At 69.2% G+C, this 55,548-nt stretch carries 55 protein-coding genes and 4 tRNA genes (1 of these 59 only partly in view); 19 read left to right on the top strand and 40 right to left on the bottom strand.

Annotated elements, in window-relative coordinates; genetic code table 11:
* The 6 genes from HF999_RS00295 to HF999_RS00270 all read right to left on the bottom strand — a co-directional run.
* On the bottom strand, positions 1–1,604 hold the 5' portion of the coding sequence (locus HF999_RS00295) for a RelA/SpoT family protein (protein ID WP_168543949.1). Its footprint begins 730 nt before the window's first position; the window shows 1,604 of its 2,334 coding nt (coding positions 1–1,604); it begins with the start codon at positions 1,602–1,604; the stop codon falls past the left edge of the window.
* Positions 1,605–1,644: 40 nt separating this feature from the next.
* Positions 1,645–2,220: an adenine phosphoribosyltransferase gene (locus tag HF999_RS00290; protein ID WP_168543948.1), complete on the bottom strand. Its 576-nt coding sequence runs from the start codon at positions 2,218–2,220 to the stop codon at positions 1,645–1,647.
* A complete protein-coding gene (secF, locus tag HF999_RS00285; RefSeq protein ID WP_168543947.1) occupies positions 2,213–3,340 on the bottom strand; it encodes a protein translocase subunit SecF in 1,128 nt (375 codons plus the stop codon). The genes HF999_RS00290 and secF overlap by 8 nt, the downstream gene beginning before the upstream one ends.
* Positions 3,341–3,342: 2 nt before the next feature.
* Positions 3,343–4,902, bottom strand: a complete 1,560-nt coding sequence (gene secD, locus HF999_RS00280; RefSeq protein ID WP_168543946.1) for a protein translocase subunit SecD — start codon at positions 4,900–4,902, stop codon at positions 3,343–3,345.
* Positions 4,903–4,982: 80 nt separating this feature from the next.
* Entirely contained in the window at positions 4,983–5,318 is a 336-nt protein-coding gene (gene yajC / locus HF999_RS00275; protein ID WP_168543945.1) for a preprotein translocase subunit YajC, read from the bottom strand.
* A gap of 102 nt (positions 5,319–5,420) precedes the next feature.
* Entirely contained in the window at positions 5,421–7,529 is a 2,109-nt protein-coding gene (locus tag HF999_RS00270; protein ID WP_168543944.1) for a RecQ family ATP-dependent DNA helicase, read from the bottom strand.
* 168 nt (positions 7,530–7,697) lie between these two features.
* Between HF999_RS00270 and HF999_RS00265 the strand changes: the two genes are divergently transcribed.
* Both HF999_RS00265 and HF999_RS00260 read left to right on the top strand, forming a co-directional pair.
* Complete coding sequence (locus HF999_RS00265; RefSeq protein ID WP_168543943.1) at positions 7,698–8,447, top strand: hypothetical protein; 750 nt, start codon at positions 7,698–7,700, stop codon at positions 8,445–8,447.
* 43 nt (positions 8,448–8,490) lie between these two features.
* Positions 8,491–8,871 (top strand): hypothetical protein, encoded by a 381-nt coding sequence (locus HF999_RS00260; protein ID WP_168544148.1) that lies wholly within the window; start codon positions 8,491–8,493, stop codon positions 8,869–8,871.
* 36 nt (positions 8,872–8,907) lie between these two features.
* Here HF999_RS00260 and HF999_RS00255 read toward each other — a convergent pair whose 3' ends face one another.
* Positions 8,908–9,486, bottom strand: coding sequence for a hypothetical protein (locus tag HF999_RS00255; RefSeq protein WP_168543942.1), 579 nt, complete (start codon positions 9,484–9,486; stop codon positions 8,908–8,910).
* Between the two features lie 138 nt (positions 9,487–9,624).
* On the opposite strand from HF999_RS00255, the gene HF999_RS00250 reads away from it, so the two are divergent.
* Positions 9,625–10,830: a bifunctional glycosyltransferase family 2/GtrA family protein gene (locus tag HF999_RS00250; protein WP_246207029.1), complete on the top strand. Its 1,206-nt coding sequence runs from the start codon at positions 9,625–9,627 to the stop codon at positions 10,828–10,830.
* A complete protein-coding gene (locus HF999_RS00245; RefSeq protein ID WP_168543940.1) occupies positions 10,827–12,788 on the top strand; it encodes a glycosyltransferase family 39 protein in 1,962 nt (653 codons plus the stop codon). The genes HF999_RS00250 and HF999_RS00245 overlap by 4 nt, the downstream gene beginning before the upstream one ends.
* Positions 12,789–12,808: 20 nt before the next feature.
* Here HF999_RS00245 and ruvB read toward each other — a convergent pair whose 3' ends face one another.
* The 11 genes from ruvB to pdxS form a co-directional block, all read right to left on the bottom strand.
* Positions 12,809–13,849, bottom strand: a complete 1,041-nt coding sequence (ruvB, locus tag HF999_RS00240; protein ID WP_210733323.1) for a Holliday junction branch migration DNA helicase RuvB — start codon at positions 13,847–13,849, stop codon at positions 12,809–12,811.
* A gap of 64 nt (positions 13,850–13,913) precedes the next feature.
* Positions 13,914–14,513, bottom strand: a complete 600-nt coding sequence (ruvA, locus tag HF999_RS00235) for a Holliday junction branch migration protein RuvA (RefSeq protein ID WP_168543939.1) — start codon at positions 14,511–14,513, stop codon at positions 13,914–13,916.
* Positions 14,510–15,097, bottom strand: a complete 588-nt coding sequence (ruvC, locus tag HF999_RS00230; RefSeq protein WP_168543938.1) for a crossover junction endodeoxyribonuclease RuvC — start codon at positions 15,095–15,097, stop codon at positions 14,510–14,512. The genes ruvA and ruvC overlap by 4 nt, the downstream gene beginning before the upstream one ends.
* Before the next feature lie 103 nt (positions 15,098–15,200).
* Positions 15,201–16,904 carry a VanW family protein gene (locus HF999_RS00225; RefSeq protein WP_168543937.1) on the bottom strand — a complete coding sequence of 568 codons (1,704 nt, stop codon included), beginning with the start codon at positions 16,902–16,904 and terminating at the stop codon, positions 15,201–15,203.
* Between the two features lie 81 nt (positions 16,905–16,985).
* Positions 16,986–17,741: a YebC/PmpR family DNA-binding transcriptional regulator gene (locus tag HF999_RS00220; RefSeq protein WP_168543936.1), complete on the bottom strand. Its 756-nt coding sequence runs from the start codon at positions 17,739–17,741 to the stop codon at positions 16,986–16,988.
* Positions 17,742–17,786: 45 nt separating this feature from the next.
* On the bottom strand, positions 17,787–19,175 hold the full coding sequence (locus tag HF999_RS00215; RefSeq protein ID WP_168544146.1) for a WS/DGAT/MGAT family O-acyltransferase: 1,389 nt from the start codon (positions 19,173–19,175) through the stop codon (positions 17,787–17,789).
* 42 nt (positions 19,176–19,217) lie between these two features.
* Positions 19,218–19,823, bottom strand: coding sequence for a pyridoxal 5'-phosphate synthase glutaminase subunit PdxT (pdxT, locus tag HF999_RS00210; RefSeq protein ID WP_168543935.1), 606 nt, complete (start codon positions 19,821–19,823; stop codon positions 19,218–19,220).
* A 19-nt stretch (positions 19,824–19,842) separates the two neighbouring features.
* The gene (locus tag HF999_RS00205; protein ID WP_168543934.1) at positions 19,843–20,667 is read right to left on the bottom strand and encodes an acyl-CoA thioesterase; all 825 of its coding nucleotides are present in this window, start codon (positions 20,665–20,667) and stop codon (positions 19,843–19,845) included.
* Positions 20,668–20,688: 21 nt separating this feature from the next.
* Positions 20,689–21,492, bottom strand: coding sequence for a PP2C family protein-serine/threonine phosphatase (locus tag HF999_RS00200; RefSeq protein ID WP_168543933.1), 804 nt, complete (start codon positions 21,490–21,492; stop codon positions 20,689–20,691).
* Entirely contained in the window at positions 21,489–22,844 is a 1,356-nt protein-coding gene (locus tag HF999_RS00195; RefSeq protein ID WP_168543932.1) for an RDD family protein, read from the bottom strand. Before HF999_RS00195 ends, HF999_RS00200 begins: the two co-directional genes overlap by 4 nt.
* A 97-nt stretch (positions 22,845–22,941) precedes the next feature.
* Positions 22,942–23,874 carry a pyridoxal 5'-phosphate synthase lyase subunit PdxS gene (gene pdxS / locus HF999_RS00190; RefSeq protein WP_168543931.1) on the bottom strand — a complete coding sequence of 311 codons (933 nt, stop codon included), beginning with the start codon at positions 23,872–23,874 and terminating at the stop codon, positions 22,942–22,944.
* A gap of 151 nt (positions 23,875–24,025) precedes the next feature.
* Between pdxS and HF999_RS00185 the strand changes: the two genes are divergently transcribed.
* Positions 24,026–24,745 carry a hypothetical protein gene (locus HF999_RS00185; protein ID WP_168543930.1) on the top strand — a complete coding sequence of 240 codons (720 nt, stop codon included), beginning with the start codon at positions 24,026–24,028 and terminating at the stop codon, positions 24,743–24,745.
* 114 nt (positions 24,746–24,859) lie between these two features.
* Here HF999_RS00185 and HF999_RS00180 read toward each other — a convergent pair whose 3' ends face one another.
* The 8 genes from HF999_RS00180 to HF999_RS00145 all read right to left on the bottom strand — a co-directional run bounded on the left by HF999_RS00180 (position 24,860) and on the right by HF999_RS00145 (position 33,481).
* The gene (locus HF999_RS00180; RefSeq protein ID WP_168543929.1) at positions 24,860–26,407 is read right to left on the bottom strand and encodes a serine/threonine-protein kinase; all 1,548 of its coding nucleotides are present in this window, start codon (positions 26,405–26,407) and stop codon (positions 24,860–24,862) included.
* Between the two features lie 8 nt (positions 26,408–26,415).
* Positions 26,416–27,444: an NUDIX hydrolase gene (locus tag HF999_RS00175; RefSeq protein WP_168544145.1), complete on the bottom strand. Its 1,029-nt coding sequence runs from the start codon at positions 27,442–27,444 to the stop codon at positions 26,416–26,418.
* A gap of 12 nt (positions 27,445–27,456) precedes the next feature.
* The gene (locus tag HF999_RS00170) at positions 27,457–28,581 is read right to left on the bottom strand and encodes a glycosyltransferase family 4 protein (protein WP_168543928.1); all 1,125 of its coding nucleotides are present in this window, start codon (positions 28,579–28,581) and stop codon (positions 27,457–27,459) included.
* Positions 28,581–29,558 carry a phosphatidylinositol mannoside acyltransferase gene (locus tag HF999_RS00165; protein WP_168544144.1) on the bottom strand — a complete coding sequence of 326 codons (978 nt, stop codon included), beginning with the start codon at positions 29,556–29,558 and terminating at the stop codon, positions 28,581–28,583. The genes HF999_RS00170 and HF999_RS00165 overlap by 1 nt, the downstream gene beginning before the upstream one ends.
* Positions 29,558–30,214, bottom strand: a complete 657-nt coding sequence (gene pgsA, locus HF999_RS00160; protein WP_168543927.1) for a phosphatidylinositol phosphate synthase — start codon at positions 30,212–30,214, stop codon at positions 29,558–29,560. Before pgsA ends, HF999_RS00165 begins: the two co-directional genes overlap by 1 nt.
* A gap of 2 nt (positions 30,215–30,216) precedes the next feature.
* Positions 30,217–30,771: an HIT family protein gene (locus HF999_RS00155; protein WP_168543926.1), complete on the bottom strand. Its 555-nt coding sequence runs from the start codon at positions 30,769–30,771 to the stop codon at positions 30,217–30,219.
* A 33-nt stretch (positions 30,772–30,804) separates the two neighbouring features.
* On the bottom strand, positions 30,805–32,802 hold the full coding sequence (gene thrS, locus HF999_RS00150; RefSeq protein ID WP_376766465.1) for a threonine--tRNA ligase: 1,998 nt from the start codon (positions 32,800–32,802) through the stop codon (positions 30,805–30,807).
* A gap of 151 nt (positions 32,803–32,953) precedes the next feature.
* Positions 32,954–33,481, bottom strand: coding sequence for a (2Fe-2S)-binding protein (locus HF999_RS00145; protein ID WP_168543924.1), 528 nt, complete (start codon positions 33,479–33,481; stop codon positions 32,954–32,956).
* 482 nt (positions 33,482–33,963) lie between these two features.
* Here HF999_RS00145 and HF999_RS00140 point away from each other — a divergent pair, with 482 nt between their 5' ends.
* Positions 33,964–34,305, top strand: a complete 342-nt coding sequence (locus HF999_RS00140; RefSeq protein ID WP_168543923.1) for a DUF1801 domain-containing protein — start codon at positions 33,964–33,966, stop codon at positions 34,303–34,305.
* A gap of 40 nt (positions 34,306–34,345) precedes the next feature.
* Here the strand turns inward: HF999_RS00140 and HF999_RS00135 are convergent, their stop codons facing one another.
* On the bottom strand, positions 34,346–34,783 hold the full coding sequence (locus HF999_RS00135) for a VOC family protein (protein WP_168543922.1): 438 nt from the start codon (positions 34,781–34,783) through the stop codon (positions 34,346–34,348).
* A 161-nt stretch (positions 34,784–34,944) separates the two neighbouring features.
* Here HF999_RS00135 and HF999_RS00130 point away from each other — a divergent pair, with 161 nt between their 5' ends.
* Both HF999_RS00130 and HF999_RS00125 read left to right on the top strand, forming a co-directional pair.
* A complete protein-coding gene (locus tag HF999_RS00130) occupies positions 34,945–35,814 on the top strand; it encodes a serine/threonine-protein kinase (RefSeq protein ID WP_168543921.1) in 870 nt (289 codons plus the stop codon).
* Between the two features lie 64 nt (positions 35,815–35,878).
* Complete coding sequence (locus HF999_RS00125; RefSeq protein WP_168543920.1) at positions 35,879–37,360, top strand: amino acid permease; 1,482 nt, start codon at positions 35,879–35,881, stop codon at positions 37,358–37,360.
* A gap of 20 nt (positions 37,361–37,380) precedes the next feature.
* Here HF999_RS00125 and HF999_RS00120 read toward each other — a convergent pair whose 3' ends face one another.
* Positions 37,381–38,277 carry an AraC family transcriptional regulator gene (locus tag HF999_RS00120; protein ID WP_168543919.1) on the bottom strand — a complete coding sequence of 299 codons (897 nt, stop codon included), beginning with the start codon at positions 38,275–38,277 and terminating at the stop codon, positions 37,381–37,383.
* A 115-nt stretch (positions 38,278–38,392) separates the two neighbouring features.
* Between HF999_RS00120 and HF999_RS00115 the strand changes: the two genes are divergently transcribed.
* Positions 38,393–39,130, top strand: a complete 738-nt coding sequence (locus tag HF999_RS00115) for an SDR family oxidoreductase (RefSeq protein WP_168543918.1) — start codon at positions 38,393–38,395, stop codon at positions 39,128–39,130.
* A 30-nt stretch (positions 39,131–39,160) separates the two neighbouring features.
* On the opposite strand, the gene HF999_RS00110 is transcribed toward HF999_RS00115, so the two are convergent.
* Positions 39,161–39,778: a mycothiol-dependent nitroreductase Rv2466c family protein gene (locus HF999_RS00110; protein ID WP_168543917.1), complete on the bottom strand. Its 618-nt coding sequence runs from the start codon at positions 39,776–39,778 to the stop codon at positions 39,161–39,163.
* A 338-nt stretch (positions 39,779–40,116) separates the two neighbouring features.
* On the opposite strand from HF999_RS00110, the gene HF999_RS00105 reads away from it, so the two are divergent.
* The gene (locus HF999_RS00105) at positions 40,117–41,406 is read left to right on the top strand and encodes a tyrosine-type recombinase/integrase (RefSeq protein WP_168543916.1); all 1,290 of its coding nucleotides are present in this window, start codon (positions 40,117–40,119) and stop codon (positions 41,404–41,406) included.
* A gap of 46 nt (positions 41,407–41,452) precedes the next feature.
* Here HF999_RS00105 and HF999_RS00100 read toward each other — a convergent pair whose 3' ends face one another.
* Genes HF999_RS00100 through HF999_RS00090 form a run of 3 tightly spaced genes read right to left on the bottom strand, consistent with a single transcriptional unit; the run spans position 41,453 to position 43,115 of the window.
* Positions 41,453–41,776 carry a hypothetical protein gene (locus tag HF999_RS00100; protein ID WP_168543915.1) on the bottom strand — a complete coding sequence of 108 codons (324 nt, stop codon included), beginning with the start codon at positions 41,774–41,776 and terminating at the stop codon, positions 41,453–41,455.
* Complete coding sequence (locus tag HF999_RS00095; protein ID WP_168543914.1) at positions 41,776–42,192, bottom strand: hypothetical protein; 417 nt, start codon at positions 42,190–42,192, stop codon at positions 41,776–41,778. Before HF999_RS00095 ends, HF999_RS00100 begins: the two co-directional genes overlap by 1 nt.
* A complete protein-coding gene (locus HF999_RS00090) occupies positions 42,189–43,115 on the bottom strand; it encodes a hypothetical protein (protein ID WP_168543913.1) in 927 nt (308 codons plus the stop codon). Before HF999_RS00090 ends, HF999_RS00095 begins: the two co-directional genes overlap by 4 nt.
* Before the next feature lie 65 nt (positions 43,116–43,180).
* On the opposite strand from HF999_RS00090, the gene HF999_RS00085 reads away from it, so the two are divergent.
* The 3 genes from HF999_RS00085 to HF999_RS00075 are packed head-to-tail and all read left to right on the top strand — an operon-like array spanning position 43,181 to position 44,824.
* On the top strand, positions 43,181–43,543 hold the full coding sequence (locus HF999_RS00085) for a hypothetical protein (RefSeq protein ID WP_168543912.1): 363 nt from the start codon (positions 43,181–43,183) through the stop codon (positions 43,541–43,543).
* Positions 43,536–44,030: a hypothetical protein gene (locus HF999_RS00080; RefSeq protein WP_168543911.1), complete on the top strand. Its 495-nt coding sequence runs from the start codon at positions 43,536–43,538 to the stop codon at positions 44,028–44,030. The genes HF999_RS00085 and HF999_RS00080 overlap by 8 nt, the downstream gene beginning before the upstream one ends.
* A complete protein-coding gene (locus tag HF999_RS00075; protein WP_168543910.1) occupies positions 44,027–44,824 on the top strand; it encodes a hypothetical protein in 798 nt (265 codons plus the stop codon). The genes HF999_RS00080 and HF999_RS00075 overlap by 4 nt, the downstream gene beginning before the upstream one ends.
* Before the next feature lie 211 nt (positions 44,825–45,035).
* On the opposite strand, the gene HF999_RS00070 is transcribed toward HF999_RS00075, so the two are convergent.
* Together HF999_RS00070 and HF999_RS00065 are read right to left on the bottom strand one after the other, a co-directional pair.
* On the bottom strand, positions 45,036–45,398 hold the full coding sequence (locus HF999_RS00070) for a hypothetical protein (RefSeq protein WP_168543909.1): 363 nt from the start codon (positions 45,396–45,398) through the stop codon (positions 45,036–45,038).
* A 147-nt stretch (positions 45,399–45,545) separates the two neighbouring features.
* On the bottom strand, positions 45,546–45,770 hold the full coding sequence (locus HF999_RS00065; protein WP_168543908.1) for a hypothetical protein: 225 nt from the start codon (positions 45,768–45,770) through the stop codon (positions 45,546–45,548).
* A 177-nt stretch (positions 45,771–45,947) separates the two neighbouring features.
* Here HF999_RS00065 and mihF point away from each other — a divergent pair, with 177 nt between their 5' ends.
* Positions 45,948–46,316 carry an integration host factor, actinobacterial type gene (gene mihF, locus HF999_RS00060; protein ID WP_168543907.1) on the top strand — a complete coding sequence of 123 codons (369 nt, stop codon included), beginning with the start codon at positions 45,948–45,950 and terminating at the stop codon, positions 46,314–46,316.
* 385 nt (positions 46,317–46,701) lie between these two features.
* Here mihF and HF999_RS00055 read toward each other — a convergent pair whose 3' ends face one another.
* From HF999_RS00055 to HF999_RS00045, 3 genes are all read right to left on the bottom strand, one after another.
* Positions 46,702–47,652 (bottom strand): MspA family porin, encoded by a 951-nt coding sequence (locus HF999_RS00055; RefSeq protein WP_168543906.1) that lies wholly within the window; start codon positions 47,650–47,652, stop codon positions 46,702–46,704.
* 656 nt (positions 47,653–48,308) lie between these two features.
* Entirely contained in the window at positions 48,309–49,196 is an 888-nt protein-coding gene (locus HF999_RS00050) for an IS3 family transposase (protein ID WP_168543905.1), read from the bottom strand.
* Entirely contained in the window at positions 49,193–49,480 is a 288-nt protein-coding gene (locus HF999_RS00045) for a transposase (RefSeq protein ID WP_168543904.1), read from the bottom strand. The genes HF999_RS00050 and HF999_RS00045 overlap by 4 nt, the downstream gene beginning before the upstream one ends.
* 551 nt (positions 49,481–50,031) lie before the next feature.
* Between HF999_RS00045 and HF999_RS00040 the strand changes: the two genes are divergently transcribed.
* Both HF999_RS00040 and HF999_RS00035 read left to right on the top strand, forming a co-directional pair.
* Complete coding sequence (locus tag HF999_RS00040; RefSeq protein ID WP_168543903.1) at positions 50,032–51,372, top strand: hypothetical protein; 1,341 nt, start codon at positions 50,032–50,034, stop codon at positions 51,370–51,372.
* 117 nt (positions 51,373–51,489) lie between these two features.
* Positions 51,490–52,269 (top strand): hypothetical protein, encoded by a 780-nt coding sequence (locus tag HF999_RS00035; RefSeq protein ID WP_168543902.1) that lies wholly within the window; start codon positions 51,490–51,492, stop codon positions 52,267–52,269.
* Positions 52,270–53,106: 837 nt separating this feature from the next.
* Here HF999_RS00035 and HF999_RS22255 read toward each other — a convergent pair.
* The 3 genes from HF999_RS22255 to HF999_RS00020 form a co-directional block, all read right to left on the bottom strand.
* Positions 53,107–54,195, bottom strand: coding sequence for a recombinase family protein (locus HF999_RS22255; protein ID WP_246206997.1), 1,089 nt, complete (start codon positions 54,193–54,195; stop codon positions 53,107–53,109).
* Positions 54,192–54,440: a helix-turn-helix domain-containing protein gene (locus HF999_RS00025; RefSeq protein ID WP_168543901.1), complete on the bottom strand. Its 249-nt coding sequence runs from the start codon at positions 54,438–54,440 to the stop codon at positions 54,192–54,194. Before HF999_RS00025 ends, HF999_RS22255 begins: the two co-directional genes overlap by 4 nt.
* Before the next feature lie 301 nt (positions 54,441–54,741).
* Positions 54,742–54,813, bottom strand: a tRNA-Val gene (locus tag HF999_RS00020).
* A 259-nt stretch (positions 54,814–55,072) separates the two neighbouring features.
* Here HF999_RS00020 and HF999_RS00015 point away from each other — a divergent pair.
* From HF999_RS00015 to HF999_RS00005, 3 genes are all read left to right on the top strand, one after another.
* A tRNA-Gly gene (locus tag HF999_RS00015) sits at positions 55,073–55,145 on the top strand.
* A 17-nt stretch (positions 55,146–55,162) separates the two neighbouring features.
* Positions 55,163–55,236: transfer RNA gene (locus HF999_RS00010), tRNA-Cys, on the top strand.
* A gap of 49 nt (positions 55,237–55,285) precedes the next feature.
* Positions 55,286–55,357, top strand: a tRNA-Val gene (locus HF999_RS00005).
* Positions 55,358–55,548: the final 191 nt, after the last annotated feature.

Here is a 55,548-nt window from a genome sequence, read left to right as displayed (position 1 = left end):
TCCTCGCGGCGCTCCTTGGCGAACCACTGCCGGATCTTGGCCTTCGCCCGCGGGGAGACCACGAAGGACTGCCAGTCGCGCGACGGCCCCGCGTTCTCGGCCTTGCTGGTGAACACCTCGACGACCTCGCCGTTCTCGAGCTTGCGCTCCAGCGCGACCAGCCGGCCGTTGACCCGGGCACCGATGCACCGGTGTCCCACCTCGGTGTGCACCGCGTAGGCGAAGTCGACCGGCGTCGACCCGGCCGGGAGGGTGACCACATCGCCCTTCGGGGTGAAGACGAAGATCTCCTTGACCGCCAGGTCGTAGCGCAGCGATTCCAGGAACTCCCCCGGGTCCGCCGCCTCCCGCTGCCAGTCGAGTAGCTGGCGCATCCAGGCCATGTCGTCGACCTCGGCCAGGTCCGAGCCCTTCGCACCGCCCCCGCTGCGTCCCTTGGTCTCCTTGTAACGCCAGTGCGCCGCGATGCCGAACTCGGCGGTCCGGTGCATCTCCCGGGTACGGATCTGCACCTCGAGGGGCTTGCCCTCGGGCCCGATCACCGTGGTGTGCAGCGACTGGTAGACCCCGTACCGCGGCTGCGCGATGTAGTCCTTGAACCGGCCCGCCATGGGCTGCCACAGCGAATGCACCACGCCCACTGCGGCGTAGCAGTCCCGCACCTCGTCGCACAGGATCCGCACGCCGACCAGATCGTGGATGTCGTCGAAGTCGCGGCCCTTGACGATCATCTTCTGATAGATCGACCAGTAGTGCTTGGGCCGGCCCTGCACATCGGCGACGATCCGCTGCGCGCTCAGGGCGCCGTTGATCTCCGCGCGCACGGCCGCGAGATACGTGTCCCTCGACGGTGCCCGGTCCGCGACGAGCCGCACGATCTCGTCGTACTTCTTGGGATGGAGGATGGCGAACGCGAGGTCCTCGAGCTCCCACTTGACCGTGGCCATGCCGAGGCGGTGCGCGAGCGGGGCGATCACCTCGAGGGTCTCGCGGGCCTTGCGGGCCTGCTTCTCCGGCGGGAGGAAGCGCATGGTGCGCATGTTGTGCAGGCGGTCCGCGACCTTGATCACCAGCACGCGGGGGTCGCGCGCCATGGCGATGATCATCTTGCGGATGGTCTCCGCCTCGGCGGCGTTACCGAGGGCCACCTTGTCGAGCTTGGTGACCCCGTCCACCAGGTGCGCGACCTCCGAACCGAAGTCCGCGGTGAGCTGTTCGAGGCTGTAGCCGGTGTCCTCGACCGTGTCGTGCAGCAGCGCGGCGACGATGGTCGTGGTGTCCATACCCAGTTCGGCGAGGATCGTCGCGACCGCCAGCGGGTGCGTGATGTACGGGTCGCCCGACTTGCGCATCTGGTCCGCGTGCCGCTGCTCCGCCACGTCGTAGGCGCGCTCGATGAGCGCGACGTCCGCCTTCGGGTACACCTCGCGGTGCAGCGCCACCAGCGGCTCGAGCACCGGCCGCACGTGGTTGCGGGTCCCCGTCATCCTGCGGGCCAGGCGGGCACGCACGCGACGCGTGGTGGACCCCGTCGTCTCCGCGCCGGACGGGCCGGCGGACCGCCCCGCCTCCGCGGCGTCGGGCCCCTGAGACTGCAGCGACATGGTGCCTCCCCGTCGACCTCGTCGTGAGTGGACTAGGGATTCAGCCTACCGAGATCGTCGAAACCGCGATGGGTCCGCCGGGCAATTGGCCCAGCCGCGCGCGTCCGCCGAGCGCCTCGAGCTCGAGGACGACGGATACGCGGTCGACGACCGCGCCCGCGCGACGCAACAGGGCGACCGCCGCGGACACGGTGCCGCCGGTGGCGAGCACGTCGTCGACGATCAGGATCCGCTTGCCCTGCAACGCGATCCCACCGGCGGGGATCTCCAGCGCGGCGGTGCCGTACTCGAGCTGGTACTCCTCGCGCAGCACGGGCGGCGGCAGCTTGCCCGCCTTGCGCACCGCGAGGGTGCCCACACCCAGCGCCAACGCGACACCCGATCCCAGGAGGAAGCCGCGCGCGTCGAGGCCCGCCACGAGGTCGACGGCAGCCGCGCCGTCCGGACCCCGGCCCGCCTCGGCCAGGCCGGCGATGACGGCGGCGAGGGCGGCACCGTCGGCGAACACGGGCGTGAGGTCGGCGAAGACGACCCCGGGCTCGGGGAAGTCCGCGACGTGGCGGGTGTGCTCGGCGACGGCGCGCGCCGCCTCGGTGCTGCCGGGTGTGTCAGTCACGACGCCGGGCCCGCTTGGTCTGCGGCCGCGCGGGCGCCCGGTCGAGCTGCACCGTCGCCGCAGCTTCGGCGGCGAGATCCTCGCCGGCGGCGATCTTCGCCCGCCGGGCCAGCACCTTGGCGGTGTGCGCCTTGTACTCGGGCCGGCGCTCCTTGAGCGAGACGAGGAGCGGGGCGGCGAAGAACACGGACGAGTACGCGCCGACCACGACGCCGACCAGCTGGATGAGGCCCAGGTCCATCAGCGTGCCGACGCCCAGCAGCCAGGCCGCGACCACCATCAGCGAGATGATCGGCAGGGCCGAGATCACGGTGGTGTTGATCGAGCGCATCAGGGTCTGGTTCACGGCGAGGTTCGCCTGTTCGCCGTAGGTACGCCGGTTGGTGTGCAGCACGCCGCGCACGTTCTCGTCGACCTTGTCGAACACGACCACCGTGTCGTACAGGGAGAAGCCGAGGATCGTGAGCAGGCCGATGACGGTGGCCGGGCTCACCTCGAAGCCGGACCAGGCGTAGAAGCCCGCGGTGACGATCACGTCGAAGAACAGCGAGGCGAGCGCGGCGAGCGCCATGTCCCACTCGCGGAATCGGACCGCGATGTAGATGGTCACGATCACCAGGAACACCACGAGAGCGAGCAGTCCGCGCTGGGTGATCTGGTCGCCCCAGGTGGAGCTGACGCCCGAGAAGCTGATGCTGTTCGGGGACGGCGAACCGTCGCGCCCCGGGGGACGGAAGGCCTCGAACAGCGCCTCGCGGGCCTTGGTGATCTGGTCGTTGTCCAGCTCGGACAGCGAGACCTGGTAGGTCGCGGCGGCTCCCGTGCCGGCGGTCTGCACGGCCGACGGCTCGACGCCCGTCGCGCTGCGGACCGTCTCGCGGACCTTGGCCGTGTCGACCTGCGCGTTGCCGACGGGGAACGACACCTGCGTGCCGCCCTCGAAGTCGATGCTGAACTTGAAGCCGGGGATCAGGATGCCCAGTATCGCGACGACGATGATCAGGCCGGTCACGAAGTAGTACTTGCGCCGGTGTCCCACGATGTCGAACGCACCCGTGCCGGTGTAGAGCTTGCTGAAGAAGGACGCCTTCTTCTCGTTCTCGGTGACGATGTCGGTCATGCTCACGCCTCCCCGGTGGTTGCGGCGGCGCGCTTGCGCTCACGGCCGATCGCGGCGACGGCACCGAGGCCGTTCATCGACGGCTTCGCGAAGAACTCCGTCTTCGACGCGAAGTGCACGAGCGGATGGGTCAACAGGAACACGATCACGATGTCGAGCGCGGTCGACAGGCCGAGGGTGAAGGCGAAGCCGCGCACGTCGCCGACGGCCAGCGCGTACAGGACGACGGCCGAGAGCAGCGAGACGGCGTTGCCGGTCCAGATCGTGCGCCGCGCACTGGCCCAGCCGCGCGGTACCGCGGACCGGAAACTTCGGCCCTCGCGGATCTCGTCCTTAATGCGTTCGAAGTAGACGACGAAGGAGTCCGCGGTCATGCCGATGCCGATGATGATGCCGGCGATACCCGCCAGGTCCAGCGAGTAGCCGATCCACCGGCCCAGCAGCACGAGGAGACCGTAGATCAGCGCGATGGACATGGCGAGCGAGAGCCCGACCAGGACGCCGAGGGCGCGGTAGTAGATCAGCGCGTACACCAGCACCAGGGCGAGGCCGATCAAGCCGGCGATCAGGCCGGCCCGCAGCGACTCGAAACCGAGGGTGGCGCTGACGGTCTGCGCGGTGCCCGCCTTGAAGGACAGCGGCAGCGAGCCGTACTTGAGCACGCCGGCGAGATCCGCGGCGCTCCGCTGCGTGAAGCTGCCGGTGATCTGGGTCTGTCCGCCCTGAATCGGGCCGTTGATGTTCGGCGCGGTGATCACCTGGGAGTCGAGCACGAACGCGGCCTGCTTGCCGACGTTCTTCGCGGTGAAGTCCGCCCAGACCTTGGACGCGTCCCCGGTGAACTCCAGAGTGACCACGTACTGCGCCTGGTTCTGCGGGATCCCGGAGGACGCGTTCTTGATCGACTGGCCGTCGATGATCGCGGGGCCGAGGGTGTACACCATGCGCGGCTTGGTCGGGTCCGCGGGATCCGGGCGATCGCAGGTGATCAGCGGCTTGGCCGGGTCGTCGTTGCCCGCGATCGGGTCCGACGGCCAGGCGCAGTTAAGCGCGGCGATGGCCTTCTTCTGCACCTCGGGGTCGGTCGACTGGCGCGTGGCCCGCGCCTCGTCGATCGCCTTCTTCGCGGCGGCGGGGTCCGCGAGATCCGGGAGCGGGGTGTTCACCGCGGCCGCGGGCTGCGGCGTGCCCAGCACCGGGCGCACCTTGAGCTGCGCGGTCTGCCCGAGGGTGCGGGCCTGGTCACCGTCGGTGCCGGGCACCGTGATGATCAGGTTGCTGCCGTTGATCTTGACCTCGGAACCGGAGACACCGAGCCCGTTGACGCGCTTGTTGAGAATGTCGCGCGCCTGCTCCATCTGATCGGACTTCGGCGGCTGCCCGTCCGGCGTCACGGCCTGCAGGGTGACGGTGGTGCCGCCCTGCAGATCGATGCCCAGCTTGGGCACGGGCTTGTGGTCACCGGTGAAGAACACCAGCCCGAAGACCACGAGCAAAATCACGCCGAAGGCGATGAGGAGCCGCGACTCGTTACTGTCGCTGCTCGATGTATTCCTGGCCACGGGCGGTTACGACTCCTCGGCGTGGTGAAAGCCTCCGGCGCTGCACGCCGGAGACCTTCGTCGGTGATGACGGATGCGGGTCAGCGGTCCTCGGAGCGCTTGTCGAGGTCGACCTCGGGCTCGTCGGTGATGGTCTCGATCGCCGGGGCGTCGAGCTCCTCGGGGGTCAGGACCTTGGCGATGGCGCGACGCACCCAGGTGGTGGTGACGCCGGGCGCGATCTCCAGGTCGATCGTGTCCTCACCGAGGCCGACGACGGTGCCGTACAGGCCGGTGCTGGTCATGACCTTGGTGCCGGTGGTGAGGCTCTCCTGCATCGCCGCGGTCTCGCTCATCTGCTTCTTCTGCTTGCGGAACTGGAAGAACATGAAGACGAGCATGAGGACTAGCAGGAGGGGCAGCAGCAGTTGGCCCATGATTGATCGATCCTTCGGGTCGGGTTCGCGGACGCTCCGCGGCGGCGGCCGCCCGGGTCGCGGACAGCACTCAGTGCTCCAGTGTTCCACATCTCGGCCCGGTCAGGCGGGACGGTGCACCACCAGCGGCAGCACGACGGCGGCGCCGGCCTCCCGCAACCGCGCGGCCGCGACGGTGACCGCCCAGCCCGTCCCCGACTCGTCGACCACGAGCAGCACCGACCTGCCGCGCACCGAATTCGCCGCGGCACCGACCGTGACGGCGTCGAGCCAGTGCGCGGCCTCCTGCGCGCCGGAGGCGTCCCGTCCGGGCGCCGGCCCGCGCGGGACCGGCAGCGTGACGCGGTCGAGCCGGCCCACCTCGGCGATCCGGTCGGCCACGGGCTCGACCGGCGCGGGGCGGTCGGTGAGCTGCAGCGAGGCCACGACCTCGGGCCGCGCGCGCCACTGGTCCCGCCACCGCGACAGCGCCGCGACGGCCGCACCCGCGAGGTCGTCGATCGCCTGCGCATCCCCCGACCGCGCCGCGCCGACGGTGCCCGTCCACTCCGGCGCGTCCGCGAACACCAGCACCCGACCGGGCTCCGCGGCGAGGTCGGGCTGGATGCGCCCCTTACGGCCGGACACCCCGCCCGGCCACATCTTCCGCGGCTCGAGCACCTGGCTCTGCGAGCGCAACGCGCCCGCGACCGACCGGGTGACATCGGCCGGGACCGGCTCCCCCAGGCCGTCGGGGACGTGCCCCAGACATACCGAGCAGCGACCGCACGGCGCCGCCTCGGGGTCGTCCAGGGACTCGGTGAGCAGCTGCATCAGGCACCGCTCGCCGCGCGTGTAGGCCCGCATGATGTCGGCCTCGCGGCGCCGGGTCGCGACGATCCCGTCGTAGTGGGCACCGTCGTAGTGCCAGGGCGCACCGGTCGCGCGGTAGCCGCCCTCCACCCGCTCCACCGCACCGTCGACCGCGAGCTGCTTGAGCATGAGATCGATGCGGGTGCGGCGGATGCCGGTGGCGGCCTCCAGGGCGATCGCCGACTGCCCCTCCCCCGTCTGTTCGTCGGCCAGCGCCCCGAGCACCCGATCCATCTGCTGCGGGTCCGGAATCGTCGCGGTGGCGAAGTAATCCCACACGCCCGCATCGGATTCCGACGGCAGCAGCGCGACGACGGCGTGGTCGATCGCGCGCCCGGCGCGGCCCACCTGCTGGTAGTACGAGACGGGGGACGGCGGCGAGCCCACGTGCACGACGAAGCCCAGGTCCGGCTTGTCGAAGCCCATGCCGAGCGCGGAGGTGGCGACGAGGGCCTTGATCTCGTTGGCGCGCAACGCGTCCTCGAGCCGCGCCCGGGTATCCGGGTCGAGCTTGCCGGTGTACGCGGCCACCGGGTACCCCGGGCCGTGCACCGCGCGGATGCCGTCCACCAGGCGCTCCGCGTCGGCCACCGTCAGCGCGTAGACGATGCCCGAGCCCGGCAGGTCCGGCAGATGCCGGGCCACCCAGGCGTACCGGGTGATCGGCGCGAGCGCCGGGAGAACGTTGAGCTGCAGCGATCGACGCGCCAGGGGGCCGCGCAGGACGAGCGTCGCGCTGCCGAGCTGCGCCGCCACGTCCGCGGTCACGCGGGCGTTCGCGGTGGCCGTGGTCGCGAGCACCGGGGTCTGCGGGTGGAGCCTGGTCAACACGTCGGAGACGCGGCGGTAGTCGGGCCGGAAGTCGTGGCCCCAGTCGGACACGGCATGCGCCTCGTCGATCACCAGCAGCCCGAGTGATCCCTCCAGCGCCGAGAGCACGCGCCGCCCGAAGGAGGGGTTCGCCAGCCGCTCCGGCGAGACCAGCAGCACGTCGATCTCCCCCGCGGCGAGCGCCGCCTCGATCGTGTTCCACTCCTCGAAGTTCGACGAGTTCAGCGTGGCGGCCCGCAGCCCCGCCCGCTCCGCCGCCGCCACCTGGTCGCGCATGAGCGAGAGCAGCGGCGAGACGATGAGCGCGGGCCCCGCGCCCTCCGCCCGGAGCAGCGCGGTGGCGACCCAGTACACCGCCGACTTGCCCCACCCCGTGGCCTGCACGACGAGGACCCGCGCCGCGGGTTCCAGCAGCGCAGCGACCGCCGTCTCCTGGTCGGCGCGCAGCGCCGCCCCGGGCCCGGCGAGGGCCTCGATCACCTGCCGCGCCCGATCCGCCCGCACGCCGGTGAGCCTGGTCTCCGTCATCGCATCCGCCCCCTGATCGCTCGTCCTCCCGAACCCTAGCGGGACCGACTGACAACAAGCGGCTGGCGAACCCGTCGCCGCAGGTCACCGTGATCGCGATCGCGGTCGAAACGCGGTCGCCACAGTGCGTTATCCTTCGCGGATCGAACAAGGGGAGGTCCGGGGAGAATGTTCAGGCTGTTGTTCCTCGTCGTACTCGGAGCGGGCGTGTTCTCGTTCCTCGCGTTTCAGAAGGGCGGCTACGTCCCCGGCGTGATCCTGGCGATCGTCGCCCTCGCGCCACTGGCGTGGCTCATCGTGTCCGGGCGCCGCCGGAAGGCGAACGGCGGCTCTCCGGCGCCGTACTCGCCCACCCAGAAGCGCGCACTGGTCGCGACGGCGCTGGTCCTGGCGCTCGGGGTCGCGTACTCGGCCTACTGGATGTTCTGGGTGCCGAAGGCCGCCACCAAGGAGCTGACCGCCACGTATCAGCTGCGCGACCTGTGCGATACGACGCCGACCTTCTACCGCGATGCCGCGCCTTTCGACGGTGCCGCCCCGCACCCGGTGGTGGTCTTCGCGAAGGCCGACGACGTGGGCCTCGACGAGGTGCGCGTCGACTACTCCGCGCCGGTCCAGTGGCAGCCGCGCGAGGCGAAGACGGTACAGCTCGTCGCCTGCCTCGACAAGGTCGAGTCCGGACCGAAGCTGACGGACTGCACGTTCAGCGACGGCTCGCTCCCGCTGTACCAGGGCCGGTTCACCGGCACCCTGTACGAGGCCGCCACCGGCAAGAAGGTCGCGTCGATCTCCGCGGACGGCACCAGCACCCCGAAGTGCCCCGGGGCGGCGCTCACCAAGAGCGAGCACCCGCGGCTGCACTCCGTGCCCGATCTCGCCGGGCTGCGCGCCTCGATCGGCGACCGGGTGGAGCGCTGACGTGAACGCCGTCGCCGCCGCACTGACCTTCGTCTGGCTCGGGATGATCCTCGCCATCTCGTTCCTCGAGGCCCCGATCAAGTTCCGCGCCCCCGGAATCACGGTCCCGCTCGGAGTGGGGATCGGCAGGCTGGTGTTCCGCGCCCTCAACGCGTGCGAGGCGGCGCTGGCACTCGGCATCGCGATCGCGCTCGCCACGGGACCGCATCGCGCCGTCACCGTCGTCCTGTTCGTGTCGGCGGCGCTCGCCCTCCTGGCCTGCGTGGTGCTGCGCCGCGTCATGGACCGCCGGGTGATCGGTGACGCCGCGACCCACGCGATCTCCGAGGAGATGCCCAAGCACAACCTGCACTTCGCCTACATCGGCGTCGAGCTGCTCAAGGTCGGCGTACTCATCGCCTTGGGCGTCACCGCCCTGTCCTGAGCCCCGCGCGCCGATCGGTGACCTCGCGGCGCCGCGCTACCGTTTGCGGATCTGCCCCCACCAGAACAGGAACAGGCCCCAGCCGAGCAGCACCACCGAGATCAGGCACACCCACCCGGGCGCGAGCGTCGAGCGGAGTCCGACGGCGAACGCGGCCGTGACCCCGACCCAGAGGGCGATCAACAGCACGACCGCACCCACCACCGCGGCCACCGTCAATCGGTTCGTCCGCGTCCACCGGCGCCGCCAACCGTGCGGTTCGAGGGCGCTTCGGACGAACTCGTCGATCCGGCCGGAGGGATCGGCGAGCCACTGCCGGGTCTTCGGGTCGTAGGCCAGGCTCACCCTGCCGGTCCACCGCTTCCCCGCGAATCCGCCGGCCTCGGCATGCGGGCCGGGGCCCACCTGCGACCAGCTCTCGTGCACCACGCCCGAGTCCGTCGTCATCGGCAGGGGCGCCTCGAGCCGGTAGGTCCGCCGCTCCCGGTCCGGTACGACCACGACGCCGGCATCGCCCGCGCCGCTCACGACACTGACGGTCCCGTCGCTGAGCTCGGTCACACCGACGCCGGCGCCGCGCGCGGCCTCCGACAGTCTCCCCACCACCTCGTCCATGCCCACGAATCTATCCCGCTCGCAGCGACCCCACAGACTCAGGACAGGATCACGGCAGCGCGGCACTCGACGATCGGTGCCATGACAACCGAGATCGCGTCGGGCCCGAGTGCCACGGACGACCCCGAGCGCGCCGACATGGTCGCCTCCTCCGCCTCGACGGGTACCGCGCCCGTCCTCGACATCGTGATCCCCGTGTACAACGAGGCCCACACCCTCGCGCACTGCGTGGAGACCCTCCACGCCTACCTCGATCGCTCGCTGGGCATCCCTGCGCGGATCACCATCGCGGACAACGCCAGCACCGACGACACCCTGTCCGTCGCCCGCGCTCTGGCCGGCGCGCTCGACGGCGTGCGCGTGGTGCACCTCGACGCCAAGGGGCGCGGCCGCGCGCTGCGCCGGGTCTGGGCCGAGTCCGATGCCCGCGTCCTGGTGTACATGGACGTCGACCTCTCGACCGACCTCAAGGCCCTGTACCCGTTGGTCGCGCCCCTCCTCTCCGGCCACAGCGACCTCGCGATCGGCACCCGCCTGGGACGCGGCGCGAAGGTGGTCCGCGGCCCCAAGCGCGAGTTCATCTCCCGCAGCTACAACCTGCTGTTGCACACCGCGCTGCGCGTGCGCTTCTCCGACGCCCAGTGCGGCTTCAAGGCGATCCGCACCGATGTCGCGCGGGAACTGCTGCCGCTCGTCGAGGACGGCGAGTGGTTCTTCGACACCGAACTCCTCGTGCTCGCCGAGCGCGCGGGCCTGCGCATCCACGAGGTCCCCGTCGATTGGACGGACGACCCCGACAGCCGGGTCGACATCGTCGACACCGTTCTCAAGGACCTCCGGGGTGTGATCCGCGTGGGGCGCGGCCTCGCCACCGGAAGCCTCCCCCTCGACGACGTCCGCCGCGCCCTCGGGCGGGAGGAACCGCAGGTCGACGGGGTGCCCCGCGGCATGGTGGGCCAGCTCGCGCGGTTCGCCGTGGTCGGCGTCGCGAGTACCGTCGCGTACGCGCTGCTGTATCTGCTGCTGCACCCCGTGATCGGGGCGCAGGCCGCGAACTTCACCGCGCTGCTCATCACCGCGGTCGGCAACATCGCCGCGAATCGCTCCTTCACGTTCGGCGTGACCGGTCGCGAGGGCGCCGCGCGGCACCACGCGCAGGGACTCGTCGTCTTCCTGGTCACCTGGGCGCTCACCGCGGGCAGTCTCGTCGCGCTCGCGCACGTCGCGCCCCACGCGAACCGAGAACTCCAGCTGGCGGTGCTCGTGGTCGCGAACCTCGTCGCGACGGTGACCCGGTTCCTGGGCATGCGCCTGATCTTCCGGACCTCGGGGGCCGCGTCGTGACCAGGCTCAAGGAGCGCTGCGTGCTGGCCGTCCTCCTCGTGGGGACGGCCGTCGCCTACATCTGGGGCCTCGGCCGGGCGGGCTGGGCGAACTCCTTCTACTCCGCGGCGGTGCAGGCCGGCACCGAGAGCTGGAAGGCGATGTTCTTCGGCAGCTCCGACGCCGCGAACTCGATCACCGTGGACAAGCCGCCCGCCTCGCTGTGGGTGATGGAGCTGTCCACCCGCGTCTTCGGCGTGAACCCGTGGGCGATGCTGATACCGCAGGCGCTCCTCGGCGTCGCGTCCGTCGCGCTGCTGTACGCGACGGTGCGCCGCCGGTTCGGGCCCGGTGCCGGACTCCTCGCGGGACTGCTGCTGGCGGTGACCCCCGTCGCGGCCCTGATGTTCCGGTTCAACAACCCCGACGCCCTGCTCGTGCTCCTGATGATCGCCGCGACCTGGGCGATGCTCCGCGCGGTCGAGGACGGCCGGTGGCGCTGGCTAATCGCCTGCGGCGCCTTCGTCGGATTCGGCTTCCTCACCAAGCAACTCGCGGTGATGCTGATCGTCCCCGGACTCGCGCTCACCTACCTCGTCGCCGGTCCGCCGCGGATCGCCGTGCGCATCGCGCAACTGTGCGCCGCGGGCGCCGCGATGGTCGTCGGTGCGGGCTGGTGGCTGCTGACCGTCGAGCTGTGGCCCGCCGCGTCGCGACCCTGGATCGGTGGCTCGCAACACAACTCGATCCTCGAACTGACGCTGGGCTACAACGGCCTCGGCCGCCTCAACGGCAACGAGAAGGGCAGCCTCGTGCCGGGCCGCGGCGGGGACGCATCGTCGTACCTGCCGGGCGGGATGGACCTGCCCTCCGGTTTCGAGTTCCCCGGCGGCAAGGGCGGCGGCATGTGGGGCGATCCCAGCATCCTGCGCATGTTCCAGCCCGAGCAGGCCGGGCAGATCGCCTGGCTGATCCCCGCGGCGCTCCTCGCGCTGCTGCTGGTCCTCGTGCTACGCGGCCGCGCGCCACGCACCGATGGCGATCGGGCCGCCGTGCTGGCCTGGGGATCCTGGCTCCTGGTCACGGGCCTCACCTTCAGCCTCATGGCGGGTATCTTCCACGCGTACTACACGGTCGCGCTGGCGCCCGCGATCGCCGCGCTGGTCGCGATCGGCGTCGCCGTGGGATGGCGCGAGCGCGCGCGGCCGTGGGTCCGGGTGGCCGGCGCCCTCGCCGTCACGGCGACCGGAGCGACCGGCTGGTACATCCTCGTGCAGACGCCGAACTGGAATCCGTGGCTGCGCTGGCTGATCGCGGCCGCCGCGGCGATCGGGACGGTCGCGCTGCTCGCCACACTCGTGCCCGCGGTCCGACAGGCACGGGGCCTGGTCGGCGTCATCACCCTCGCGGCCCTCGTCACCGGGATCGCCGGGCAGGTCGCCTTCGCCGCCGAGACGATCGCCACGCCCCGGCAGGGCGCGATCGTCTCCGCCGGACCGTCGAGCGGCCACGGCTTCGGCCCGGGACGAGGCGGGCAGGGCATGCCCGAGTTCGTGAAACGGTTCGCCGAGCAGTCCGGTCCGGGCGCCGACGGTGAGCGGGGGCGCGGCGGACCGTCGTTCCTCATGGGCAGCGAGCCGAGCGCGGCGCTGAAGTCCCTGCTCCTGCAGGACGCGGACCGCTACACCTGGATCGCGGCGACCGTCGGCGCGAACAGCGCGGCCGGCCCGCAGCTGGCGACCGGGAGGCCGGTCATGCCGATCGGCGGGTTCAACGGCACCGACCCGTCACCGACGCTCGCGCAGTTCCAGATGTCCGTGGCGGACGGGCAGATCCACTACTTCCTCGCGGAATCCGGAGGGTTCGGCTTCGGGCGCGGATCCGGTACGGCGGCGGAGATCACGGCGTGGGTGGAGAAGACCTTCACCGCGCGCACCGTCGACGGGACGACCGTCTACGACCTGACCGCACCGCGGTAGAACGGCGGCGCAGCGCCACCTCAGAAGAGGCGCTCGTCGCCGGCGTCGAAGTCCCCGCGCACCTCGATGCCGGAGGCGAGGGCCCCCGCGGGCGGGGTGAGGCCCAGGTGGTGCCAGGCGGCCATGGTCGCGACGCGGCCGCGCGGGGTGCGGGCGAGCATGCCGGCGCGCACGAGGAAGGGCTCGCACACCTCCTCGACGGTGCCCGGCTCCTCGCCGACCGCGACGGCGAGCGTGGACACGCCGACGGGGCCGCCGCCGAAACTGCGGATCAGCGCGCCGAGCACCGCGCGGTCGAGGCGGTCGAGGCCCAGCTCGTCGACGTCGTAGACCTTGAGCGCCCCGCGCGCCACCTCGACGGTGACGACACCGTCGGCGCGGACATCGGCGAAGTCGCGGACGCGGCGCAGGAGGCGGTTCGCGATGCGCGGTGTGCCGCGGCTGCGGCTGCCGATCTCCGCTGCGGCCTCCCGCTCGATCGCGATCCCGAGGATCTTCGCGCTCCGTTCGATGACCTGGACCAGGTCGGCGGTCTCGTAGAAATCCATGTGCGCGGTGAAGCCGAACCGGTCGCGCAGCGGGCCGGTGAGCGCGCCGGACCGGGTGGTGGCGCCGACCAGGGTGAACGGCGCGACGTCCAGCGGGATGGACGTGGCGCCCGGTCCCTTGCCGACCACGACGTCCACGCGGAAGTCCTCCATGGCGAGGTAGAGCATCTCCTCGGCGGGGCGTGCCATGCGATGGATCTCGTCGATGAACAGCACATCGCCCTCGACCAGGTTCGACAGCATCGCGGCCAGGTCGCCGGCGCGCTCGAGCGCCGGGCCCGAGGTCACCCGCAGCGCGGTGCCGAGCTCGGCGGCGATGATCATCGCGAGGCTGGTCTTGCCCAGGCCGGGCGGGCCGGAGAGCAGGATGTGATCGGGGGTGCCGCCGCGGAGTTTCGCGCCGTGCAGCACCAGCTGCAGCTGCTCCCGGACCTTCGGCTGGCCGATGAACTCGTCGAGGGACTTCGGCCGCAGCGACTCGGTGTCGTCACCGGCGAGGGCCGACGGGCCCATGACACCCTCGACCTCCTCGAACTCGCTGCCGAACTCGCCGTCGACGCCCTCGTCGTATTGCACCTCAGCCACGTCCCAGCGACTTCAGCGCGTCGCGCAGCAGTTCGGAGACCGACTTGCCCGCACCCGCCTCGACGACGGCGGCCACCGCCGGCTCGGCCTGCTTCGGCGTGAACCCCAGCCCCTCGAGCGCGTCGATCAGCTGCTGCGCGACGCCGCCGACCGGCACCGTCGACCCCGCCGTGCCGGAGCCGTCCGACGGTGCCGCGGACACCTTGTCCTTGAGCTCGATGTGGATCCGCTCGGCGACCCGCTTGCCGATGCCGGGGATCAGGCACAGGGTCTTGAGGTCGCCGGCGGCGATGGCCGTCTGCATCTGCGCCGGGTCCAGCACGGCGATCGCCGCCATGGCGAGCCGGGGGCCGACCCCCTGCACCGTCTGGAGCAGGTGGAACAGCTCCTGCTGCGGGCCGTCGGTGAAGCCGTACAGCGTCTGCGAGTCCTCCCGGACCACCATCGAGGTGAGCAGGAAGCCCTCACTCCCCCTGGTCAGCGCGCCGGCGGTGTTCGGGACGACGAGGACCTTGTAGCCCACGCCGCCGCACTCGATCACCACGTGGTCCAGACCGATGTGCCGTACCTCGCCGCGCAGCGACGCGATCATCGCACTCCCCCCGTCACCTTCTTGGCCTCGCGGCGCTGGGCCGCGAGTCGCTGCTGAAACACCTTCTTCTGCTCCGCCGCCGCGCGCTCGGCCTCCGCCATCCGCGCGATCATGGGCGCCCGCCAGCTGTGGCAGACCGCCAGCGCCAGCGCGTCGGCGGCGTCCGCGGGCTCCGGCGCCTTCTGCAGCCCCAGAATCCGGGTGATCATGGCCGTGACCTGGGCCTTGCCCGCGTTGCCGTTGCCCGTGACGGCCGCCTTGACCTCCGACGGGGTGTGGAAATGCACGTCGATCCCCCGGCGCGCGGCCGCCAGCGCGACGACGCCGCCGGCCTGCGCCGTTCCCATCGCCGTGGACACGTTGTGCTGCGCGAACACCCGCTCGACCGCGATCACGTCCGGCTGGTGGGTGTCCATCCAGAACTCCGCGGCGGTCCACACCGCGAGCAGGCGCTCCGGCAGCGGCATCGTGGCCGGCGTGCGGACCACGTCGACGTCGAGCGCGGTGACCTTGCGCCCCACACCCGTCTCGACCACCGACAGGCCGCAGCGCGTGAGCCCGGGGTCCACCCCCATCACCCGCATGACCGCACCTCCGAGCACCGTCGAACACTCAAACCTTTGTTCGAGAGCATACCGGAGCCCGGCACCGCCTCGTCGCACCAACACGCACCCGCGATGACGCGGGCTACTCGCAGATGACGGTCGGCACCGGGTCGTACTTGACGGTGCGGGTGTGCCGCGAGATCACGTTCCCGGACTTGAGGTCCGTGATGGTCCGGGTGTTGCTCGTGGTGAAGCCCGGCTGGCCGGTGCTCGCGACGCAGTGCGGCCCCTTCGGCAGCCGGATGGTGCGCGGCTCGGTCGGCAGGCTGCGCGCGCCCGTGCTCGACGACACCTCCCGGGTCTTGGTGCTCCACATCCGCACCGACACCGACGACGCGCCGCCACTCGCCTCGATGACGATGCCGTACGGCGTGTCGTTGCGGAACTGCAGGTCGATCGCGCCCTCGAAGACCGTGGCCTCCCGCGCCTCCGGGTAGCGCGAGATGTAGTAGCTGTGCTCGGTGTGGCCGACGTCCTCGAGCCCGGCGAAGTACGCGGCGTTGTAGAGCGTGGTCGCGAACTGCGAGATGCCGCCGCCCACGGCCTTGTCGGGGCGTCCGTTGTTGATGATCCCCGACTCGACGTACCCCTGCGCGGTGCCGCGAGGGCCGGTGTAGCCGTTGAGCGAGAAGGTCTCCCCGGGCAGGACCACCGCGCCGTTCACCTGCTGGGCGACGCGCCGGATGTTCACACCGGAGGCGTCGCTGAACCCGCCGGTGGAGAACTCGCTGACCACCTCCCGCACGCCGAGTTCCTTGGCCCGCGCGGTGGTGAGCTTGGGCTCGACAGTCTTGAACTGCGCGGTCGCCGTGCGGCCCTGCGCGGACTGCTCGACCACGGCCTTGGACACCGCGTCGATCGTGGGGTCCCACACCACCTCCCGGCCCGGGACCGAGTCGGTCACGGTCGGCGTGCCACCCGAGACGCTGAACCCGGCGTCCTTCGGCTTCGCGACCGCCGACTCCAGCCGCGTGCCGAGCAGCTTCTTCGCGGCCTCCCGGTCGACCTTCGGCGCGAGGTTGCCGGCACCGTCGGGCCGGAACGACAGGAACGTACCGATGTCGGCGGCGGACACGTGCCCGACGGTGCCCGCGGGTACCTGGCCCGCACCGTCCCGACGGAGCACGACCTCGGAGGCGACGGCCTGCGCCGCGGCGCCGGAGGCGACCTTGTGCACGGTGTCCGCGGACACCGTGGGGGTCATCTTCTCCGTGGGGAGCACGATGTCGGTGCTCTCCGGCCAGGCGGCGGCGACGGCCGCCGCGGCGTGCGCCGGATCGATCCGGTCGCCGGCCTTCGGCTCGACGGCCACGGGCCTACCGGACCGGTAGACGACGGCACCGTCGGCGGCCGCCTCGGTGAGCGGGCCGCCCACCTTGGCCAGCGCCGCGTCGAACACCGCGCGGTCGACCGTGGAAACCGGCTGCACATGCCGCGCGCTGACGAATCCCACCAGGTCGCGCAGCGGCGATCGCTGGTCGATCGCGCGCTGCACGGTGGCGGGGACGTCCATCCTGAGCCCGAGCTCCGCGGGCGTGAGCCGGACGGTGCCCTTGTCGGTGCGCAGCGTCACCGGCTCGGCATCCGCGCGGCGGGCCGCCTCCGTCAGGCGGGCGGTCGCATCGTCGCGGCCCAGGGAACCGAAGTCGACGCCGATCGCCGTGGCCCCGTGCACGGTCTCCGCGCGGCCCGTCTCCCAGACGGCGGCCCCGCCCGCGCCGAGCAGCAGGGCGGCCGCCAGGGCGAATGCCGGGGCACGGCGCAGCGCCGTTCGGGTGCGAGTCACAACCTGAGAATATCCTGACGCTTCAGAACCGGGCAGTGGACCCGATGCGAGAGGTCGATCCTGTGCCCGCCACGAGGACGATCAGTCCTCCTCGAGCTCCGCCAGGACCTCGTCGGAGATGTCGACATTGGTGTACACGTTCTGCACGTCGTCGCTGTCCTCCAGCGCGTCGACCAGCTTGAACACCTTGCGCGCACCGTCGGCGTCGACGGGGACCTCGACCGACGCGCGGAAGCCCGACTCGGCGGAGTCGTAGTCGAAACCCGCCTCCTGCAGCGCGGTGCGCACGGCGACCAGATCGGTCGGCTCGGCGATGATCTCGAACTGCTCGCCCAGGTCGCTGATCTCCTCGGCGCCCGCGTCCAGCACGGCCATGAGCACGTCGTCCTCGGACTGGTCGTTCTTGTCGAGCGTGACGATGCCCTTGCGCGCGAACAGGTACGACACCGAGCCCGGATCGGCCATGTTGCCGCCGTTGCGGGTCATCGCGACCCGGACCTCGCCCGCGGCGCGGTTGCGGTTGTCGGTGAGGCACTCGATGAGCACGGCCACGCCGTTGGGCCCGTAGCCCTCGTACATGATGGTCTGCCAGTCGGCGCCGCCCGCCTCCTCGCCGCCGCCGCGCTTGCGCGCGCGCTCGATGTTGTCGTTGGGGACCGACGACTTCTTCGCCTTCTGAATGGCGTCGAACAGGGTGGGGTTGCCCGCGGGATCACTGCCGCCGGTACGCGCCGCGACCTCGATGTTCTTGATCAGCTTGGCGAACAGCTTGCCGCGCTTGGCGTCGATCCCCGCCTTCTTGTGCTTGGTGGTGGCCCATTTGGAATGGCCGCTCATCGATCCCTCGATTCCGTTCGGGTGCGCTGCATCAACCCTTCGAGTTTACGTGAAAGCCTTCTCCAGCTCCGTCAACGCGTCCTCGAGGTAGTGGATCATCCGCTGCACGTGCGGCACGGAGGCGCGACACGCGGTGATGCCGAACTCCAGGTTGCGGTTGTTCGTGCAGATCGTGATGTTCACCGCCTGCCCCTCCCACGCGATGGACGCGGGGTACACGCCGTCGAGGTGGGCACCGTTCCAGTACATCGCCTCCCGCGGCCCCGGGACGTTCGAGATCACCAGGTTGAACGGCGGACGCGTGGCGCCGCGGTACCCCGGCAGCATCCCGGGCGCGAGCCCTGCGATGTTCGCCGCGCTCAGCGCCAGCACCTGCAGCGGCGACAGTTCGCCCATCACCTTGCGCGCGGCACGCACCGAGTCCTGGATCGCCGTCACGCGCGCCGCCGGGTCGGTCAGATCGGTCGCCAGTGTCGCGATCACCGCGCCGACCGCGTTCGACGAGGACTCCGCGCCCTCCTTGTGCAGGGACACCGGCACCATCGCGGTCAGCGAGCGGTCGGGCAACTCGCCCAGCTCCTGCAGGTAGCCGCGCAGGGCGCTGCCGCACATCGCCAGCACGATGTCGTTGACCGTGGCGCCGGCCGCCGCGCGCACCGCGTCGATCCGGTCGAGCGAGTAGGACTGCGCGACGAACCGCCGGGCGCCGCCGATCGGCACGTTGAAGATGGTGTGCGGGGCCTCGAACGGCGCCTTGTAGTCGTGGTCGCGGATCGTCGCTCCGGCCACCTTGAGCGACGCCGGGAGCATGCCCAGCACCTCGCCGGTGAGCCCGCCGACCTGCTTGACGGCGCTCAGGGGGTTGAAGGGCAGGAGCTTCGAGGCCCCCGCCGCCCCGCCCGACGGTGCCTGCTTGCGCCGCCGGCCCAGGCCCGGCTGCCAGACGACGCGCCCCTCCCGATCGTCGGGGTCGTTCGACAGCGCCAGGGTCATGTACCGCAGCGCGGAGACACCGTCGACCAGCGAGTGGTGGACCTTCGAGTACACGGCGAACCGGCCGTCCTCGAGCCCCTCCACGACGTGGATCTCCCACATGGGCCGGTGCCGGTCGAGCAGCGTCTCGTGCCACAGCGACACCTGCTGGAACAACTCGCGGATCCGGCCGGGCTTCGGCAGCGCCGAGTGCCGCACGTGGTACTCGAGATCGATCGAGTCAACCTCGGACCACCAGGTGTTGCCGAGGATGCCCACCGGATCGGCGGGCCGGCGGCCGAACTTCTCACTGACCGTGACGTGCTCGCGCATCGTCTCGACCACCGACCGCACGAAATCGGGGCCCGCGTCCTCGGGCGGCGTGAAGAGCTGCAGCCCGCCCACGTGCATCGGATGCTCGCGGGACTCCGCCATGAGGAACATCGAATCGGTCACCGGCATGTAGCTCACGAAGCCACTCCCCTCGCTCCTACGGCGGCGGTGTCACGCGCCCCGGACGATGTCCACGAAGCGCCGGTGGATCCGCAGATCGCCGGTGACCTCGGGATGGAAGGATGTGGCCATCGTCACACCCTGCTGAACAGCGACCACCGTACCCGCAGTCGCCCCGGCATCGTCGGGCACCCTGGCCAGCACCTGGACGCCGGGCCCGACCCGCTCCACCCACGGCGCGCGGATGAACACGGCGCGCACCGGGTCACCGTCGATCCCGGCGACCTCGAGATCCGTCTCGAAGGAGTCCACCTGCCGTCCGAAGGCGTTCCGGCGCACCGTCATGTCGATCGCGCCGAGGCAGCGCGCATCGGGCCTCGTGTCGAGCACCTCGGAGGCGAGCATGATCATCCCCGCGCACGAGCCGTAGGCCGGAAGGCCGCCGGCGATCGCGTCGCGGAGCGGATCGAACAGGTCGAAGACGCCGAGCAGCCGGCTCATGGTGGTCGACTCGCCGCCCGGGACGACGATGCCGTCGACGGCCGCCAGGTCCGCCACCGTGCGCACGAGCGCCGTACGCGCCCCCACCGCCTCGAGCGCCTGACGGTGCTCGCGCACGTCACCCTGGAGGGCCAGTACCCCGATCCGCACAGTCACGGGGAACCACCCTATTGCCCTACTGCCGGAAGCGGTGCAGGCCCTCCTGGATGACGACCGCCACGAGGTTCCCGTCCTGCGCGAAGATCCGCCCGGCGGTCAACGCCCGCCCGCCACCGGCCGACGGTGACGTCTGGTCGTAGAGCAGCCATTCGTCGGCCCGGAACGGGCGCAGGAACCACATGGCGTGGTCCAGGGAGGCCACCTGCGTGTCGACGCCCGGGTGGGCGACGCGCGCCGAACCGAGCAGCGTCATGTCGCTCATGTAGGCGAGCGCGCTGGTGTGCACGTTCTGATCGTCGGGCAGGCGGCCGATGTGCCGGAACCAGACCTGCTGGTGCACCGCGCGTCCCACGTAGGGCGCGGTCTCCTCCTGCGGCACGATGCGGATGTCCCAGTTGCTCCACTCCTCGAACAGCCCGAGGCTCTCGCGGGTGGCGTTCGGATCCTCTCGGGGGCTGGGCACCGACTCGGGGGCGGGCGTCGGCGGCATCTCGTCGCTGTGCTCGATCCCCGCCTGCCCGGGAAGCTGGAACGAGGCCGACATGGAGAAGATCGCCTCGCCGTTCTGCACGCCGTTGACGCGCCGCGTGCAGAAGGACCTGCCGTCGCGGATCCGGTCGACGAGGAAGACTGTGTCCGCGTCCGGATCGCCCGGCCGCAGGAAGTAGCCGTGCAGCGAATGCACCTGCATGGCGTCCGGGACCGTCCCGATCGCGGACCGCAGCGCCTGACCGGCCACCTGGCCGCCGAAGGTGCGCGCCAGGACCGAGGGAGCGTGAATGCCGCGGAAGATGTCGCGGTCGATCTGTTCGAGACTCAGCAGCGCTTCGATGTCAGCCACGAGGACGTACTCTACTGAAGGTCACCAGTCCGGATCGGTCTGTTCCGTGGTGGCGTCGACCACGATCACAGTGACATTGTCGCGGCCGCCGGCGTTCAGCGCGGCGGCGACGAGCTGGTCGGCGCATTCGTCGATCGGCACGTCCGAGTCGAGGATCTGCCGGATCTCGTCGTCCGTGAGCTCACCGTTGAGGCCGTCCGAGCACACCAACAGCTTCTCGTGCGGCTGCGCCGGCACGATCCAGAAGTCCGCATCGGGCTCCATCCCGGCGCCGAGCGCGCGGGTGATCACGTTGCGCCGCGGGTCGACCCGCGCCTGTTCGGGGCTCAGGAAGCCGCCGTTGATCAGTTCCTGGACCTGGGAGTGGTCGACGGTGAGCTGCTCGAAGTAGCCCTCCGCGAGCCGGTAGGTCCGCGAATCGCCGATGTTGACGACCAGCCAGTGCGGAACGCCCTCGTAGGTGGTCAGGAGCAGGCCGGTCACGGTCGTTCCGGCGCGCTTGCCGGTCTCGGAGTCGATCGCCTCGATCGCGGCGTGCGCGTCGCGCAGCCGGTCGACGACCTGCTCCATCACGACCTGCGCCTCCGCCGGCTCGGGTCCGAAGACCTCGGCGAGCGCCTCGAGCGCTGCGGCCGAGGCGACCTCGCCCGCATCGTGCCCGCCCATGCCGTCCGCCAGCAGGAACATGCCCGGGCCGGTGAGCGCACCGTCCTCGTTGGTCAGGCGCACCCGTCCCGGATTGCTGATGGCGACCCATTTCATGGACACGCCGCCCTGCACCCCGTAGACGATCTCGGAGCGCGCCTCGCCCTCGTCCGCCGTCATCCGCCGAACACCTTGAAACTGCGCTGACCCATGTGCACGACGCTGCCCTTCTCCACGGCGTACCTGATTCCCTTCGTGAGCTCGGTCCACGAATCACCGAAGGCGATCGCGGACCCGTTGGTCGAGCCCACGTCCTCCACCCACAGCTCGCCGCGGGTGATACCGAACAGCAGGTGCGTCTTGGACACCGATGCGGTGTCGTCGACCAGCACGTGCTTGGCGACCGTGGACGAGTCCGCGCCCGCGGGCAGCACCGGCTCGCGGCCGATGATGCCCTCGCCGCGCACGTCCAACGAGTGTCCGTCGTCGAAGCGCAGCACGATCGGTGCGCCACCCGACGGGATCGGGGACGGTGCCGCGGGGCGGGGCTGCTGCGGCGCCGGACGACCTGCGGGCGCCGGGCGTCCGCCGCCCGGGACGCCGGGGCCGACCGGACCCGAGGGACCGACCGGTCCCGAAGGGCCGACGGGGCCCGGCGGGAACTGCTGGCTCGGGCGCTGCTGCGGGCCGGGGCCCTGGGGTGCCTGCGGCTGCGGGGCCTGCTGCGGGGGCGCCTGCGGCGGCGGCGCGAAGGCCGCGGCGGGCGGGAAGGCGGCGGGCTGCCCGTCGCCATCGGTGGGCGGCGGACCGAAGCGCGGCGGGATCGGGCGCAGGCCAGGGACGTCGTCGGGCAGCGGGGGCAGTTCCGGCGGGGCCATGCGCTCGCGCGGCTCGTCGACCTCGACGACCTCGGTCGCCGCCTCCGCGCCGATCGGGTCGATCCGGGTCTCCTCGGGCAGCGGGGTCGGGATGCGCTGGAGTCCACGGTCCGGCTCGCCGGTCACCAGGCCGCCCAGCGGGCCCGACGGTGCCGGGGCCGGGGCGCGGACGCCCGTCGCGACGTCGGCCTCGTCGACCGTCGTCGTGCGGGATGCCTTCTCATGAATGCCGCGCCGCGCACCGTCGGCCAGCACTGACCAGCCCGGCAGGTAGACCAGCGGCGCGAGCACGTTGAACACGACGGAGCGGATGGCCGCGGCGGGGAACCCGACGGCGCGGTGCGAGTCCGCGTCGACGACCTTGAGGCCGGCGAGGGTCTTGCCCGGGCTGGCGCCGAACGCACCGTGCAGCACGATCGAGACGACGATCGCGACCGCCGCGCCGATGCCGACGAAGATCCAGCCCATCTCGAGCCCGGCGGCCACGTCGACGATCAGGGCGATCGCGACCACGGTGGACGCGACGCACAGATCCGCGATGTACGCGAGCACGCGCAGCGCGACCGGCGCCGACTCCACCCGTGATCCGCCCAACGCCACGGTCGTCTGTGCCCCGTACCCGTCGGCGGCCCTGGCCGTTGCTTGGTCTGACATCCTCCGCCTCACTGCTTCCAGTTCTTTCCCGGGTACCCCCGGCCCGCGCAGCCTCGACGCTAGCGCGAATCGCCCGCCACGGGCGGGCGACATGCCGTTACCAGCCGCGTTCCGCGAGGCGGTGGGGCTGCGGGATGTCGTCGACGTTGATGCCGACCATCGCCTCACCGAGTCCGCGCGAGACCTCGGCGAGCTTGGCGGGGTCGTCGTAGAACGTGGTCGCGGCCACGATGGCCTTCGCCCGCTGCTCGGGGTTGCCGGACTTGAAGATGCCCGACCCCACGAAGACGCCCTCGGCGCCGAGCTGCATCATCATCGCCGCGTCGGCCGGGGTCGCGATGCCGCCGGCGGTGAACAGGGTGACCGGCAGCTTGCCGTTCTTGGCGACCTCGACGACCAGGTCGTACGGCGCCTGCAGTTCCTTGGCCGCGACGTACAGCTCGTCCTCGGGCAGCGAGGTCAGGCGGCGGATCTCGTCGCGGATCTTGCGCATGTGGGTGGTGGCGTTCGACACGTCGCCGGTGCCGGCCTCGCCCTTGCTGCGGATCATCGCCGCACCCTCGGTGATGCGGCGCAGCGCCTCACCCAGGTTGGTCGCGCCGCAGACGAAGGGCACCGTGAAGGCGAACTTGTCGATGTGGTTGGCGTAGTCGGCCGGGGTCAGCACCTCGGACTCGTCGATGTAGTCGACGCCGAGCGCCTGCAGGATCTGCGCCTCGACGAAGTGGCCGATGCGCGCCTTCGCCATGACGGGGATGCTGACGGCGGAGATGATGCCGTCGATCATGTCCGGATCGGACATGCGGCTCACGCCGCCCTGCGCGCGGATGTCGGCCGGGACGCGCTCGAGTGCCATGACGGCCACGGCGCCCGCATCCTCGGCGATCTTCGCCTGCTCGGGGGTGACCACGTCCATGATCACGCCGCCCTTCAACATCTCGGCCATGCCGCGCTTGACGCGCGCGGTGCCGGTGACGGGTGCGGTCTGGGGATCAGTGGACACTGACGGATCTCCTCGTAGCTGGGACATGTGAGGCTCCAGTATTCCCGATGACGGTGCGCGGTCCCAGCCCGGGTCGCCGGGGCGGACACACACCGATAGTGCAGGCGACATGTACTTCACGACATCGTCGATACAGTGGCGGCATGTGTAGCCGTTCGCACAGAGCGACGCCCCGTCCATGAGCATCACCGTCAGCGTGCTCCCGTTCCTCATCGACACGGACCTTCAGGTCGGACCGGGCTTCGCCCCCGAGGCCGTCGAGGACTTCGTGACGCGCTGGTCCCTGGTGCCGTCGCCGGACGGCGAGGACGAGTACCTGACTGCGGATGACATCGCGGATGGGATGCTCCCCCGGATCAGCGCGTCCACGGAGAAGTTCGCGATCAATCGTCCGGCCGCCGACGAGGTCGACATGGCGATCGACTGGATGTTCACCGTCGGGGGCACCTTCATCGAGCACTCCGGCCGGTTCATCTCGATCGACGCGCGGTGGCTGGACCTGGAGGACCCGCACGCGTTCGAGCTGTTCGTCGTCGCAGACGCGGCGACCGCACGTGACGCCTTCGCCGCTCCCGCCTGCCCTCCGGGGATCTGGGATATCCGGGACGGCTGGCAGAGGGTGCCGGTGATCGTGCGCCGGCCGGTGTCCGACTGGTCTCCCGAGGTCAGCTGGAACGGGTGGCGCGTGATGCTCCACGACGACGAGATCGAGGTGCAGACGGTGCCGGACCACGCCTTCTGGGGCGTCCCGATCCGTGATGTGGAGCCCGGCTACACCTACTGGGCGGAGAACTGGGCCGTGCGCGACACCGGCGGCGTGCTCACGGCTGCGCACCGCGACGGCCGCGTCGTCACCGTCGGAGCCGGGGCGGCCGGCCCCGTCATCACCGCGCACTGAGGGCTCCGCCCCCGATTCGTCGCCGCCCCACCGGAACGTCGGGCGTTTCGGTGGGGCTGCGACGAATCGGGGGGAGGCTGTGGCGTTTCGGTGGGGTGGCGACGAATCGGGGGGTCAGCGCGTCCAGACGGACCGGGCGGGCTCCGACGCCACCGAGCGGCCGTCGCCGCGGGTGATGACCAGCCCGCCGGCGCTCACGGTGTAGATGGTGTCGTTGCGGGTCTCGCCGTTCACATCCGGGTTCCGCGCGCGGTACGAGCCGGATCCCGCGGACGACGCCGGCAGCGTGAGTCCGCTGTTGTCGCCCGACACGCGCGCTCCTCGATACGTGTACGCGCCGCCCGAGCTGCAGATCACGACCCGCGAGCCCGCTCCCGCGCCGGAGGTGAGCAGCGCGAGCTCGAGGGTCTCGCCGCCCGCGCACCGGGCGGGGCTGCCGAGGAAGCCGTAGGCGTCGGTGCCGGGCACCGTCGGGACGCGTGCGCTCGTCGTCGTGCCGGAGGTCGACGGTGCCTCCGTCGTCCCGCCCGTCGCCCCACCGGGCGGCGCGATGGCGGTCACCGTCGGGGCCGGCGAATCGGAACCCGAACGGCCGAACGCGAGGTACCCGACGGCCGCCAGGGCGACGACCAGCACCGCGACCAGGGCCGCGAGCCCGATGACCCGGCCGTTCCCCCGCGCGGGCGGCGCCGGAGCCGAGCCCGGGGGCGGCGTGAAGGCGGGGATCGGGGTGGGCGGCGGGGTCGGGCGGATGGTCGTGGCGGGCGCGGGCATCGGAGGCCGGTGCGGTGACGTCGGCCCGACGGTGGGCCGTCCGTCCGGCCGCGCGGCGACGAGCGCGGCCCGGAACGCGCGGGCGAACTCGGCGTTGTCGACGTAGCGGTCCCGCGGCTGCTTCGCCATCGCCCGGGCGAAGACCGCGGCCAGCCCCGGCGGCAGCCCGGCGAGCCTCGACGCCGGATCCGGCACCGGCGCGCTCAGGTGCGCCATCATGACCGAGCTGGGCGACCCGGGCCCGAACGGCGGACCGCCGGTGAGCAGCTCGAAAGCCGTGCACGCCAGCGAGTACTGATCGGCACGGTTGTCGAGCGGCTTGCCCTCGATCACCTCGGGCGCGAGGTAGGCCATCGTGCCCACGGCGACGCCGGTCGCGGTCAACGAGCTCGCGTCGTCGCTGGCCTTGGCGATGCCGAAGTCGACGAGTTTGACCACCGGCGGGCGCCCCGACCGGGACGGTTCGAGCAGGATGTTGCCGGGCTTGACGTCGCGGTGCGTCAGCTTGCGCTCGGTCCAGGCCCAGTCCAGCGCGCTGCCCACCTGGTCGAGCACGTCCGCGACCGTCGACGGCGCAAGCGGGCCCCGCGTTCGCAGGTACTGCGCCGCATCCTCGCCCTCGACGTACTCCATCGCCAGCCACAGCCGGTCCTCGAACTCGCCGCGGTCGTAGATCGTGACGATGTTCGGGTGCCGGAGCCCGGCGAGGATGTCGGCCTCGCGCAGGAACCGCGCGGCGAAGTTGGGATCCCCGCCGAACTGCGGGCCGAGCAGTTTGAGTGCGTCCTGTCGCGGCAGCCGCGGGTGCTCGACGAGGAACACCTCGCCCATCCCGCCTGCGCCCAGGCGGCGCACCACCCGGTACCCGGAGATCTCCCTCGGTTCCATCTCTCCCCCTATTCGACGCGGGCCGGAACGTCCGGCGCCGATCCTGCCGCCAGCGCGGCCCGCACGTCGGGCACCAGGTCGGCGAGAGTCGCGGGGTAGACGGGGTCCCCGAGCGCCCGGATGTCGTCCGCGCTGCACCAGCGCAACTCGTCCAGGGTGCGCCGCTCCAGGTCCGTCCAGCCCGACGGTGCCGGCTCGAACCGTTCGCAGGCGACGGCGAAGAAGTACTCGACGGAGTCGATCACCTCGCCGTCGAAGGTGAACACCGCCTCCCGCCGGTACAGCGGGCCGACGAAGGCGGACGGCTCGAGCGTGCGCCCCGTCTCCTCGAGCAGTTCCCGGGCGGCTGCCGCGCGCAGATCCTCGCCCCGTTCGACACCGCCGCCGACCGTGAACCACCAGTGTCCGGACGGCGATTCGCCGTCCGGCACCGGCTCGTGGCCGCGGACCAGGAGAACGGCACCGTCGGCGTCCACGACGATGACCCGCGCGGACACGCGGCGCTCCTCGGTCTCCGCGAGCAACGCGGCGGGGAGCACGCCGCCCCGGTCGACGATGTCGAAGTACTGCGGCATCGGCGCCGTACCGCCCAGGTACAGCCAGCGCACGAAGCGGCGGCCGCGCAGCATCCGCGTGTCGCGGACCGCGTCGTTGTGGAACCTGCGGGCCATCGTGACGCGGGTGTCGGCGTCGGCGATCTCGGCGACGAGCGAGCGGGGCAGGGTCTCGATGTCGATGGCGCCGATGGCGGCCGAGAGCCGGTTCTCCCGCGGCTCGCGGTCCTCGGGCGCGGCGTTCTCGGCGCGGTCCGCCGCGGCGCGGAGTGCGCGGCCGGCATCGTCGGGGATCGACGCCGCGACCGCCCGGGCGACGGCGGCCCGTCGGGCCAACGCGGCGTCGAGCGCCTGCATCGACAGGTCGACGCGCACGTGCAGGCGGTCCAGTCGGTGCGCGGTCTGGTACGCCAGTGCCGCAACGACGAACACCGCGACGACGATCAGCCCGATGACGATCACGGTGGTGGCGGTCAGGTACAGCACGGGGCCCTCTCAGTCATCGATGGTCACGACCACGCCGGGCACGGCGACGGTCTCGTAGACGCGGATCACCTGCTGGGCGACCACCGACCAGTCGAACCGCCACACGACCTCCGACGCGTGCGTGACCAACTCCGCGCGGCGCAGGTCGTCGGACAGCAGCCCGGCGATGGCGGCGCCGAGCGCGGGACCGTCACCGACGGGGACGAGCACGCCGGCCTCTCCCCCGTCGAGGACGCGTTCGAAGGCGTTCAGGTCGCTGGCGACGACCGCGGTACCGGCGGCCATGGCCTCGACGAGGACGATGCCGAAGCTCTCGCCACCGAGGTTCGGCGCGACGTAGACATCGGCGGAGCGGAGCGCGGCGGCCTTCTCCTCATCGGTGACGGCGCCGAGCAGTCGCAGGTGCTTCGCGTACGGGCCGGCCTCGCGGAGCAGCTTCTCCTCGTCACCCCGGCCGATGACGAGGACCTCGACATCGGGGTGCTCCCGGGCGATCGTGGGCAGCGCCTCGAGGAAGACGGCCATGCCCTTGCGCGGCTCGTCGTAGCGGCCGAGGAAGAGCACCGTCCGCCCCGGGCGCGGATAGCCGGGTAGCCGATCGCCGTTCGCGAAGTGCGAGACCTCGACGCCGTTGGGGATCTCGATCGCGTCCGATCCGAGTGATTCCATCTGCCAGCGTCGCGCGAGCTCGGAGACGGCGATCTTGCCGCGGATCTTCTCGTGCGAGGGACGCAGCACGCTCTGGAACACCGAGAGCACGAGCGACTTCTCCGTAGACGTGTGGAAGGTGGCGACGATCGGGCCGTCGGCGATCGCCAGCGCGAGCATCCCGAGGCTGGGCGCATTGGGCTCGTGCACGTGCAGCACGTCGAAGCCGCCCTTGCTGATCCACTTGCGGAGACGACCGAAGGCCTTGGGCCCGAAGGAGAGTCGCGACACCGACCCGTTGTACGGGATCGCGACGGCCTTGCCCGACGAGACGGCGAAGTCCGGGAGCACCGTCTCCTTCGACGAGGGCATCAGCACCGACACCTCGTGCCCCATCTCGATGAGCACCCGCGCCAGGTCGACGACGTGCGCCTGCACCCCGCCCGCGACATCGAACGAGTACGGGCAGATCATCCCGATCCGCATCAACGCACCTCGGTACCCTCGCCCGGCACCTCGGTGCCCTCGCCCGGCGCATCGGGCCCGACGGTGCCGCCCGCCCCGTCGCTCCCCAGGATCCGGTCCCGGCGCGCCTGCGACCAGTCGGCCTCCCACAGCGGCTGCAGCATGTGCCAGTCGGCGGGGTGCGCGGCGATGTTCCGCTCGAAGGCGTGGGCCAGCTGCTGCGTCGCGTGCTCGATGCCCTTCGACACGTCGATCGGGTCCTGCGAGGTGAAGCCCCAGGCGTCGCCCTCGAACCAGCAGTGCACGGGCAGCAGCGGCGCGCCGGTGTCGATGGCCAGCTTGGCCGGCCCGGCGGGCATGCGGGTGCGCTCGCCGAAGAAGGTCACCGGCACGCCGTGGCGCGCCAGATCCCGCTCGCCGAGCAGGCAGATCGGCCGCCCCTCCCGCAGCCGCTGCGCCAGCGCCTGCATGGGCGGTTGTTCTCCGCCGGACAGAGGGAAGATCTCGAAACCGAGCGATTCGCGGTACTCCACGAACCGCCGGAACAGCGATTCCGGCTTGAGTCGTTCGGCGACGGTGGCGAACCGGCCGTACCTCTGGGCCAGCCACACCCCGGCCATGTCCCAGTTGCCGCTGTGCGGGAGGGCGAGCACCGCGCCCGTGCCCGCGTCCATCGCCTCGTGCAGGCTCGGCGTATCGACGTACTGGTCCAGGGTCGCGCCGAGCTGCTCGAGATCCATCGACGGCAGCCGGAAGGACTCGCGCCAGTACCTCGCGTAGGACCGCGCGGACTCCTCGATGAGGCGCTGCGGGACGGCGTCAGGCGTCGTCCCGAGTACCCGGGCCAGGTTCTTGCGCAATTGCGTGTTGTCGCCGCGCGCGCCGAGACGGCCGCCCACACCGTCGATGAGGAACTTCGCCGCGGACTCCGGCATCCGCTTCGTCAGGGCCCAGCCGGCGCGATAGGCGAGGTCGGCGGCTTCCTCGCGGGGGTCGATCACGCGTCCTCCTCACCCTGCGTCGCGGCCGCCGGGAGCGGCAGCAGATCCGTGGCCCCGGGCGAACGCCGCACGCTCACGGCGCGCTGCACGACGGTGACGATCGAGGTCGCGGCGAGGAACCACATCGCGACGTGGATGGCCCACCCCACGCCGAGCCCGGTGAAGCCGGCACCGACGAGCACGATGATGAGGCGCTCCGGACGCTCGATCCAGCCACCGTCGCCCTTGAGCCCCGAGGCCTCGGCACGGGCCTTCGCGTAGCTGATCACCTGCGAGGTCACGAGGCAGATCAGCGTCGCGACCAGCAGGTTGTACCGGTTGTGCTCGGTGAACACGGCCCACCACGCCAGGCCGGCGAAGATCGCACCGTCGGCGATGCGATCGCACGTGGCATCGAGCCATGCCCCGAACCGGGTGCCGCCCCCGCGCACGCGGGCCATCGCACCGTCGAGCATGTCGAACATGACGAAGAACCAGATGATCATGGTTCCCCAGAACAGCTGGTCCGCGGGGAAGAGCCACACCGCGGCGGCGACGGAGCAGACCGTGCCGAACAGGGTCACCACGTCCGGCGTGAGACCGGTCCTGATCAGGACTCTCGCGATCGGGTGCGTGACCTTGGAGACCGCCTCCCGGCTGAAGATCGCCGACACTCCTAGACCTCCTCCCAGGCCTTCGCCATCAGCGCCCTGGTCTGTCCCAGCAGCTGCGGCATCACCTTAGTGCCCGACAGCACCGTGATGTAGTTCGCATCGCCGGGCCACCGCGGCACGATGTGCTGGTGCAGGTGCTCGGCGATCGAGCCGCCGCCCGACCGACCCAGGTTGAAGCCCACGTTGAACGCCGCCGGCCGCGAGATCCGCTTGATCACGCGGATGGTCCTCTGGGTGAGCTTGATCAGCTCGAAGGCCTCCTCGTCGGTGAGGTCCTCCAGCTCGGCCACCTGCCGGTACGGCACCACCATGCAGTGTCCCGGGTTGTACGGGAACAGGTTGAGCACGACATAGCAGTACTCGCCCCGGGCCACGATCAACCCGTCCTCGTCCGCGAGCTTGGGGATCTCGAGGAACGCGGTGCTCCCCTCCGGGACGGGAGGGGAATCGACCAGGTACTGCATCCGATAGGGCGTCCACAGCCGCTCGATCGTCTCGTCGCCGTCGCCGACCCCGAAGTCGCGATGCGCGCCGGGCACGCCCGTCTCGTCGATCATCGATTCCTCCCCGTCCTCTCCGCTCGGTGCCGGTCAGGCCGTCCCGACGGTGCTCTCCGCCGGGCCCAGGAGCTCGGCCGTCGGGGATTCGTTGCGGCGCGCGTGCACCCAGTCAACGATCCGCTGCACGGCATCGTCGACCGGCACCTCGTTGACCTGGGTGCCGTCGCGGAAGCGGAAGCTGACCGCTCCGGCGTCGCGGTCGTGCTCGCCTGCGAGCAGCATGAACGGCACCTTCTGCGTGGTGTGGTTGCGGATCTTCTTCTGCATCCGGTCGTCGCTGTGGTCGACCTCGGCGCGGATCCCGTGCTTCTTCAGCGCGCGGATGACCGTCTCCAGGTGGTCGCCGAACTGCTCCGCCACCGGGATACCGACCACCTGCTGCGGCGCGAGCCAAGCGGGGAAGGCCCCGGCGTAGTGCTCGGTGAGCACGCCGAAGAAGCGCTCGATGGAGCCGAACAGCGCGCGGTGGATCATCACCGGGCGTTGCTTGGTGCCGTCGGGCGCGGTGTACTCGAGCTCGAACCGCTCCGGGAGGTTGAAGTCCAGCTGGATGGTGGACATCTGCCAGGTCCGGCCGAGTGCGTCCTTGGCCTGCACGGAGATCTTCGGGCCGTAGAAGGCGGCGCCCCCCGGATCCGGCACGAGGTCGAGACCGGATGCCTCAGCCACCTGTTGGAGGGTCTTGGTCGCCTCCTCCCACACCTCGTCCGAGCCGACGTACTTCTGCGGGTCCTTGGTGGAGAGCTCGAGGTAGAAGTCGTCGAGGCCGTAGTCCTTGAGGAGCGAGAGCACGAACTCGAGGGTCGTGGTCAGCTCCTCGTGCATCTGTTCCTTGGTGCAGTAGATGTGGGCATCGTCCTGCGTCATGCCGCGCACGCGGGTCAGGCCGTGGATCACGCCGGACTTCTCGTAGCGATACACCGAGCCGAACTCGAAGAGCCGCAGCGGAAGCTCGCGATACGAACGACCGCGGGCATCGAAGATCAGGTTGTGCATCGGGCAGTTCATCGGCTTGACGTAGTAGTCCTGGCCCGGCTTGGTGACGTTGCCCTCGTCGTCGTACTCGGCGTCGAGATGCATGGCCGGGAACATCCCGTCCTTGTACCAGTCCAGGTGGCCCGAGACCTCGTAGAGCGTGCTCTTGGTCAGGTGCGGAGTGTTCACGAAGTCGTAGCCGGCGTCGATGTGCCGCTGCCGCGAGTACTCCTCCAGCTCCTTGCGGATGATCCCGCCCTTGGGGTGGAACACGGGCAGGCCGGAACCCAGCTCGTCGGGGAAGCTGAACAGGTCCAGCTCCGCCCCGAGCTTGCGGTGATCGCGCTTCTCCGCCTCGGCGAGCAGCTCGAGGTACTCGTCCATCGCCTCGGGCGACTCCCACGCGGTGCCGTAGACGCGCTGCAGGTCGGCGTTGTTCTGGTCGCCGCGCCAGTACGCCGCGGAGCTGCGGGTCAGCTTCACCGCGGGGATGTACTTGGTGGTCGGCACGTGGGGGCCACGGCACAGATCGCCCCAGATCCGTTCGCCGGTACGGGGATTGAGGTTGTCGTAGGCGGTGAGCTCGGCGCCGCCGACCTCCATGACCTCGCTGTCGTCCGCGGCACCCTTGTCGTCGATGAGCTCGAGCTTGTAGGGCTCACCCGCCAGTTCGGCGCGGGCCTCGTCCTTGCTCGCGTACACCCGGCGCGAGAACCGCTGCCCCGCCTTGATGATCTGCTTCATCTTCTTCTCGAGGCCCTTGAGGTCCTCGGGAGTGAAGGGCTCGGCGACGTCGAAGTCGTAGTAGAAGCCGTCCTTGATGGGAGGGCCGATGCCCAGCTTGGTGCCCGGGAAGCCGTCCTGGACGGCCTGCGCCAGCACGTGCGCCGCCGAGTGGCGGATCACACTGCGCCCGTCCTCCGTGTTCGCCGCGACGGACTCGACCTCGGTGTCGGTCTCGGGGATCCAGCTCAGGTCCTTGAGGGTGCCGTCGGCGGTCTTGACGACCACGACCGCCTCGGGGCCCTTGTTCGGCAGATCCAGCTCGCGCATGGCTGCCCCGGCCGCGATTCCGGCGGGGACGACGAAGGTGGTGCTCACAGTGCTCCTAGTCATGTAGCGGGCGGCATACCTGGCCGCACGCGGTTATCAGTCCGATCGATCCTATCGGTCCCCGGCGTGCGGCCGCCGCGCGAGGCGACCCTCACGCGAGCCGCGCGCGCCGCTCCTGGGGAGTCTGCCGGGGGCAGCTCAGGCACTTGCCCATCCCGGGGCACAGGTAGAGCAGGCAGCAGGAGCCCCGTCGGACGACGGTGCCGCGCCCCGGGACCTCGTCGAACCGCGCGGCCGGGGCGTCCGGCCCGCACGCCCGCAGCATCCGGTCGGCGACGGTGCGCGGCTCCCCCGTCGCGAGCGCCGCCGCGGCGATCGAGTCCGTCCCGATCGCCCAGAGCGAGCGTTCCGTGGCACCGCAGGCCTGCGCGATCCCGGGGATCAGGCGGTGGAAGGCACGCGCCAGCGCGCCGGCCGGGTCGTCCGACGGTGCCGCCTCCCCCAGTTCCGGCCATCCGCCGGCCCCGGTCCGGACGGGCGCGCCGGCGCCGTCCGATCCCGCGATCGCGACTCGGGCGAGGGCCCCGGACAGGGCGTACCAGTAGAGGATTCCGGCCACCCGCAGATCGGGTGCGCGGATACCGCGCCGCAGCGCGTCGACGGCATCACGGTCGTCCATCACTCCAGCGTACCGACGGACATCGCAGAAATCTTCCCCCACCATTTCCCGCGCATTGCGATCGCCATTCTCACCGCACGACACGGAATGGAAGACACCGATTGCCGAGTGGCACTCGATCGCAAACCGTGGAACGAGTTCCATTAGTGGACAGTGTTTTTCGCTACTGCGAGGTAATAAAATTAGCGTGAACAAAGGACGGCGAAACCATTGGTATCGCTGAGAAATGGTGATAGCTTCAGAACTCCCAGGACATCCAAAGGCAGCACTGTGGTGTGACAGCCATCGCTATTGCCGCGCGATGACCGTGACAACGCCGGCGCGAGTACCCGCAGCGTGGAAGCCGACACCGGCACTGCGAGTGTCGATTCGAACGGCCCGCACGTGACCGACGCCCCCTCGGTCGACGTGCACTGATATCTGTTCGCCCCCACGACGGCCGGGGCTGCACGCCCCGGCCGCCGTCGGCGTACCGTTCGACCATGAGCATCGATTGGCGTGAGCGCACCGTCGGACGGATCCGTGCCGTGATCCTCGAGGCCGAGCCGGACACCGTCGAGGAAGCCAAGTGGCGCAAGCCCTCCAACCCCGACGGGGTGCCGACGTTCTCCCTCGACGGACTGCTGTGCACGGTCGAGACGTACAAGGACAAGGTCAAGGTGACCTTCGCGAAGGGCGCCGCGGTCGAGGATCCGGACGGCCTGTTCAACGCGAGCCTGGACGCCGGCACGCGCCGCGCCATCGATCTCCGGGAGTCCGACACGCTCGACGCCGACGCCTTCCGCGCCCTGATCACGCGCGCGGCAGCGCTGAACCGGAGCTGAGCGACCGGATCATCTCGTGACCGGGGTCGGCGCGGACCGGTCAGGCCGTGCCGAGCTCCTGCGCGAGCATCACGATGATGCCGCTCGGGCCGCGGACATAGGTGAGTCTGTAGACGTCCTCGTAGGTGCCGACTCCGCGGAGCGGATGGCAACCGTGCTTCGCCGCGATCGCGAGGGCCTCATCCAGGTCATCGACCGAGAAGGCGACGCGATGCATCCCGATCTCGTTGGGCAGCGTGGGTTCGGTCTCGATGGCATCCGGATGCAGGTACTCGAACAACTCGATACGACCTTGGCCGCCGGGTGTTTCGAGCATCGCGATCTTGGCGTGGTTGCCGTCGAGCCCGACGGCGGTGTCCGTCCATTCACCGCTGACCGTCTGCCGTCCGATGACAGTGAGGCCGAGGTCCGTGAAGAACGCGATCGTCGCTTCCAGATCACGGACCGCGATCGCGACGTTCTCGAGCTTGATCGGCATACCTGTGACGGTATCGCGCCCGCACGATCGCGGGCGGAATACACACGGATCGGCTCGGTGGCGCACCGCGCGCCGTCCCGTGCGATAGTGGCCTCGATCGTGCGCCACGCGCCTGTCCGTGGTGTCATCAAGGTCGGGGGCCTTTGAACGCTATGCCGAACGTGGGAGACGTCGTCGCCGGGTACGCGGTGCTCCGGCGGCTCGGACGAGGCGGCAGCGCGGACGTCTTCCTCGCGCAGCGACCGGGCGAAGAGCCGGTGGCGCTCAAGCTGCTTCGCACTGCCGACACGAGCGGGCACGCCTATCGCCGCTTCCAGCGCGAGTTCCGCCTCACCGACAAGGTCGCCGGCCCGAATGTAGCGGCCGTCCTCGATTGCGGAGAGGATCCGGTCGTGCCTCTCGGCGGAACACCGGGTGATCCGCGCGCGTGGATCGCGCTGCAGTACGTGGACGGCGCCGCGGCAACGACCTTCGTTCCCGGCGAGGTCGAGCCCGATCTCGCCGTCATCGTCCCCGTACTGGTCGACGTCGGGCACGCCCTCGACGACTGCCACCGAGCCGGAGTTCTGCACCGCGATGTCAAGCCCGCCAACATCCTGGTCGAGGGCGCCGGGCTCGGCGCACGCGGCGTTCTGTCGGATTTCGGGATCGCCCAACCCCTGGTTCCGCCCGCGACGGTCCTCTACGACGGTGACCTGTTGTTCTCACTCCCGTACGCCGCACCGGAACTGCTGCGCGCGCAGGATCTGTTCCCGCAGACCGACGGCTACGCGTTCGCCGCCACCGCGTTCGAGCTCCTCACCGGCCGGCCTCCCTTCCTGCGCCGCACGGAGCTCGCCGTCAGGCATGCGCATCTCCACGCCTCCGCGCCGGCACCGGACTCCGTTCGACGGTGGCTCCCCGCCAGCCTCACCGCTGTGTTCCGCAAGGCACTGGCCAAGCGAGTCGATGATCGCTATCCCACGTGCACCCGACTCGCAGAGATCCTGCACCGCACGCTCCGCGACGTGAAGCCGCGGCCCTCGACCTGAAGTAGCGCGGCCGTAACAGTTGCGGCACCACGTTCGTCACAACACGCCCCTAGCGTTCCCGGGCATGACGTCACAAGCTGATTACGACAACTCCGTTCTCGCACATGAGGAGGAGGGCTACCACAAGACCCTGAAGCCCCGTCAGATCCAGATGATCGCGATCGGAGGCGCGATCGGTACCGGCCTGTTCATGGGCGCCGGCAGCCGACTGCACGACGCCGGTCCCGGATTGTTCCTCGTCTACGCGGTGTGCGGCCTCTTCGTCTTCTTCATCCTGCGAGCACTCGGAGAACTCGTACTGCATCGCCCGTCCTCCGGGTCGTTCGTCTCGTACGCACGCGAATTCTTCGGGGAGAAGACAGCATTCGTCACCGGATGGTTGTACTTCTTCAACTGGGCGGCGACCGCCATCGTGGACGTGACCGCGATCGCCCTGTACGTCCACTACTGGGGTGTGTTCAGCGCGATACCGCAGTGGACGATCGCTCTGATCGCGCTGGCGATCGTGATGGCGATGAACATCATCTCCGTGAAACTCTTCGGCGAGATGGAGTTCTGGGCCGCGATCATCAAGGTCGTGGCGCTGGTCGGCTTCCTCGTCGTCGGCATCGTCATCCTCGCCTCCCGGATGCCGGTCGACGGCCACACCACCGGCCCCTCGCTCATCGCCGACAACGGCGGCCTCCTGCCGCTCGGCTTCCTACCACTTGCCATCGTCGTCTCGGGTGTCGTCTTCGCCTACGCGGCAGTCGAACTCGTGGGCATCGCGGCGGGCGAGACCGCGGAGCCCGCGAAGGTCATGCCGCGAGCGATCAACTCCGTGATCGTCCGGATCGCCGTCTTCTACGTGGGGTCCTTGATCCTGCTCGCCCTGCTCGTTCCGTACACCGAGTTCGCCAAGGGGACCAGCCCGTTCGTCACCTTCTTCTCCAAGATCGGCGTGCCGTACGCGGGCGATGTGATGAACCTGGTCGTTCTGACGGCGGCGCTGTCCAGCCTCAACGCCGGCCTGTACTCCACCGGCCGGATCCTGCGGTCGATGGCGCTCAACGGCAGCGGCCCTGCATTCACCGGCAAGATGAACCGCAACGGTGTCCCGTTCGGTGGCATCGCCCTCACCGGTGGTCTGACGCTGCTCGGCGTGGTGCTCAACATGGTGGTTCCGGAAGAGGCGTTCAACATCGCGCTGGACCTGTCCGCGCTGGGCATCATCTCGACGTGGGCGATGATCCTGCTGTGCCAGATCCAGTTGCACCGCTGGGCGAACAAGGGCATCGTGACCCGACCGACGTTCCGACAGGTGTTCTCTCCGTGGAGCAGCTACGCATCGCTCACGTTCCTCGCTGCCGTCGTCGTGCTGATGTGCTACGAGAACATCTGGAACCTCTACGCGATCGTCGCCCTGGTCCCGATGCTCATCGGCGGTTGGTACGCGGTGCGCGGCAAGGTCACGAGCGTGGCGGCGGAGCGCGCCGGCTACACCGGCCCCTACCCCGTGCTCCCGGAGCCGCCGATTCCCACCGACCACGGCCCCGACCGAGACTGAGCACCGCTGAGATCCGCGGTTCACCCCGCAGATCTGCGGACGTACGCGCGCGGGGGCTCACCCGTGTACCTGGTGAACGCCGTGCTGAATGCGCTGGCCGAACCGTAGCCGACCCGACTGCCCACTTCGGCGACTCCGATGTCTTCGTGGCGGAGGAGATCACGCGCCACCGCCATCCGCCATGCCGTCAAGTACTCCATCGGGGGTACACCGACGCAGCGCGTGAACCTGGTGAAGAACGCCGATCGCGACAACGAGGCGACCTCACTCAGCTCGGAGACCGTCCACGGCTTATCGATCCGTTGGTGCATCTGTCCAACGGCGGGCGCGATCCTGGGGTCGGCCAGGCCACGCAGCAGTCCAACGGGCGCCTCGGGAGCGGATACCGTCCGCAGCGACTCGACGAGAAGGATCTCGACGAGTCGCGACAGCACCAGATCGCGCCCCGGCCTGTCCTGAACCGCCTCGTCCGCCACCAGGGAGACGAGGGGTTGGAATCGCTCGACACCGCTGACATGCACGATCGGAGGCAGGAGCGAGCACAGAAGGGATGTATCAGGCGAATCGAACACGAAGCTGCCACCCAGGATGCGGACCTCCGGCTCGAGACCGCCTGAATAGTCCGCATCCACATCGCCGCTCAGACCTCGGGGGTCCACCTGGATGGGATTGACATCGTCGAAGCCGGAGAGATCGAACGCCGGTGTAGCCGGGAGGAGCACGAAGTCTCCCCGGTTGAGGATGATCTCGCGAGCGCCCGCTACTGCCAGGCGACAGCTTCCCTCCAGGACGACGGCGAACCCCGGGTGACCGAATGCGGCGTAGCGGACACCCCAGGCGCCCGCGCCGGAGATCCGCTTGGAGACCACGCCGCGGGGTCTCAACAACTGCACCACCTGAGACAGAGGATCAGTCACGAGGTCTCCCACCCGGTCGCCGGCCTGCTGGCTGCACTTCAAGCCGGACTATCGATAATGAAGTCGAGACTTTTGATTATAGATAGTCCGATACGGCCGGGCTAGCGTGGGTGGCGTGAAGACAATACTCATCACCGGAGCATCCTCCGGGTACGGCCTCGCCACCGCCCTCCACTTCCATTCCCAGGGATGGAAGGTCGTCGCCACGATGCGCACGCCGCGCGAGGACGTCCTGCCGCTCTCCGACCGCATCAGGATCGTGCAGCTGGACGTGACGGATCCGGATAGCGTGACAGCGGCCTTCGCTGCGGCCGGACCCATTGATGTCCTGGTCAACAACGCGGGCATCGGGTCGATCGGGGTCGTCGAGGCGATGTCGATGGACAAGGCCCGAGAGCTGTTCGAAACGAACACGTTCGCGGTGATGGCGACGACCAAGGCCGTCATCACGCAGTTCCGGCAGCGGCGCTCGGGTGTCGTGGTCAACGTGAGCTCGAGCGTCGTCCTCGGGGCCATGCCTCTGACCGCGATGTACAAGGCGAGCAAGATGGCCACGGAGGGATTCACCGCGTCGCTGGCGCTTGAACTGGCCCCGTTCGGGGTCCAGGCGAAGCTCGTCCAGCCCGGCTGCCCCACCACGCAGTTCTCGGCGAACGCCGGAGATCTCAGCGACGTGGTCCCCGACGCCTACTCCGAATTCGCCGCACCGATCATCGAAGGCTTCACCGCGCAGGGCGATGTCACCACTCCCCAGGATGTGGCCGGCGCCGTCTGGCGTGCGGTGCACGACACCACGGGCACGCTGCGCTTCCCCGCCGGCCCCGACGCGGTCGCCCTGGCACAGGCCCGCTGACCGACGCGGGGACGCGGGGATCGCGATCCGTCAGTTGCTGTAGTTCGGCTCCCCGTCGCGCCCTCGGCGCAACTCATAGAAGTGCGAGAACCGGCTGGTGAGCTCGATCCCGTCGAAGAACTCTCCGGCCTCCTCGCCCGTCGGGTACGAATCGATCACCGGCCCCGAGAAGGCTCGGCCGTTCACCTCGGTCACCGGGGTGCCGGTCCCCGTGCCCACCGCGTCGACAGCCGCCTGGGTCGAGGCACGAATGTCATCGTCGAGTTCGGTGGACGCGGCGTCGTCGGCGTAGGACTCCGGAAGGCCGGCGTCGGCGAGCGCCGCGCGGATCGTCTCGACGCTGACGTCCTTGCCCTGGTGGTGGATCAGTGTTCCGATCGCGGTGTAGAAGTCGGCGAGTTTCGCGGGACCGAGGTCGCGCGCGATCGCCGCGCTCACCCGAACCGGACCCCACCCGGCGGCCAGGCGCTCCGCGAACTCGGGCGGCACATCGCCGCCCTCGTTGAGGGCCGAGAGACTCATGATGCGCAGCTGCAGGTCGATCGGTCTCACCTTGGTGACCTCCGTGAGCCATCGGGACGTTCCCCACGCCCACGGGCATACCGGATCGAACCACAGCGCTACGGGTTGTTTCTCTTCGTTGACCATGGCTTCAACATTAGTGCTCCCGACTAACGTCAGGGGTGGTGACTTTGAGAAACGGATTCACACATGGGGCCGGTGACCCGGCGCGGTGGATCGCGAGTGACAGGACCGACCCCAGAAACGAAGAAAACCGCCTGATCACCAGGCGGCTTCTCGGTGGTCCTAGCTGGGATCGAAACGTACAGTACAGGTCGCGGACACATCGACCCAACCGGGGCGAATAGGCAGTCTACCTGCGCATTCACGGCGTTCTCCTCGGTACTCCGATGGTCAGGCGTTGACAGGATCTACACTCCGATTGTGCGCATATTGTGCGCGGAACGGTTGCGGTGAGGGGCGGCATGGCACGGGCGAAACGCGGCTTCGGGACGGTACGGAAGCAGCGGAGCGGGCGCTATCAGGCGCAGTACACCGGCCCCGACGGCGTGCGGTACCCCCTCGGCACCTACGGCACGGCGCGCCAGGCCGACGCCGCGCTGAGCAAGGTGCGAGTCGCCATCGACTATGGCACCTGGGTCAGCCCTGCCGAGCAGGCGCGGCTCGACGCCGAGGCCGAGGCCGCAGCGGAGGCTCACCGGCTCACCGTCGCCGAGTACGCGGAGCAGTGGATCCCGACGCTAAAGAGCCACTCACACCGTCACAACAGCGCGAGCCGCTTCCGTCTCCACATCAACCCCGTGCTCGGCGACACTGCCCTCGCGGACCTCACCAGGGAGCTGTGCGACTCGTGGTACCGCGGCTGCTGCCCGAAGTATCCGACGCAGCGGGCCCGGTGCTACGAGAATCTTCGCGCCATGCTCAACGACGCTGTGGACCGCGGTCTGATCGGAACCAACCCGCTCCGGATCAAGGGCGCGAGCACTGTCTCCGCGGCGAGGAAGCCTCAGACCGCCTCCCTGGAGCAGCTCACCGCTCTGATGGACGCGATGCCCGAGCAGGACCGCGCCGGGATTCTCATCGCGGCGTGGTGCGGGCTGCGTGCCGGCGAGGTGACAGCGCTGCAACGGCAGGACGCGGCGACCGATCCCGCCGCGTCCGTCCCGAAAGCACCCACGGTGCGCCTCTGGATCCGGCGGCACCTGGTGCAGAACCGCGGCCGCTCAGCAGGTGAGCCCAGCCTGTTGATCGTCACCGGCTCGAAGGCCAGCGGCATTGAAGAGGCGGTGGTGGTGCCGCCGCACATCGTGCCGGAGCTCTGGGAGCATCTGGACCGCTTCGTCGCCGAACACCCCCGCGCATGGCTGTTCCCGTCGCGCACCGATCCGGAGGCACCACTCCACCCCAGCACCCTCGACAATGCGTGGCAGAAGGCGAAACGAAGCGCCGGGCTCGCCCAGTTCACCTACCACGACCTGCGTCGAACCGGGATGACGATCACGGCGGAGAGCGGCGCGACGCTCGCCGAGATGATGGCGCGCCTGCGCCACCGCACCATCACCGCCGCGCAGCGGTACATAGTCCAGGCACAGGGGGCGGACGTCCGGGTCGCCGAGCGGATCAGCGCGAAGGCTGCCCCGGTTGCCAGGCCCGCCGCTCCCCCGCGGCCGGTCGCCGCCGCAATCGACCCCGTCGAGGCGGAGGTTCAACGGCGAGTGCAGGAGCGGCTCAGGGAGCTGGGGATCGAGGAGTAACCCAGTTGCGCGGCCGCGCGGCTGGCGCAGCGTGTGGGGGTGACGGTCAGCGACCGCCGCGGGGCACCAACACGGTGTGCGCCGGGGTCCATCCGCGGCAGACGCCACCCGGGCAGAGGCCGAGCACGGCGTGTTCCCACAGGGCATCCGGCGCCAGATCCACTACGCCGGCATCGGTCTCCCAGCCGACCGTGCCCCCATCGCAGATGCCGGCCTCGGGGATCATCTCCCCGGTGAGGTACCGGAAGACGCCCGCCCCGCCGAGCAGGTAGGAGAAGTCATGGTCCGCCACCGTGCCGTCGGCGTGGCGCAACCGCACCCAGGTGCCGCCACGGCTCTCGACGCCGACGATAGGCCACGGAACGGCCACTACCTCTTCTCCTCGTTCATCCGCTCGATCTCCTGCTCAAGTTCGCGCTGCTGGATCGCTGCTGCCGGTCCAAGCTCGACCGGGGCGACAGGGGTGTACTCGCCGCGCTCGATCCCGCTGCTCATGCCCTGCCAGTAGTTGTCATCCCGCTCCGTCACGGTGTGCCCCTCGCAGCGCGTCTTCACCCACCCGCTCGGCAGCGTGACCTCGCGGCCGGGCTGGCCGCATTCCTCGCAGACCTCGGAGCTGCGCCGCTCCGCCGCATCGAGCAGTTCCTGCGCGGCAGGGCTCCACGGTTCGATCGCGCCATCCAGCACTCCGTACTTCTCGCTCGCCTGGATCAGCTCCGCACCGACCGCGGCGAGGTCCCGCCGCAGCTCCTCCACCAGCGGCCGCCACCCTCTGCCGACGCTCATCGTCCCTCCATCCGCACAGTCGCGTCCGTGCCGTTGACGTCAACGACGTAGCGCCCATCGCGCGAGACATCGAAACCCGCCGCCCGCAGTCGATCCGCAGCGCCATCGTCCACGACGATCTCCATGTCCACGGTCGTGATCAGATGCGCTGCGAGCGCCTCCACGTACAGCATTGCCGGTCCGACCGGCGGCGTGATCCGGAGCACGCCGCCGACCCGTTCCACCGCTGCGTCGGGGTACATCGCACGCCAGAACCGCTCGCTGATGGCGAGCGAGTTCGTGACCAGTCGCAGCTCGGTGATGCCCTCCGCCGCGCCGCCCCGCGCCCGCGCGACCACCTCTGCGGCGTACCCGTGCTCGCCGCGTTCATGAAGGTCCGATGTCGAGGCCCAGAGAGCTCGCGACGCGAGCTGGGAGAGCGTGTCCATCTCACCGCTGGTGATCCGCCTGGACGCGTCCGGCGGCAGCGAGGTCAGCGTGCGATGCAGTGCCGCTGCCTGCATCGCTACCCGATGAAGAGCCGCACGGGTCTCAAGGTCACTGCTCACCGCCTCGTAACCTTCCTGCGCTGCGGCGGCGCAGGCGGAGCAGAGCCGCCGAACAGCTCCGTCCCGCGACGTGTGCAGCGAACCGACCTTCCCGCACTCTTCGCAGATGTGCGACGCCTTCCGTTCGGCGGCCCGAACCAGTGCGCGCATCGCCTGGTAGCGGTCTGCATGAGCGGTGTCGAAGCGGAAGTCCAAGTCTCCGGCTTCTTGCTTGACCTGCTTGATCGTGTAGTCCGAATCGACCTCCGCGAGCGCCTCGTCGAGTTTGATCAGGATCGAGTGCCAGCCGGGGCCGACTCCGATACAGCGGTCCCACTCTGCGGGGAACCTGCGCAGGATCGATGCCAACTCGGGGTACTCGTCCTCGTCGCTCATGCCCTGATCATCGCGCGGCGGGCTGACAGTGTCGACGGCGTTTCCGATGCACGTACCCGTTGCACATGCATCGGAACCTGCAGCCGCTCAAGAACATCGGGGAACTCGTCAGCCGCTCAAGAGATACTGCCGGCATGGACTCCGACACCGACCTGATCACCCAGCTCCGCCAGATGCTTACCGACGCCGAGGACCGCGAGGATCCGGTGGACGCAGCGTGGGCCCGTCACTCCCTCGCGCGCGCCGAGCAGACCACAGCGCAGCTCGATGCGGTCGAGGCCCTCCTGGTCGCCCTGATTCCGACGCGGGAGCGGGGTGCGCTCACCGCGCCGGTGATTGCGGAGCGGATGCCTCGGATCACCACCGCCGTGGAGGCCGCGGTCACGGAGGCGAAGCGCGTCACTGACATGGAGGCCGATCGTGGCTGAGTCCGAGGGTTACCGCCGCCGACGACAGCTCCTCGATGCGGTCGACGCCGAGATGATGCGGGTACACGAGGACGTGTTGTCCCTTCTGCGCCGCGGTGCACCTGACGATGCCTACGCCGTGCGCTTGCAGGTGTCCGGCTCCCTCGACCAGCTCGTCGAGGCCATCGATGAGGTCCTTGGCTACTTCGAGCTGCACCCCGCAGCGCTCGCGGAGAAGTCCGACCGCGTCGTGCTGGTCGAACGCAGCGGGCCCGAGCCGATCGAGACCACCTACCCGATCGAAGACTGGTGCCGGGAGGGGCCGAAGATCCTCACCGCGGCGCTGCGTCTCTGGGGCGTAGCAGGTGGACAGGTTCGCCTCTCTGGCAGCGCATTACGCGGACGCGGCACCGTCTACACGCAGTCCGGCAGCTATACCGCGGCGGCGTGGTATGCCGCGGATGAGCACGGAGCCATCTGGCCCCAGGACGTGGAGGACAAGCGGTGACCGAGACCCGAACTCTCACCGAGCACTGGCAGCACTGGCTCCCCGACGGCTCGCTCGTGCCCCGCACCACCTCACTGAGTGTCACCGCCACCTCGACCGACGACGAGATCGAGGAGACGATTCACGCAGCATCGACTGCACGTGAGCAGGCATTGCGCGACGCGGTGGCGAACCAGGCCGCCGCATGGCGTGCCAGCTGGACCGCGACCGTCACTGCGGAGCGCGATGCCTGCGGAACCGGATTTAGTTGCGCACACCACGTGCATTGGGTAGAGGGTGGCGGAGCTGCGCCGGCAGCGGCGAACCATCGCTGGTTGCCGCTGGTCGTCACCGCGGAGACCACCGACATCGAGATCGCGGCGCTGGTCGCCGAGGCCGTCGACCGTCGGACTGCGAGCGAGTACCGCGACGTAGAGGTGCAGATGCTCTCCCGCCGTACGGGGCGGCGGCAGCGACTCCAGCAGTATCGGCACGAGCTCGGAGGTCCTCCACCGACGCCGATGGTGGCGCCCAGACCCTCCGCCGCCCCGCCCTGTCCCACGCCGGGACGGATACGAGCGTGGGAGACCACCGATGCCGTGTGGCTGCAGTGGGTTCCCGTCGGCGAGCCGCTCGATCTCGAACATGCCGTCGCGCAGCGGGTGCCGGTGAGCGCAACGGACACCGACGCGGACCTCGCGGCTGCGGCCGAGCGGTGGCTCACCGGTTACGGCTGCCCGCCCGAAGGCACGATCGAGTGGCTGATGCCTCAGCTCACCGCACACCGGGACCGGCTCGCAGATGCCCTGGGCTGAGACATCACCGCAGCGCTGCGAGAGCTGCGGCGCAGCGTTCGGGCCGAAGCGGGTGCTCGTCGGGTGCTCGTCGGGTGGGAGCCGGGAATCCCCGGGAACAGGACGTACTGCTGCCTCGCCTGCGGTCACACCATGCAGGTGCCTGCCGACCGGATCGAGCACCACGAGGTGCCGGCGCCACCATCGCGACGCCGGCACCCAGGCCCTAGCTCTACCCGCTGCGGGTGATGCAGACGGTCAGTTCACCAACCTCGACGACTACGTCCTCGGTCTGCCCTTCCCTCGGCCAGGTGCGAGCCGAGAATCCAGCTGCGAGAACCCGTTCGAGCGTGGGGTCGAGGTCAGAGGTGTCGAACTGCAGCAGGCTCGGGACACGCTCGCGCGAGTCTGCCATCACCTCCAGGCCGATGCCGTTGGTGGTGAAGTCGTAGCGCAGGGTCTCGATCTGATCCAGGCGGGTCATCGGCCGGACGACAGACTCTGCCTGGATGATCGCGGCGACGAGCCGGGCGATCTGCTCAGCCTCGTCGGGCGGGGCGAACAGCTGGACACGGCTGAGGGTGGGTGCAGGCACTGGTTCTCCTCTGTGACAACGTCGCCGCACCCAGGGCTGGGGCGGCTAACGTTGCTCGCCCCTGTTCCGCATGGTCAGAGCCTATCGCCGGCCGACTCGGAGAGCGGGTTGCCGGCGGCGTCGACCGCGACAGTCCACCACTGCTCGTCAAGGATGATGATGCGGTCGGCGTCGTTGACGGTGACCCGCCCCTGCTCGGGCGTTCCGGTGATCGCGATGGTGCCGCCCAGGCTCGCCCTGCTGCAGCTGGATCGCCGAGTTGATCCCCACGGGGTACTCGCCGAGCCACTCCGCGGCGGGGTAGGCGACGAGCTCACCGCTGATCAGGTCGCGCACGTAGACGCGGAGCTGGGCGCCGGCGAACAGGTCCATGGGCGGAGGGTAGCGACGACCACCGACACGTGCGCCGCTCCATGGTGGCGGCAGACGTCAGGTAGGCCGCGACAGCGAGCGCATCCGCGGTGCGGCGCGCCCTCGTTGTCACCTGTCAGCCCATCCGGCTACGGTCGCGATTGAAGCACGATTTCGCCACGACCAGGAGGAACCCCCATGGCACTGCCCACTCTCACCCCGGAACAGCGGGCCGACGCGCTCGCCAAGGCCGCCGCGGTCCGCGCTGCACGTGCCGCGATCAAGGCCGATCTGAAGGCCGGTACGACCACTCTCACCGCCGTGCTCCGCCGTGCGGACGAACCGGCGGTCGGGAAGATGAAGGTGCAGGCACTCATCGAGGCACTGCCTAGGATTGGCAAGGTCAAGGCCGCCGAGATCATGACCGAGCTGGAGATCGCGGAGAACCGCCGCGTCGCCGGCCTCGGGGAGCGTCAGCGCGCGGCACTCGTCGAGCGGTTCGCCGCCTCAACCAAGCCCCGCACACGAAGCCCCTCACCGTGGTGGTGGCGGGCTTCGCTGCACTGACACGGGGATGCGGGGCTACTCGGGTAACCCCTGCGACTCAGGCGGATCGCTTCGGTCTCCTCGGCCGCCGAGATCGCACCGCCGTCACGAAGCACGCCCCAGTATTCGCGGCGCCGGGCCAGTTCACGTTCAACCCAATCGGGTAGGCGCGCCGCCCACCCTGGATCGGCTCCTCGTCGGTCACCGCCTGACACTAGCTGTGCCGCATGGGCGAGCGAGGCGCTCTCGAGCAATGCGGCCCACTTGCTGCAGCCCGTGGCCGTTGCCGGTCGTCGCCGCAATCGTGGCGATCCGGCATCGCGGATCGCGGTGAGTCCTTGGTCGTGAGATCCGCGATGTGGATGGGCGTGAACTGAGAGGCCATACTCAGCGACGTATCGGCGCCCTACCGGTTCTGCTCCGGGCGGGTCAGGAAGATGGGCTTGCCGAACGTGGTGAGGGTATCGTCGGTAGCATCGGTACTGACCGCAACTGTCGCATATGTCCGAATCTGGACGCCGCCAATGCAGTTGTCGACAGCGATGCGGATGTCGCGGGACATGACCTGGGCGTTGGGGCCGACGACAGCCTTCTTCGCGTACGGAATGTCCTTGGTGGTACCGGGTTTGAGGACGCCGGAGATGTTGCCGGTCTCGGTGACGGTGTCCGACAGGGTGCCTGACAACGAGCCTGTTCCGGTGCCGGAGACGCTGCCACCGCCTTGGCCGCCGCTCGAGCCGCCTTGGCCCTGTCCGGTGACGGTGCCGGACGCGGTCACGGTCGGGGTGATCGAGGCTGTGGTCGCGTTCGACAGCGACCCACCCACAGTCAAACTATCGGCGGTCACGGCACAGCCGACCTGAACGCCTGTGGTGAGCGTGGCGGACTTGATTCGACTGGTGGGCTTGAGCTTCGGGTCGTTGGGGTGCGCGGCTTCGATTTTCGCTTCGCCACCTACGGAGCTGAATCCTTCGAAGCTTTGCGGCGATCGGTTCAAAGGCGGGACGGAATCGAGCTTCTCGCCGAACTTGGAGACGGTGACCTTCCAGCCGTCGCGGGTGATCAGTTCACGGCTGGTGTCGGCGAACTCGCCAGTGCGGATCTGCCCGGGAACGGGCACGCGCATCAGGGGCGCCGGCGGCGGAGCCACCGTAGCTGCAGCCGGCGAAGCAGCCGCCGCTGCGGGTGTCGGCTTGGGCGCTGGAGCGGGCGCGGCGACCGCCGGGCCGGCGGCGAGCGTGACCGCGGCCGCAGCGACGCAGAGCGCGATCAGCGTCCGCGGTAGCCGGGACGGGTGGATGCGAGGCGCGGTGGGCATGTCGTGGTCTCCCCAGGTGAAGTCGATCAACAATGTCACATCTGTAACAACAGCCCCAATAGCACCACAGTGGACACGGAATTTGCAATGCGTGTAGATAACAGATCGATCACAGTTGTCGAACATTCTGCCCACGTGCGACGTCGACGTACGGCTTGAAACCGCACACTCCTGCAGACTCCGCGACGACCCCGCATCGAGCGACAGCCCGTAAAGTGCACTACACCAGCATGTTTGGTTCGCCAGCGTCACACTAAAGCCGCGGGACGGCGAGGGATCTACGCTCGGTGAGATGGTGGGCGATATCGAATCTGCAGTGCGTTGACGCGATGAGTATCCGCTACGGTCAGGTTCGGGCGGATGACGATAGTCCACCTGACGTGCCGTGATGTCGTAAGTGTATCGAAAGGGTGGCCCATGTCCGCGGACGAGACCCGACAACTTCCCGTTCAGCAACCAAGACCCGCGCCCGAGACGGGCGCTGCATCGGCTGCGCCGACACCACCTGCGACGAGCAGCGTGAACACAGATGCCACCGCTAACGACGAGCTCCGCGCGCTCGCCCGGAAATCTGCCGGACTGGTCGTCGGCCTAGCCCTGTTGATCGGCTGCGGGTTCGCCGTCTCCCACCTCAACGCCTGGGGTGAGCGGTTGGAGCTTGACCCGGTTTCCCGGACAGTTTGGGTTGGTGGTGTTCAGGCTACCTGTGTGGTGGCGTGCAGGGATTCGTAGTAGAGGTTCTCGAACTCGATCGGCGCGAGGTATCCGATACTGGAATGCCGCCGGCGGGGGTTGTACCAGGCTTCGACCCACTCGAAGATCGCCGAGGCGAGCTGCTCAGGCGAGTCCCATTCTTGGGTGTCGAGCAGCTCGCGTTGCATCGTGGACCAGAACGATTCCATCATCGTGTTGTCGACACTGGAAGCCACTCGCCCCATCGATCCGAGCAGCCCCGCCCGACGCAGTCGATCACCGAAAACCCAAGAGGTGAACTGACTTCCACGATCTGAATGGACGATTGTCTCGCCATCTGGGTCGCGGCGCCACAGCGCGTACTGCAGCGCGTCGACGACCAGCTCGGTGCGCATGTGATCGGCTATCGACAATCCGACCAAGCGGCGCGAGAAGCTGTCCAGGACGCCGCAGCAGTAGAGTTTCCCGGTCTTGGTGGGATGCTCGGTGATGTCCGTGCACCAGAGTTCGTCCGGGGCGTCGGCTGTGAACTGCCGCTGCACTAGATCGTCGAAGACGGCCTCTGCACGTCTGTGACGCTTAACCTTTCGTGATCCTCCGATGCCGGCGACGCCGAGCATCCGCATCAGTCGCGCTACCCGTTTGCGGCCCGTTCGCTCCCCGCCGGCCAGGCGCAGATCGGCGTGCACTCGCGGTGCGCCGTAACAGCTGCGGGACTGCGCGTGGATGTCGCGGATCTTGTCCGCCAAGTGCGCATCGGCTTCATCACGCGCCGACGCCGGCCGGTCCCGCCAGTCGTAGTAGCCGGACGTCGATACCTCGAGCCTCTCGCAGGCCACCGCGACGGCAATGCCGTCTGCGGCCAGTTCGTGGACCAGCGAGAACATCATTTTGGGAGGATGTTCTCCCGCGCGAAGTACGCGCTCGCGCGTTTGAGGATCTCCACCTCCTGCTCCAGTCGCTTCTTGTCGCGGCGCAACTGGGCCAGCTCGGCCCGTTCGCTGGTGCTCAGGCCCTCTTTTCTGCCGGCGTCGACATCATCGATGCTCATCCACCTGCGCAAACCGGATTCGGAGATACCCAGGTCCTTGGCGACCTGCGCCACGGACGCACCTTCCTCCCGGGCCAATTTCACCGCCCGGCGACGGAACTCCTCAGGCTTCGGCTTCGGCATAGTCACGGACTCCTCTCCTGCAGCAACAACGCTACAGATCAGGTGTCCGGAGAACCGGGTCAAGCTCCGTCTTCGACCGCGACGGCAACCAGGTCAAACGCTTCGACACCCCCTGGGCATTCGATGTAACCACTGGGGAGAGGATCCCCACCCGCTACGCGCTCGACGGCAGCGACCTCGTTCAGACCATCGACCGACCGGAGGGCAACAACAACCCGATCCTCGCCGACCCCTTTAAAGCGCCGACACAGACCGCCTACGCCGCATCGCAATCCCAAAGTACACAGATCGACCCCACGCCACCATCTCGGCATGAACCAGCAGCCCCGACCGAAACGACACCAAGCTTCTCACCGCAATCCCCAGCCGGCAACACCCCCGCCCTCGGGTCCAGCGAGAACGAGGCACCTGCGTCAGGTTCCGGCTCCAACCCGGGGCAGAGTTCCCGCGGAGAAGATTCGTCGGAGGACACCCCCTCCGGTAATGGCGGAGTTGGGAGAGGCGCAGGTCATGGTGACTCGCTACCGCCGAACGAGCCCGACGAGCCCGAGATGAAGCAGGTAGTCCTTCCGTTCGTTCTCGCGGCGGCGATTATCGAGATGATCCTCGCGATCCTCCTTTTCTACATTGCGCTTGTCGGTATATTTTACGCCGCTACCCACCGGGAGGAGACTTACGACTTCGTTGCGCGCCAGCTACCGAATTGGCTCGGAGATCAAGGCGACCGAATCCGCGATACCGTCGACGGATGGTTCCGGGAAAACCCCGCTCCGAGCGCACCCCCCAAAGAAGGCGACAAAGACCAGGACAAGCCCAACGAAGGGACACCGCCCTCCCCGGCGACGATCCCACCGGTTCCCCCCGCATACATCCCACCAGGCGGCGGCAGCCCAGGGCAGACCCCACCGACGCCAGCCACCCCGACCCCTGCAGCGCCCGGCGTCTCGCCCAAACCACCAGAGATCAAACCGCCATCGACCAGCCCTAGCCCGACAACCCCGACCACTCCGCAACCCGACGCCCCCGTCATCGTCCCGCCCCCGCCAGGACAACCCGGCATCATTCCGGCACCGTCAACGCCGACCATCCCCAACACGCCCGCGCCCGGCAATACTCCCGGGCAACCCGCCCCCAACACACCCCTGCCCGGAGGCCCCCGACCACCGATTGTCCCGATCCCGACCGAACCGCCCGACCCCGGCAAACCACCCACACCCGGCCGCATCGACCCCGACACCGGCCTACCCGTCATCCCCCAACAACCACGCCCCAGCACCACACCACGGCCCGGCACCGGCTCCGCGCCCAGCGCCAGCAACGGCGGCGGCGGTCAAGCGCCGAAACCGGGGAAGCCTGCCAGGCCGAAGCCGAAGCCGACGATGCCGCCACCGACACCGGGCAGCAACGGAGGCCCCGGCGAATGGCGCTTCACCAATGAAGGAACCGCCGACACCGCGACGATGGAGGCAGCCCGCATCTTCCAACAGCTAGTGACGCTGGTGTCGTACCTGTACAGCTACTACGTCAACGGTGTGAAATTCGACGGCTACTTCAACAATATTCCTGGCCTCGGTAAGACCCTCGTCGATGCCAAGAACAGTCTCGGAACTGGGTACGCCGCCCTCGCCGGTCCGAACGGTACGCTCGCAGATATCGACGGCAAGCCATGGCTGGAGGGATTGTTCGACGGAATAGTCAAGCAAGCGAACCGGCAATTGGCTGCATTGGACGACCTACCGAACGGCGGCAGATCAATCAGCCTCGTGTGGGTGACAAACAATGCGGCCACACAAGCAGGAATTAAGGCCGCCCTCGCAACGCTCGGCAGTGCCGCAGAACGAATCACTGTCTTAACCATCGATCAGTGGACCTCTTACCTTGGAAAGCGGTGATACGATGTACGCTATGCATGCGGCAATCGATCGACAGGCGGTACGGGCGTGAGTGAGGCACTATACGAATCGCGGTGGACCTTTTATTGCGCGTCCCCGAACCTCGAGTCAGGCACTATGGACGGGTACGGCAATAACCTCGGCGAGCGCGCCCTCGCGCTGGCTCAGTACATGTTGTTCCTGGCGCCAACGTCAACGTGGCGAGTCGACTTCGACATACTCGCCTCCAATGGCAAGGAGCGCACTATCAAAGAGCAGGTCCCCACCGAGACTGCCGCCACACTTGCGGATTACCTGAACCAAGCGTTCGAGCTGCAGCAGAGCTTTCGATACCCATTGATGCTCTTCAAAATCGACGGAAAAGGAAGGCTCAGGTACTCACCTAAAGGGCATGTGCAAGTCGACCTTAAGATTCCATTGGAAGACCTCGGATCTGCAGGCGAGATAGTCAAATCATGGTGGAATAAAGCTGAGCAGACATGGCCGCTCACGCGGGCATACGCGTTCAGTATGGCTCAAGAAGTGCTCCAAAAGTCGATGGAACGCCGAAACCTGAACGATGAACTGAAGCTGCAGACGGCGATCGCGGCCCGGCTCCGCATGGAACGCGGCCTCCCCGAGGGTGAAGGGCATAGGCCGACAACCAGGAACGTGGCGACTATCGGGTGGCTCGACCGCATCCCGATAGAAGACGTGGTCGATGCCAGCCAGTTCGCGCCGGGAGTGACCTGGCAGCCTGACGAGGCCAGTGGATACGGGCTGTTACAGCTCGGCGCAGAACCTTCCAACTTCACCCTCGAAATGTCCGACTCTGTACACCGCGCCTACGGCAATCCCACACTCGACGACCTCCGCGCACAGGTCGCGGCGCTGGAAGCGCAAACCAATGCGACATAGTTTGGTGCGGCGGCACCGATAGCGATCACCACCGGAGCGGCCGAAAGCGGCCCCTCGACTGCTAAGAGTCAAGGGGCCGCCCGCGATGTAGCGCGATGCATCTCACGCCTATGAATTTGTGATCTGACTCTAGCGAACAGGTGCCGTGCGCGACACGAGAATCGGCGTGGTCTACAGCCGTTCGAGTCGATGCCGTGCCCACACTGGAAGCTCTGGCGGCTGCTCTCCCGGGCATCTTAGGAAGAGATAAAGGAGTCGCCTCGTGAGCTACCAGCGATGTAGGATTCTTTGGGAATCCCCGAATATCGGTTTCGATGTCAAGGATGGGTCGGATACACCTGAGCAGCGAGCTGTTGAGCTGGCGAGGTTTCTGACCACTGTGACGACCGGTTCTCAGTGGTTCATCGACGTAGGGTCCGAAACTGGACACCAGACCGCGGAGCTACCTAGCTCACCCGAGGCCGCGGGGAAGGTATTGCTCGACCACTTCCGAGCCGATCGCGATAGGGGAATAGTTCACCTGGAATGCGACGGCGACCATCAATGCGGCCTCGTGCACAGTAACCGTAAGGTGCCCGTGAACGACCTTTCTGCCATCGCCGACCCGAAAGGTCGCACCACGACGGTCACTCAATGGTATCTTCTAACACGGAAGGCGTGGCCTGTTACAGAGTCCTTTGCCGTAAGTATCGAGCAAAGGGAAATGCAGCACGCCAGAGAGCGAAGTCAGCTGTTCTCTGACATAGAGGTCGAGTCTCTCATTCGCGGCGAGGCCCCGCCTCCTCGCCATCGCCTGAGGACGTTGTCTCCCGCGTCCACCGTTGGATGGCTAAACATTCACGCCGACTCCACGAGCGCGGCGTCCTTCACGATCCGGTACGCGGAGGCGCGGCTGATCCCGAACACTTCGGCTGCCATCGCCACCGGTTCGCCGGCGTGAACCAGTCGCACCAGCTGCGCGGCCTTCGCCTCGGACAAGGCCTTGGGGCGGCCGATCGACTGGCCGCGGGCCTTGCGGGCGGCGCGGCTCGCGGCGCGGCGCTCCTTCCCGTAGGCGAGTTCGATCCCGCCGACGGCGATCAACAGGTTCAGCATCGCCTCGCCGACGGGTGTGCTGCTGTCCAGCCCCTCGCGGAGCGCGCGGACGGTGATCTCCTTCTCTCGGAGTTCCCTGATCGTGTTGCTCATCTCCGGCACGTCGCGGCCGAGCCGGTCGCGCGCCCCGGCGACGTCCTTCGCGGAGCCGGGGAGGATGTGGGTCGAGTTGCCGTCGGGCTCGTCCCACAGCCCGATCTTGTTCCCGCCCAGGTCGAGCGCATCCCAGACCATCGCGCCCGCGAGACCCACCCATCCGATCGGGCCGGGGATCGCGCTCACCAGGTTCAGTGCGCCACCGACGACGTCGCCGCGCTTGAAGCTGTTGTAGGCGGCGTAGAGCCCGATGGCGGTGCCGAGGCCCGGGATCGCGCGACCGGCCGCCTTGAGGCCGATCTTGCTGGCGCTCTTGAGGAGTCCCTCGCCGGCGATCTTCCCCGCGAGCTTGTCACCGAGCGCGGCACCGGCCTTGTACTCGGCCTTGACGATCGCCGGGATGCCCTTGATGGGGCTCTTCGCCGCCTCCAGGTAGGCCTTGCCGAAGGACTTGCCGATCGTCGACGCGGAGTCCTTCGATGTGACCTGGTTGATGTCCTTGACCGCCGAGGCCTTCGACGCCGCGGGCTTGTCGGCGGTGTCGGGCTTGGGCTCCGGCTTCTGCTCCGCGTCGGGCTTCGGCTCGGCCTTCGTGTCCGGCTCGGGCTTCGGCTCGGTCGCGGCCTTCGGCTTCTGCGCCTCCGCGGGGTCCACCACCTCGACGTCGATGATGTCGTCGGGGCCAGGACCGTTGGGGACGCCGGAGGCGAACTGCGCGTAGCTGGGCTTGGTCATCGCGCACCGCCCTTCATCGCGGTCCGCGGCCCCACAGGCACACCGACCGCGTCGAGATCGGCGATGCGGATGCTCAGGGCACCCGTCGGCAGTTTGCGGGCAGGCAGGTCACCGGAATCGATCGTCCGTCGGATGCTGCGGTCGCTGACGCCGAGCATCGCAGCGGCGACGGCGACCGAGACCGCCTGCGCGGGGATGCCGGCGATGGTGGGCGGGACGAGCGACGCGGGCGTGCGCCAGCTCATGCGGTGGGCGCCGCCTGGGCGACGCGTAGGGGGTGGGGTAGGCACGGCAGTCTCCTAGAACTGCCGGCGGCACCCCCTGCAGCCCCATCCACGGCGGGGGTCAGGCGGACCGGCGTTGGGAGCCCGCACGAGCCGGTACGCGGCGGTGAGGCCGCGTACGCCGCGCGTGGATCGCGGCATGCCCTCAGTCTGCCAGCCGTAGCCAACACAGGCCTGGACTACGCGCCGAGGATTGTGCGCGCATCGTGCGCGAACTGCTCCAGAAACGAAGAAAACCGCCTGTCACCAGGCGGTTTCTCGGTGGTCCTAGCTGGGATCGAACCAGCGACCTTCCCCGTGTGAAGGGGACGCTCTCCCACTGAGCCATAGGACCGAACGCTGCGTGCGACTCCGCGTTACCAGGGAGGCGAACGAGAGAGAACACTAACACGACGGCTGAGCGGAAGGGTAATCGGGCGCCCCACCTGCGATTACAGTTCCACCCTGTAAGTCGATGAGGCCTCGGGCGCGTTCCAACCACACCGACTGCGCACGAAACATGGGGTGACCTGCCGATTTGGCAGAGCGCGCGATGTTCACGTAGTGTTCTCTCTCGCACCGGAAAGGCGATTCGAGCGCCGGTTCGGTCGAATGCGGATGTAGCGCAGTTGGTAGCGCATCACCTTGCCAAGGTGAGGGTCGCGGGTTCGAATCCCGTCATCCGCTCGAAGTGGGCTTACCGTGGCGGTGTGGCCGAGTGGTGAGGCAACGGCCTGCAAAGCCGTGCACACGGGTTCGATTCCCGTCGCCGCCTCCAACACGCTCAGCCACTCCGCAATGGAGCGGCTGAGCCCCACTTCATGTAGGCGCGATTAGCTCAGTGGGAGAGCGCTTCCCTGACACGGAAGAGGTCACTGGTTCAATCCCAGTATCGCGCACAGAAAGAAAACCCCCTGGTAACAGGGGGTTTTCTTCGTTTTCAGGACCTAGGGAAGACCGGGCGGGTTATAGGCCAAAATGTGTGTATGGCTCTCGGCGTGTCCGGGTGGTTAGGGGCGTGATCGGCCGGCCCATCCGTGTTGGATGCCGTTGCCGTCTTCCCAGTTGAATCCGGTGCCGAGGGCGGGGC

Origin of the sequence: Tsukamurella spumae, from assembly GCF_012396015.1 — a bacterium.
GTDB lineage: Bacteria > Actinomycetota > Actinomycetes > Mycobacteriales > Mycobacteriaceae > Tsukamurella > Tsukamurella spumae.
Note: the sequence above shows the minus strand (reverse complement) of the source record. Positions and strands in the feature narration are given on the sequence as shown.

What these genes read in the sequence shown, in the direction of transcription:
- secF (WP_168543947.1), bottom strand. Translation starts at nt 3,340, where the DNA reads ATGACCGACATCGTCACCGAGAACGAGAAGAAGGCGTCCTTCTTCAGC.
- yajC (WP_168543945.1), bottom strand. Translation starts at nt 5,318, where the DNA reads ATGGGCCAACTGCTGCTGCCCCTCCTGCTAGTCCTCATGCTCGTCTTC.
- HF999_RS00270 (WP_168543944.1), bottom strand. Translation starts at nt 7,529, where the DNA reads ATGACGGAGACCAGGCTCACCGGCGTGCGGGCGGATCGGGCGCGGCAG.
- HF999_RS00265 (WP_168543943.1), top strand. Translation starts at nt 7,698, where the DNA reads ATGTTCAGGCTGTTGTTCCTCGTCGTACTCGGAGCGGGCGTGTTCTCG.
- HF999_RS00260 (WP_168544148.1), top strand. Translation starts at nt 8,491, where the DNA reads ATGATCCTCGCCATCTCGTTCCTCGAGGCCCCGATCAAGTTCCGCGCC.
- HF999_RS00255 (WP_168543942.1), bottom strand. Translation starts at nt 9,486, where the DNA reads ATGGACGAGGTGGTGGGGAGACTGTCGGAGGCCGCGCGCGGCGCCGGC.
- HF999_RS00250 (WP_246207029.1), top strand. Translation starts at nt 9,625, where the DNA reads ATGGTCGCCTCCTCCGCCTCGACGGGTACCGCGCCCGTCCTCGACATC.
- ruvB (WP_210733323.1), bottom strand. Translation starts at nt 13,849, where the DNA reads ATGGGCCCGTCGGCCCTCGCCGGTGACGACACCGAGTCGCTGCGGCCG.
- ruvA (WP_168543939.1), bottom strand. Translation starts at nt 14,513, where the DNA reads ATGATCGCGTCGCTGCGCGGCGAGGTACGGCACATCGGTCTGGACCAC.
- ruvC (WP_168543938.1), bottom strand. Translation starts at nt 15,097, where the DNA reads ATGCGGGTGATGGGGGTGGACCCCGGGCTCACGCGCTGCGGCCTGTCG.
- HF999_RS00220 (WP_168543936.1), bottom strand. Translation starts at nt 17,741, where the DNA reads ATGAGCGGCCATTCCAAATGGGCCACCACCAAGCACAAGAAGGCGGGG.
- HF999_RS00215 (WP_168544146.1), bottom strand. Translation starts at nt 19,175, where the DNA reads ATGCCGGTGACCGATTCGATGTTCCTCATGGCGGAGTCCCGCGAGCAT.
- HF999_RS00200 (WP_168543933.1), bottom strand. Translation starts at nt 21,492, where the DNA reads ATGACGGCGGACGAGGGCGAGGCGCGCTCCGAGATCGTCTACGGGGTG.
- HF999_RS00195 (WP_168543932.1), bottom strand. Translation starts at nt 22,844, where the DNA reads ATGTCAGACCAAGCAACGGCCAGGGCCGCCGACGGGTACGGGGCACAG.
- pdxS (WP_168543931.1), bottom strand. Translation starts at nt 23,874, where the DNA reads ATGTCCCAGCTACGAGGAGATCCGTCAGTGTCCACTGATCCCCAGACC.
- HF999_RS00185 (WP_168543930.1), top strand. Translation starts at nt 24,026, where the DNA reads ATGAGCATCACCGTCAGCGTGCTCCCGTTCCTCATCGACACGGACCTT.
- HF999_RS00180 (WP_168543929.1), bottom strand. Translation starts at nt 26,407, where the DNA reads ATGGAACCGAGGGAGATCTCCGGGTACCGGGTGGTGCGCCGCCTGGGC.
- HF999_RS00170 (WP_168543928.1), bottom strand. Translation starts at nt 28,581, where the DNA reads ATGCGGATCGGGATGATCTGCCCGTACTCGTTCGATGTCGCGGGCGGG.
- HF999_RS00155 (WP_168543926.1), bottom strand. Translation starts at nt 30,771, where the DNA reads ATGATCGACGAGACGGGCGTGCCCGGCGCGCATCGCGACTTCGGGGTC.
- thrS (WP_376766465.1), bottom strand. Translation starts at nt 32,802, where the DNA reads ATGCGCGAGCTGGATCTGCCGAACAAGGGCCCCGAGGCGGTCGTGGTC.
- HF999_RS00145 (WP_168543924.1), bottom strand. Translation starts at nt 33,481, where the DNA reads ATGGACGACCGTGATGCCGTCGACGCGCTGCGGCGCGGTATCCGCGCA.
- HF999_RS00140 (WP_168543923.1), top strand. Translation starts at nt 33,964, where the DNA reads ATGAGCATCGATTGGCGTGAGCGCACCGTCGGACGGATCCGTGCCGTG.
- HF999_RS00135 (WP_168543922.1), bottom strand. Translation starts at nt 34,783, where the DNA reads ATGCCGATCAAGCTCGAGAACGTCGCGATCGCGGTCCGTGATCTGGAA.
- HF999_RS00125 (WP_168543920.1), top strand. Translation starts at nt 35,879, where the DNA reads ATGACGTCACAAGCTGATTACGACAACTCCGTTCTCGCACATGAGGAG.
- HF999_RS00110 (WP_168543917.1), bottom strand. Translation starts at nt 39,778, where the DNA reads ATGGTCAACGAAGAGAAACAACCCGTAGCGCTGTGGTTCGATCCGGTA.
- HF999_RS00105 (WP_168543916.1), top strand. Translation starts at nt 40,117, where the DNA reads ATGGCACGGGCGAAACGCGGCTTCGGGACGGTACGGAAGCAGCGGAGC.
- HF999_RS00095 (WP_168543914.1), bottom strand. Translation starts at nt 42,192, where the DNA reads ATGAGCGTCGGCAGAGGGTGGCGGCCGCTGGTGGAGGAGCTGCGGCGG.
- HF999_RS00090 (WP_168543913.1), bottom strand. Translation starts at nt 43,115, where the DNA reads ATGAGCGACGAGGACGAGTACCCCGAGTTGGCATCGATCCTGCGCAGG.
- HF999_RS00085 (WP_168543912.1), top strand. Translation starts at nt 43,181, where the DNA reads ATGCATCGGAACCTGCAGCCGCTCAAGAACATCGGGGAACTCGTCAGC.
- HF999_RS00065 (WP_168543908.1), bottom strand. Translation starts at nt 45,770, where the DNA reads ATGGACCTGTTCGCCGGCGCCCAGCTCCGCGTCTACGTGCGCGACCTG.
- mihF (WP_168543907.1), top strand. Translation starts at nt 45,948, where the DNA reads ATGGCACTGCCCACTCTCACCCCGGAACAGCGGGCCGACGCGCTCGCC.
- HF999_RS00050 (WP_168543905.1), bottom strand. Translation starts at nt 49,196, where the DNA reads ATGATGTTCTCGCTGGTCCACGAACTGGCCGCAGACGGCATTGCCGTC.
- HF999_RS00045 (WP_168543904.1), bottom strand. Translation starts at nt 49,480, where the DNA reads ATGCCGAAGCCGAAGCCTGAGGAGTTCCGTCGCCGGGCGGTGAAATTG.
- HF999_RS00040 (WP_168543903.1), top strand. Translation starts at nt 50,032, where the DNA reads ATGAAGCAGGTAGTCCTTCCGTTCGTTCTCGCGGCGGCGATTATCGAG.
- HF999_RS00035 (WP_168543902.1), top strand. Translation starts at nt 51,490, where the DNA reads ATGGACGGGTACGGCAATAACCTCGGCGAGCGCGCCCTCGCGCTGGCT.
- HF999_RS22255 (WP_246206997.1), bottom strand. Translation starts at nt 54,195, where the DNA reads ATGACCAAGCCCAGCTACGCGCAGTTCGCCTCCGGCGTCCCCAACGGT.
- HF999_RS00025 (WP_168543901.1), bottom strand. Translation starts at nt 54,440, where the DNA reads ATGAGCTGGCGCACGCCCGCGTCGCTCGTCCCGCCCACCATCGCCGGC.